The following is a 43,300-nucleotide window of genomic DNA, read 5'->3' as shown; positions in this document are numbered from 1 at the left end:
GTCCGGGCGCGATGGATTGTTGCGTCAGCGAGACAATCATGCGTGCTCACCGCGCTGAGGCGGCGTATTGGTGACAGTCAGATCTATAGTGAGCTTTCTCGCAGGACAAAAAAGGTTCTTCACGGATTACTGGGAAATGCAGCAGAGGCGGCCGAGTTCGTCGGCCAGAAGCGGTCCTCCATACCTTGCAGGCGAATGGCTGCTTTGCAATTGCTGGGCTATCGCCCGCTCGTCCTGTCTTTGTCGGCGGCCATGAGTTCGAGAAGATTGCCGTCGATATCGCGAAAGAACACCGATTGACTTGGCTGTCTGTCGGCCGTCATCCGTGCAACCGGACCTTCAAGGATGTCGATGTTTTTTTCTTTGAGCAGGTCGAGCATATCGCTAACCGAGCCATTCCAGTGGAGGCATATGTCGGCTGCCCCTACCGTTGGACGCTGGGCGACCAGATAGACCCCGTTGCCCTTTTGATGAATGCTCAGGACCGCGCCGCCGATTGCAAGTTGGCGCACGAGCACCTGGCCGTCTATGACATGCTCGGCGACGACCTCTATCCCGAAGAGGTCATCGTAGAATGCAGAGCTTGCCGCGAGGTCAGCTACGGTAATAGCAACATGATCAATTGCAAGGATTCGGGACATTCGGACCTCCAAAAAAAACATCGTATGCGTCGATACGTGGCACCAGTCACGTCGGATTGAACCAGCGACTGGCTACACCGAAGAACATTTCATCTACCTCATTCTCCGAATAGGCAGTCACTAATTGCGCATACCTCTCATAAAGATCGGCAAACCCTGTCGAGAGCCTGGCAATAGGCATGTGGCTGCCAAACATGCATCGCGATACGCCAAAAGTATCGATTGCAGCCGAAACCCAGGGGGCAGCCTCAGCGACGGACCATTGCATACCAAAGATGCACTCTAATGCGGAGATGTCCACGCAGATGTTGTCACAGGTGCTCAGTGCGGCAAGATCTCGCCGCCAGCAATCGAAGCCCTCTTTGCTCAAATCGAGCGGCCACCCCATCAACGCGATCGTGAAGCCGATGTCCGGATGATTCTGGATGACGCGAGTCAAGTCTGGCAACTGATGGGCGAATACCTCGAGCCCACACTTGAAATCATGCTTGCGCAACAAGGGAAGTTGTTTTCTCCAGGCGGGATCTGCCAGCAAATCGGGGCGTTTCGCGAATCGCTTCAAAGGATTGCGTTCGTCCCATACAAGATGCTCCCGAACCGACGTCAGGTTGGGAAGCGTGCTGTATTGGTCGAGCTTGCGTTCCAGTTCGGGGTCAAGGAAGTCGACGAATGCTACCAGCGCATGCCGTATCCCTCTCGCATTCGCCGCCCTTTGCGCCCAAGCCGCTTCTTCGAAAGGTTCCGACGACAGGAATTCGTGCCACACCACGGCCTCAACGTTATAGCCGCTGGTTTCGGAGAGGTAATCGTCCAGCAGGTATCGTCGTGGCAGAGCGTCGTAATTGCCCACAAATGCTTCGTAGCCGCGATCGACCTCGTCCAAGAACGTGTGCCGGTTCTGTTTGTGATCGTAAAAATGGAGGTGTGAATCAGCGATTCTGGTGGCAAATTTCATTTTTTACGATCGGCGAGGGTGGTTATGATGCTGGCAATGCGGAAGCATCGGGAATTTCCAAGCACGCTCCATCGTACGTGGAAAAAATGAGCCGAAGATTAGCGAAGCGCGTCATCGAAGCGGCATGGCACGGCGAGAACTGCAAAAGCGGTCACTCACGATTCAGAGACGACAGTCCCTTGTGGGTCGACTTCTGCCTTCGGTGTCCGGCAGTGATCGTAAAGGGTTAGTCGACGTCGCCTCGGCAGTTCGCCTCAGCAGCGCTAGCTTGTGCCGACGCGCTGGTTATTTCCCGCCAGCTCGACAACGAAGTCCAGAAAAGCCCTCGTCTTTGCCGGCACATTATGCCGCGATGGGTAGTAGGCGTATAAGGGATACCGCTCGTCTGCCCATTCGGGAAAGAGATTGATCAATCGGCCGTCGGCAATCAGAGGCTCGGCACCGAGAAGGAGCATCTGCGCAATCCCGGAGCCGGCAAGGCATGCGTTCAGAAGCGCACTGGGATCGTTGACCGTGAGGCGTCCCCGGGTATCGAGCACAACGCGCTTTCGCTTGCGATGGAATTCCCAGGGGAACGGCTTGCCCGTCTCCGGGTTGCGGAATTCCAGGCATTTGTGGCTTCCGCCTTCAAGGTCCCCGGGTTGTGCCGGGCGTCCCCAACGCGCGACATATGAAGGCGCAGCAACCGTAACAACCGCGGTATCGAGCAGCTTTCGCGCAATCAGGGTGGATGCTTTGGGCTCGCCGAATCGCACGGCGAGGTCAAAGCCGTCCATGACGAGATCGCCAAGATTGTCTCGCGCGATGAATTCGATTTCGAGGTCGGGGTGCGCGTCCATGAACCCATCGAGCTGCTGCCCGAGGATGGTCCGGTAGAAGACGGGATCCAGATTGATTCTCAGCTTGCCGCGCACAGCCGACGCGCCACCTGCCGCTGCAGCAGCGGCTTCTTCCAGCCCGGCGAGGTGCGGCATGACCTGCTCGTAAAAGCGGCGGCCCTCTTCCGTCAGCGAGACGGAGCGCGTCGTCCGGTTGAAGAGCCGGATTTTCAACTTCTTTTCCAGCCTCGCAATCGCTCGACTGACGCCCGGCGGCGACATGCCTATCACTTCCGAAGCGGCCACAAACGTCCCCGCATCGACTACGGCGGCGAACACGCTAATGCTACCGGACAGCTTCTCGCTACTGGGTCTCATGGTCGCGCGGGTGAATACGGGTGATGGGTCGCAATCGATCAATTGAAGGCTAACGCAGCAAAGCTCCAGCGGTCAGCAGCGCTGGGCGCCCGTGTCCATCATGCCTCATTGATGACTCATTGTCATTTATCTAGTTCCATCCATGTCATTTTGTTTCGACTGGCGCATGTCCAGAATGCCTCTCAACGAGACATTCCGTCCCGCCGATCGAAAGGAGATTGCCATGCATAGCCGCATTTTCATCGTTGCCATCGCGACCGCCATTGCGCTTCCGGTCGCCGCACATGCGCAGAGTGACGCTTCGCGCGTGACGCGCGAGCAGGTCCGTCAGGAACTCGTGCAACTCGAGCGTGCCGGGTATCGACCGGGCCGCGCCAACGACCCCCATTACCCGGACGACCTCCTCGCTGCCGAAGCGCGGATTCGCGCGGCTGCCAGTGCCGATCCGTATGCCGTCAGCGCCGTAGGCGGCGCGGCGAATGACCGGTCCGCTTCGGGGAGCCGCGAGGGCGTGAATGGCGCACAGAACGCGTTGTTCGCGCATCACTGAGGCTCGTGTCGTTGATCCCTACGGGCAATTCGAGCGTGCGCTCCATAACGGACTTCAGCGCGCCTGAAAGCTCGGGAGCCGCTAACTCGACGCGGCGCCACTTTATTTACCCATGCAAGGAGAACGAGCTATGTATGCAATCACAGGAATCACTGGCAAGGTCGGCGGCACACTTGCCCGCCGCCTTCTGGCGGCAGGTCAGCCGGTGCGTGCGGTCGTGCGCGACGTCGCACGGGCAAGCTCGTGGGCAGAGCGCGCCTGTGAACTTGCGACGGCCCGGATGGAAGATGCCTTGTCGCTCGCCGCCGCGTTCGAAGGCGCGGCGGGTGTCTTCATCCTGCCCCCCTCGGAGTTCGATCCTGCGCCGGGCTTTCCCGAAGCGCGTGCGGTGATCGATGCCGTGTCCACGGCACTGTTGAAGGCGCGGCCCGAAAAAGTGGTTTGCCTGTCGACGATCGGCGCACAGGCCAGTGAGAGCAATCTCCTCACTCAACGCACGCTGATGGAGCAGGCTTTGCACGACATGCCGATGCCGGTGACGTTCCTGCGGTCTGGCTGGTTCATGGAAAACGCCGCATGGGATATTGCGTCCGCGCGTGACGAAGGTGTCATCGCCAGTTACCTGCAGCCGCTCGACAAGCCCGTGCCGATGGTTGCCACCGCCGACGTAGGGCGCGTCGCAGCCGAACTGCTCCAGCAGACGTGGAGCGGCGTGCGCTTCGTCGAACTCGAAGGTCCGCGCCGGGTGAGCCCCAGCGACCTCGCGGCGGGCTTTGCACGCGTGCTTGGCCGCCCCGTCCGTGCCGAGGTTGTCGACAGGCAGACCTGGGAAGAACTGTTCCGCTCTCAAGGCATGAAGCATCCGGTGCCACGCATGCGCATGCTGGATGGATTCAACGAAGGCTGGATCGATTTCGAAAAACATCCTGACGAAATCATCCGCGGCCAGGTCGAGCTGGACAGGGTTCTGGGCGAGCTGGTGTCGCGTCCGGTCTGAGCCGAACCGGTTGGGCGGGGCGGGCAACTGCGCATCGCCCCACCATTTTCCGCATGCTCCGTATGGATGATTTGCCCCGCCGCGTTCGATGCGAACCTGCGTGTGGCAGGACCGCCGCGCCCGCCTGACGGCGCGGCCGCCCTCCACCATCCTTTCACTGGAGCACCGCATGACCGATCCCAATCCCCGTCACGCGTTGTACGAGCTCGCGTGCCGCTACGCGCAGGCCGTCGACCGGCGCGACTGGAAGCAGCTCGCCACCCTCTTCACGCCCAACGCACAACTGAGCGGCCCCGCTTTCTCGTTCGACAGCCGCGACGCGATCATCGCCGGGATGGGTGCACTCGCGCATTACGAGCTTACCCAGCATCACGTCCACAACCAGCTCGTGACGCTCGACGCCGGCGAGGCGTCGGTCGAGACCTACGGCATCGCGTCCCACATCTACGTGCGAGACGGCCAGAAACGCAAGCTCGACTGGGGCCTGCGCTACCACGACCGCTGCGTGTTCGACAACAGCGACAGCAACGACGGTGCGTGGCGCTTCGCGTCGCGCACGCTGCTCGTCGACTGGACGCAGGACCTGCCACTGGAGGGCTGACCCATGCGCACATCGCTCCCCCTCGAAGGCCGGACCGCGCTCGTGACGGGCAGTTCCGCCGGTATCGGCGCCGCGTGCGCCCAGGCGCTGCTCGCAGACGGCGCTACGGTCGTACTGATGGGCCGCCGCCACGACGCACTCGAACGCGCACGCCAGCAGCTCACGGACGCAGTACCAGGCGGCCGCGTAGAGGCCCACACAGGAGACGCCTGCGTCGCGGCCGACATCCAGAACGCACTGCAATTCGCGTGGTCGTTGAACGAGCGTCTCGACATCGTCGTGCCGACGGTCGGCGGCGCCGCGTTCCGGCCGCTGCTGATGCACGATGCCGAGAGCTTCCGCGCGGACCTCGACCTGAACATCACGAGCGCGTTCCTCGCGATCCGCCACGCGGCGCCGCTGCTCGCGGCGAGTGGCGGCGGCTCGATCGTCTGCATCTCGTCGACCGCCGCGCGCATCAATTTCCGCTGGCTGTCCGGCTATTGCACCGCGAAGGCGGGACTCGAGGCGCTGGTCCGCGCAGCGGCCGAGGAACTCGCCGGCGCGAAGATCCGCGTGAACTCGGTGCGCCCCGGTCTCACACGCTCGGAAGCGACCGGGCCGCTGTTCGACAACCCCGCGATGCTGGAGGGCTTTCTCGAGCAGGTGCCGCTAGGCGTGCTCGGCGAGCCGGACTACATCGCCCGGGCGGTGCGCTATCTCGCCGGTCCGGAATCGGGCTGGGTGACGGGACAGAGCTTCGCCGTCGACGGCGGCCACGAACTGCGCAAGAACCCCTGTGTCGACGACGCGATCGGTCAAATGTTCGGCATGGCCGCGCTCGAAGCCGTGAAGGCTGGCCGCACGCCGAGCGACACCTGAACCGCTCAGCGGCGCTTTCTTCGCGCCGGACGAGTCGCGCTTCGTCAACGGCGCCCCAAGCTGCGGATCGACCATGCGCAGCAGGTTTCGTCGCTTCGACGAAGCGTCAACGCTTATCACCCACAGGAGGACATCGATGATTTCATTGACTGGCAAGACCGTGCTGATTACGGGCGGCGGCGCGGGCATCGGCCGCGCCTGCGCGACGGCGTTCGGCGCGGCGGGCGCGCGCGTCGTCGTCGCGGAAATCGACGCGGCGCGCGCGCAGGACGTGCGGCAGGCGCTGGAGGCGGCGGGCGTGGAGGCGCTCGTCGAGATCGTGGACGTGACGCGCACCGATCAAGTTAGCGCGCTCGCGCGCACGATCGATGCACGTTTCGGCGGGCTCGACGTGCTCGTCAACAACGTCGGCGATTTCCTGCAGATCGCCAAGCCGTTCGACGACCACACCGACGACGACATCGCTCGCCTCTTCGACGTGAACCTGCGCCAGGTGTTCGTCGTCACGCGCGCGATGCTGCCGCTGCTGCGGCGTCGCGGCGCCGGCGGCAGCATCGTCAGCGTGTCGTCGATCGAGGGCTTTCGCGGGATCCCGAACTGCTCGGTCTATGCGTCGTTCAAGGCGGCGCTCAGCGGTTTCACGAAGAGCCTCGCGCTCGAGCTGGGGCCCGCCGGCATCCGCGTGAACCAGATCGCGCCCGAAACGACCGAGACGCCGCAGGTGCCGGTCAGCGCGATGATCGCGGCCGAGCATCGTCCGCACATCGAGCGCTGGATTCCGCTTGGCCGCTTTGGCGAAGCCGGCGACATCGCCGGTGCGGCGCTGTTCCTCGCCAGCCCGCTCGCCGCGTGGGTCACCGGCACGACGCTGCACGTCGACGGTGGCGCGCTCGCGGCGGCCGGCTGGTATCGCGACCCGAACGGCTTCTGGACCAACATTCCGGTCGTGACCGGCAACGGCTTCAATGCCTGAGCGGCCGCGTGCCGGCTGGACTTCAATTCAATTTCAGGCGGTCCACGAACCGCCAACGGAGACTTCATGAACATCCTCGTCATCGGCGGCACCGGCCTTATCGGCGGCCATGCTGCGCTGCACCTGCACGCGCAGGGCAACACCGTCACGCTCGCGGCCCGCAAGCCGCCCGCGCCGGGCTCCGCGCTCGCGCAATTCGACGTGCTGCTGCGCGACTACGTCGCCGGTAACTTCACCCGCGAGGATCTCGCCCGCTTCGACGCGGTCGTATTCGCGGCAGGCAACGACATCCGTCACCTGCCGCCCGACGCCGACGAGGCAGCGCACTGGGAGCGCGCGAACGTCGAGGCCGTGCCGCGCTTCTTTGCGCTCGCGCGCGAGGCGGGCATCAAACGGGCCGTGCTCGTCGGCAGCTTCTATCCTCAGGTGGCGCCGCACCTCATCGATACGATCCCCTACGTGCGTTCGCGCCATCTCGCCGACGAGCGCGTGCGCGCGCTCGCGACGCCGGCGTTTTCGGTGTGCAGCGTGAATGCGCCGTTCGTCGTGGGCTCGGTGCCGGGGCTGCGCAACGACATGTTCGCGGCCTATACGGGCTATGCGCAAGGCAAGCTGGCCGGTCTGCCGGTCTTCGGGCCGGCGGGCGGCAGCAATTTCATCTCGACGCAATCGCTGTCGGAAGCGATCTGGGGCGCGCTGCAAGCGGGCGAGGCGGGCAAGGCCTATCTCGTCGGCGACGAGAACCTGAGCTTCGCCGACTATTTCGCGACGTTCTTTCGCGCGGCGGGCAATTCGCAGCCGGTACCCGCGCTCGACCAGGAGCACCCGCTGCTGCCGGACATCGCGATCTACACGGGGCGCGGCAACGTCGTCTCATACGAGCCGGACGCAGCCGATCTCGCGTTGCTCGGGTATCGGCGCGGCGACGTGCAGCGCGCGGTCAATGAGGTGGTCGCACACTGCCTCGCGCAGTAAGCAGCAGGCAGTGAACGCGCGTCGGGTAGCCGTACCCGACGCGCGCGGTTCGCGCCGCTCCGAAGCCGGCGCGTAATCAGAATAACTTAGTGATGCTGACGAGTGGACCACCGGGTGCGGGCAGGTCGGACAGGTAGTCTCCTGCGCCCCCGGATGCGTTGAAAGTCGCCGCGGGTCAGTCGGTACTGGATGGCGAATTCAATCCATTCGACGCGGCGTGCCGCCCGGCCTGACGCCCGAAAAACGTCGCATCGGCCAGCGAAAGCCCCGAGCTATAACCGGCGCCCCAACGCGGCAAGCCGCAAGCCGTGCGGCCCGCCGCGAACAGCCCCGGCACCGGCTCGCGCATTTCGTTCACGACCTGGCCGCTCGGCAGCGTGTCCAGTCCGCCCAGCGTGAAGTGCGGATAGAACGCGTAGTCGATCCGGCAATCGAGCGCGACGAACGGCGGTTCGTCCAGCGGCTTCAGCCATTTCGCCGCTTTGTGGAAGGCCGGATCGCAGCCTTGCGCCGCGTGACGGTTATAGCTCTGCACGGTCGCGCTGAGCGAGCCTTCCGGCATGCCCAGTTCCTGTTCGACTTCCTCCCAGCTTTCTCCCGCCGCGGCGATGCCGATGCGCGTGAATTCGGGTGGCGGCGCATAGGCCGCATTGTCGGCCAGCAGAAAGATCCGCTCGCCCGCCTGCTGGAGCGCATGCCATCCCGTGCGGCCGTGATAGCCGTCTTCGTTGATGAAGCGCTGGCCGCGCTCGTTCACGAAGATGCCCCTGATCAGCGATTCGGGTGCATAGAACGGCAGGCTCACGAAGCCCTGATCCATATGGATCGCGGCGCCGCCCACGCTCTGGCCCAACAGGATGCCCGTGCCGTCGTCGCCGGGATTGCCGATCGGATCGGCCGAGCGCATCAGCATGGGCGCGTGACGGCGCACCATCTCGCGGTTCATCGCGAAGCCGCCTGCGCACAGAATCACGCCGCGTCGCGCACGCACGTACGTGTCCACGCCGCACGAACGCAGCACCACGCCGCACACCGCGCCCGCTTCGTCGACGATCAGCGCCTGCGCGCGCGCGTCGTAGCGCACGGCCACGCCTGACGCCTCCACGCGCGCGGCCAGCACGCTCATCAGCATCTGGCCGCCGCCCCAGCCCGGCCATTGCGGCGTGTGCCCGCGCGGGCACGGCTTCGCCGCGGCGCTGAAGGGCCAGGCCTCCTCGCTGCCGGACCAGATCAGGCAATCGTCGGTCTCGGGCTCGACCATGCGCTCGGGCAGGAACGTGTTCTTGTATTTCAGCCCTTGCGCGACGAGCCAGTCGTGGTGCGCGAGGCTGTGCTCCGCGTAGAGGCGCACTTTCGCTTCGTCGGCATCGCGGCCGCCGGCGAGCATCAGATAGCGGTACAGGTCGGCGGTTTCGTCGCTGAAGCCCGCCGCGCGCTGCGCGGGCGTGCCGCCATTGCCGCCGAGATAGATCTCGCCGCCCGAGAGCGCGCTCGAGCCGCCATAGCCTGACGCGCGCTCGACGACGAGCGTATCGGCGCCGGCCGCGGCCGCTTCGATTGCGGCGCACGCACCCGAAGCGCCGAAGCCGACGATCACGACATCGTGTTCGGCGTCCCAGCGAGGCACGGCACGCGAGGGTAAAGGACGGTTCACTGAGCAGTTTGACGACATGTGCGGAGCAGGACAGAGGTTGGGCGCGGACAGGCCAAGACCGGGCCACACGACGCGGCCCGGATCGAGATAGCTCCAAAGGTAGCGTCTCGCGTCGCGCGCACCCTCATCCGTTTGGACCAGGTGCAAACACTCAGAGGCGCCGCACCGGCGCCCATCATCCAGACGGAGGGTGTCCTGTTGTACGTGCTGTGAACCGCGCGCTCAGGCGCCAGCCTGCGGCGCATCGGCCGGGCGCCCGCCGAAGCGCACGCCCGGCGTGGCCCCGGCGTAATGCCCGACGAGCATGGAGGTCACGACGCAGCGCGTCGAAGCGATCTTCCATTGGCCGTCGATCTTGCGGTACGTGTCTTCGTAGTACGCGCCGAGCTGGGTAAAGGCGCGCTCGCGCGTATCGAGCATCTGGTAGTGCAAACCCCAGCTGCCGCGAGCGTGGTGACTGTCGAGCACCTCGATTTGCGGGTTGACGCCGTGATGCATCTCCACGATATGGGGATGGCAACCCAGCCGCCCGAACACCTCAACCAGTCCGTCACGATCGTCGAACACCCCGATCGCGCCATAGTCGATGCGCACGCGGCCGGGCGCGAAGCAGTCGCGCATGCCCTCCGTGTCCTTCATGTCACAGCAGGCGAAATAACGCGCTTTCAGGCTGCGGATTGCGTCGGCGTCTTCGAGCGCGCGCAGGCGCGCTTCGAGTTGATCGATCGGGTTCATCGGGTCTCCTTTGCGGTTGTCCGGCCGTTACGGTACAAGCGCTGCCGCGCCGGCTCATCATCCAGTCGGATGATGTGCGCGGGCGGTCCGCTTTCTACGATCCGGTATCACCAAGGAGACACTGGACCATGGAAGACGCCACCCGCACGCTCTGGGCATACGAAGAGATCCGGCAGCTCAAATACCGTTACTTCCGCGCGGTCGACACCCACGACTGGACGCTGCTCGCGCAGTGCCTGAGCGAGGATTGCCGCGCGCGCCTGAACGGCGGCCAGTACGCCTTCGATGGCCGCGACGCCTATGTCACAACCCTGCAGGCGCTGCTCGACCGGCCGACTTTCCTGACCATGCATCACGGCCATCACCCGGAACTCGAACTGCTCGCCGCCGACTACGCGCGCGGGACCTGGTATCTGGAAGACCACGCGATCGACCTCGAACACAACACGCTGCTGCACGGCGCCGCCTTCTACGAGGACGAGTACGTGAAACGCGACGGTGTCTGGCTGATCGCGGCCACGTCCCACGAGCGCCTGTTCGAAACCGTCACCTCGCCGATTCCCGCCTCGTTCAGGCTCACGGCGAACCGCTTTCAGACGTAACCGCACTGCTCAACGCTTTCAACCCGGAGACAAGTCGATGGAAAAAGTGATTTACGTGCTGTGGCGCGATGCGCAGACATCGCCCGACGCATGGCGCCAAACGTTACGCACGGCGCTCGCCGACAAGCTGCTCTCGCTCGGCGCCCATGGCGTGCAGGTCAATGTCGCGGACAGCGACGTCGAAGCGGCGGCCGCGCTGCGCCAGCAGAACACGCAGCCCGGCATGGCGGGCACCGTGTCGGTGTGGATCGACAGCGCGGTCGCCATGCTGCGCCAGCCGTTCGACGACGCCGTGCGCGCCGTGGTCCCGCATCTCGCGGCGTATCTGGTGACCGAATCGCAACCGATCCGCAATACGCGCTTCGTGCCGAAAGCCGGCGACCGCACGGCCGGATTCTCGCAACTGGCGTTTCTCACGCGGCCGCCGCGCCTCACGCCCGAGGCCTGGCTCGACGTGTGGCACAACCACCATACGCGCGTCGCGATCGATACGCAGGACAACTTCCTTTACGTGCAGAACGTCGTCGTGCGGGCGTTGACGCACGCGGCGCCGCGCTACGACGCGATCGTCGAGGAGTGCTTCCCCGCCGCCGCGATGACCGACCCACATGCGTTCTTCGACGCGGTCGGCGATGAGGAAAAATTCCAGCGCAACGTGCAGGCGATGATGGAAAGCTGCGCGCGCTTCATCGACTTCGACAAGATCGACGTGCTGCCAACGAGCCAGTACGTCGTGAAAGCGGTGCACGACTAACAACAAGAGGATAGTCATGAAGCGAATTCATCTCCCCATCCTGCGCGCATCGGCACTGACCGCGTGCGCAATCGTCACGACAACGGCGTTCTCGATGATCTCCCAGGACGACCTGACGGCGCTCGACACCACCCTGACGCCCATGGGCGCGCAGCGTGCCGCGAGCAAGGACGGTGCCGTGCCCGCCTGGAGCGGCAAGTGGCTCGGCACGCCGCCGGACCTGAGCTACAAGCGCGGCGAGCGCTATCGCGATCCGTATGCGGACGAGAAGCCGCTCTTCGTCATCACGGCGCAGAACATGGAGCAGTACGCGGACCATCTGACCGAAGGCCAGAAGGCGCTGTTCAAGCACTATCCGGCCACGTTCAGGATACCGGTCTATCCGAGCCATCGCGACTTCCGCTATGACGATTCGGTGTACAAGGCGATCCGCGCCTACGCGCCCGACTCCACGCTGACCGCGGATGACAACGGCCTCACCAACGCGCCGCCGCAGGTGCCCTTCCCGCTGCCGAAAACGGCCGCCCAACTGCTGTGGAACCAGCGCATGTCGTCGGCGATCGGCACGGAGCAGGCAACCTACGATCAGGCCGTGGTCTACCCGGACGGCAACATCGCATGGGGCAAGGTGCGCTACGACATCTACTCGCCGCGCAACGACGGCAAGTACGACATCAAGGACGACCTGAACAACCGCTCGTACTACCGGATCGCCACGGAACTGCCGCTGAGCGACCGCGGCACGTTGACGGTCGGCTACACGAACTGGGACAAGGCCGGCGCCGACAACTCGTCGCGCACCTGGGTCTACAACCCGGGCACGCGCCGCGTGCGCCAGGCACCCGAATTCGGTTATGACCAGCCGTTCGGCGCCGGGGGCTTTCGCACCGTCGACGACGATCGTCTCTACAACGGCCCCGGCGATCGCTACGACTGGAAGATTCTCGGCAAGCGCGAGATCTACGTGCCGTACGACAACTACAAGCTGATGGACGGCTCGGTCAAGTACAGCGACGTGCTGGCGAAGAACCACGAGAATCCGGCCTACATGCGCTACGAGTTGCATCGCGTCTGGGTGCTGCAGGCGACGCTCAAGAACGGCTACCGCCACGAGTACGCGAAGCGCGTGCTGTACCTCGACGAGGATTCGTGGATCACGCTGCTCGCGGACAACTACGACGCGCGCGGCGAGCTCTGGCGCACCAACATCGCCACGACGGTCTATGCGTACGACGCGAAGACGTTCTATCCCGCCGCGGTGTTCTATCACGACCTGATCTCGAACGCGTACCTCGCGGACCGTCTGACGAACGAGGAGCCGATGCCGAAGCTCGACAACAGCCCACAGTTCAACGAAGCGTATTTCTCGCCGGACGCGATCCGCAGCTCGGGCAACTGAGCTTCCGGTGCGCCGCGACGCTCAGCCCATTGGCACGACGCTGCCGAGCAGAATGCGCACGAGCGTCGCCTGGCGCGCCACGCCAGTCTTCGAGAAGATCGCGCGCAAATGCGTGCGCGCGGTGTTCTTGCTGATGCCCGACTCCTCGGCCGCCTCGTCGAGCGTGAGCCCGTTGGTCAGCATGAGCGCGAGCGACGCCTCGGCGGGCGTGAGGTCGAAGAGCTTGCGGATGATCTCCTGCGCGCCCTGCGGCTTGCGGTCGGGATCGCGCAGGAAGAGTGCAACAGCCGCGCGCCGCTTGTTGTCCTCCGACCAGTCCGAGAGCAGGATCGTGCGCACCAGCAGGCCGAGACGCGGCTTGTCGTAACTGCGCGTGACGGGGATCGCCTCGACGATCGGCGCTGCCGTGCCGAGGTGCCCCATCACCGCCTGCCGGATCAGCCGCTGGAGCGTACGGTTCTCGGCTGCATTGCTCGCCTCGACGGTGCCGCGCGCGATGCACAGGCCGTTGTTCTGCGCGAGGATCTCGTTGGCGACGCCATTCGCGTCGATGATGACGCCGTTCATGTCGAGCGTGATCGTGCCGACCTGCATCCGGTTGATCGCGTTCGCGTACATCGAACGCTCGACCTCGACCGTGTCGAGCCGCGAATGCAGTTCGACGGCGCGTTTCAGATGCGGCAGCAGCAACGTGCAGAACGCCTTGTCGGCCGACGAAAACGGCTTTTCCGCGTGACCGCGGCACACGCGCAGACGGCACTCGACGCCCGACTGCGTGCGCAGATCCGCGCCGAGTATATGGCGCACGTCCGAGGGCTTGAGGAACTGCTTGTAGAACTCGCTCGAGAGCCAGCCCGTGTCGCCGAACACCTCGTCCACGGTGACGACGCGATCGGCGGGCAGGCCCACGAACGGGTCGATCGAATAGTAGTAGTCGTTATACGAGGCCGCGTCGGGCACCTCGGGGCCGAACTCCGATGCGTGCACCGAGAGCGGCGAGCGGCGGTCGTTGCCCGCGACGCGCAGGATCAGCGTCACGTAGTTGGCGCGCAGGCGCCGCCGTATCAGGTCCAGCGCGCCCGTCCACGGTCGTTCCTCCAGCGGCCCCTGATAGATGCGGTCCGCCAGCTCGCTGAACTCCGCAACGCAGACGCCTGCCTCCTCGCTCATCAACTGGCTCTCGTGCTGAGCCCATTTTGTCTCCATCAGCATGCTCCGGCCTCCATCCGGCTTCCCCCGTCTGGGCGAGGCACCCAGCTTAAGGAACTCGCCGGACGCTGCCATCGGGATCTTCACCAAACGAAGAGCCTGCTCGATTCAGGTGCGCAAACCATCATCCATGTGGATGATGCGCGCACCGCTGCGGTGCGCTGCAAACCCCTTCACGCGGCTGCATGGGCCCTTGCGACTGCCAGGGAAAACACGAACGCGGGTATACCTGCCGCACCGGTGTTTGTGAACGGCCCAGTTTCATCACCTTGCGTGCCTGTTCGGAGACGGTTGGCGGGCTGGGCTGTTAGTTGCAAATCAAGCGTTGAAGGGTCATGCGTGCCAAGCCGCTCGCGTAGAGGCATTGCGCCAGCTGGGTGCGGCCAGCGGCACAGCGTGCTGCTGCGGTGCACCACACGTGCTTTACACGCGCGCGCGTCGATCGGTGGCAGCGGGCGCCCCACCTCATTCGAATGCAACATCAAAACTGGCACATCCTTTGCTTGAATGGTGTACGTTCCGCAACGGCACACGCACCGTAAGCGGCACTTGCTCTTAAAGAATCGACCGATCATCCGTCGAAGTTTTCATGCCGCCGACCACCGAAACATCATGCTGCGTGTCCTGCTCGTAACCGATACCGACAAGCCCATCGGCGATCTGCGCGACGCGCTCGCGCGGCTCGGCTACGAGATGCTCGCCAACCCCGCGACGCCGCAGGCGCTGCATCGCGCCGTCGAGCTCGAGCGGCCCGACGTGATCATCGTCGACACCGAATCGCCGTCGCGCGACACGCTCGAGCAGCTCGCCGTGATGAACGCCACGGCGCCGCGCCCCGTGCTGATGTTCAGCAACGACGCGAACCAGCAGCTCATTCGCTCCGCCGTGCAGGCGGGCGTGACCGCGTATCTCGTGGAAGGGCTCGCGGGCGAGCGCATCGCGCCGATTCTCGAAGTCGCGCTCGCGCGCTTCGCGCAAGAGGCGCAATTGCGCGAGCGGCTCACCCAGGCCGAGAACGAGCTGGCCGAGCGCAAGCTGATCGACCGCGCGAAGCGCATCCTGATGGAGCAGCAGAAGATGTCCGAGCCCGCCGCCTATGCGACGCTGCGCAAGCGCGCAATGAACCAGAGCCTGAAGCTCGCCGAGGTCGCCCGACAGATCGTCGCGGCGTCCGAGCCACCGGAACCCCGCAAATGACCGATGCAGATCACCGCGCCGGTTCGCACCAGCCAGATTGAGCACGAACGAGCACGAAAGAAGCGCCGACCATGAACGCCACCTCCCCCCCGCCCGCCGCGCCAGAGAAGACGCACCTGAAGATAGGCTTCGTGCCGCTCGCCGATGCGGCACCGCTCGTCGCCGCGAAGCTGCTCGAATTCGGCCACGCGCACGGTCTCACGCTGGAGCTTTCGCGCCAGCCCTCGTGGGCCGCACTGCGCGACAAGCTGCTGACGGGCGAGCTCGACGCCGCGCATACGCTCTATGGTCTCGTGTACGGGGTGCAGCTCGGCATTGGCGGACCTCAGCAGGACATGGGTGTGCTGATGGTGCTCAACCGCAATGGCCAGGCGATCACGCTATCGAACCGCCTTGCCGACGCGCTGGCCGAACACGGCACGCTGCCGCGCGCGCTCGCGACGCTCGAGCGCAAGCCCGTGTTCGCGCAGACCTTTCCGACCGGCACGCATGCGATGTGGCTGTACTACTGGCTCGCCGCACAGGGCGTGCATCCGCTGCGCGACATCGAGAGCGTGGTGATTCCGCCACCCCAGATGGTGGCCGCGTTGACCGAAGAGCGGCTCGACGGCCTGTGCGTGGGCGAGCCGTGGTCCGCGCTGGCGCAGCAGCGCGGCGTGGGGCGCACGGTGATCCGCAGCGGCGAAATCTGGCCCGACCATCCCGAGAAAGTGCTCGCATGCCGGCGCGATTTCGTCACGCGCTACCCGAATACGGCGCGTGCGCTCGTGCAGACGATGCTGGAAGCGTGCCGATGGCTCGACGGCGCGGGGCATCGCAGGGAAATCGCGCAGTGGCTGGCGCGGCCGGAAATGCTGGGCGTGGATTCGGCGTTGATTGCGGAACAGCTCGAGGGCGCTGGCGTTCCCGATGGAACACGCATGAAGTTCTTCGAGGACGGCGCGGTGAACGATCCGTTGGAGTCCGAAGGAGTCTGGTTCCTGACCCAGTTCGAGCGCTGGGGGATGATGGCGCGGCGCGACGATTATCGGGAGATCGCGCGGGGGGTCAATCAGACGGCGCTGTATCGGGAGGCGGCGCGGGCGATGGGGGTTGAGGTATTTGAGGCCTTGCGCAAGCCGGTTTTCGTTGATGGGAAAGTTTGGGATGGACTGGATGCCGCGGCCTATGTGGAGGGGTTTGGGGTGAGAGTTTGAGCGGGTGCCGATCCCTCACCCCAGAGGCATGCAAGCGTCGTGCGGCACGGCAAGCGCTCGCAACTCGCTCGCCGCTTACTTCACCACCACCTGCGTATGCCCCACAACCGGCGGCTTCTCGAAGTACGGACCCACGAGCCCCCGCCACACCTGGAAGTCGGCGGACTCGCGAAAGTGGACCATATGGTCTTCCACCGTGTCCCATTGCACGACGAGCACGTACTGATTCGGCTCCTCCACACTGCGCTGCAATTCGACACCGGTGCAGCCGCGCGCGCGGTGGAATAGCGGCAGGGCTTGCCCCACGGCAGCTTCAAATTCGGCGTTCTTGCCAGCCAGCACGGAGATGTGCGCCATTTCGTAGACCACGTTCTGCTCCTTTCTTTTCGCTCATTTGCTTCATGAATGCGCGCGCAGTTGCGGCGCGCGCCTAACGTTACCACGCCTCGCCGTTCAACCGCGCGACCACTTCTTCCGCAATCGCGAGCGAGGCCGTCAATCCCGGCGATTCGATACCGTAAAGATTCACGAGCCCGCGCACGCCATGCTCGCGCGCATCCTGAATCAGGAAGTCACTGGCGCCCGCCAGCTTCGGGCGGATGCCCGCATAGCCCGGCTGCAAAGCGTCATCGGGCAAATCGGGCCAGTAGCTGCGGATCGCCTCGTAGAATTTCGCCGAACGGCTGGGGTCGACGGTGTAGTCGATCGTGTCGATCCACTCGACGTCGGGGCCGAAGCGCGCCTGATGGCCGAGATCGATCGTCAGGTGGACGCCCAGGCCGCCCTCTTCGGGAATCGGATAGATGAGGCGCGAGAACGGCGAGGCACCCGAAAGCGAATAGTAATTGCCCTTGGCATAGCGCCCCGATGCGATCGAGCCGGCCGGGATGCCGTCGATCGACGCCGCCACCTGTTGCGCGTAAAGCCCTGCGCTATTGATCACACGCCGCGCGCACAGTTCCATCGGTTCTTCGCCGCCCACCTTCAGCAGAATCGGCTGCCCGGCTTGCGCCACGCCGCCCTTCACCGGCGAGCAGAATGCGAGCATGCCGCCGGCCGCCTCGAAATCGCCTTGCAGCGCGAGCATGAGGCCGTGGCTGTCCACAATGCCCGTTGAGGGCGACTCGAGCGCCGCCACGCAATGGAGCGCGCGCTCGCGCGCCTGCGCTTCGCCGCGTTCGAGCCAGCGCAGGTCGTCCACGCCGTTGGCCGCGGCGGCGGCACGTATTGCTCGCAGCGCATCGAGCTGCCCTTCGTGCGTCGCGACGATGAACTTGCCGCAGCGCTCGTACGGCACGCCCTTCTCGTCGCAGTAAGCGTAGAGGCGCTGCTTGCCCTGCACGCATAGCCGCGCCTTGAGCGAGCCCTGCGGATAATAGATGCCCGCGTGAATCACCTCGCTATTGCGCGAGCTGGTGCCCGTGCCGATGGCGTTCTCCGCCTCGACGAGCACCGTCTCCCAGCCTTGCAGCGCGCACGCTCGTGCGATCGCCAGGCCAACCACCCCCGCACCGATCACGACGCAATCGACCGTGTCAGTCATCGAAATTCACTCCTCTTCGTGCGAACGCTTTAACCGTAGCGCTATTGTGCCTGTTTCGCGCCCACGTCCGCGCGCGAGCGTTGGCGAGGCGCCGCTTCACGGCATCATCCGCACGACCTCCCGCTCCGAGGGGCACACCTGATTGCGTTGCGCGTCGATCGGCTTCGGCAGCGCCTTTTTGTCGGCGGCCACGTTGGTGTAGTACTTCAGTTCCGTGATGCTCGTGCCGTCCTTGCCCGCTTGCGCCTGCGGCGACCACAGCGCAATCCAGTAGTGGCCGCTCGCGTCGTACATGACGATCGCTTTCGTATCGCACGCGATGCCGCGCACGAACGTGCCGACCACCGTGACGCCCGGCATGCCGGCAGCGGCGCTGTCGTCGCTCACGGAGCCGGCTGTAGCGAGCAGCGCATCGTAGTCGCGGCCCAGCAACTTGCGGATGGCGTCGTCCTGCGCGGACGTCTTCACGACCCCGAGCGTAAGCAGATCCGCCTTCGCATTCGGGTCCTGTGCGGCGCTCACGTAAGTGCCGTCGAAGAGCACGCCCGCACCCGCGCCGCAGTCCCCCGAATCGCCCTGCTGCGCGACCTCGATGCGGTTGATCTTGCGCCTGAAGGTCAGTTCGCAGTTTTGCGTGAAGTCCTTCGCGTTGCCCGTGTAATGCGCCGCCTGGTCCTTGCCGAATGCCGCGCTGCCTTCGAGCGCGCCCGAGTTGGCGCCCGCGTAGGCGTCGAATCCGAACTGCATGCCATGCGGCGAAACATTCTTGATCGTGAGCGCGGAACCATAGTGGCCGCTCGCATCCACGCGCCACCACTTGCCTTGCCAGTGGAACGGACCCGCGCCGTTCGCGAGCACGACGAGGCGCTCGCTATATGCCTGTGCGAGACAGGCCGCGTCGCCGCACTGATCGCGCTCGCGCAGCCACGCGCGTTGATCGTCGCGCCATGCCGCGGCGTCCGCGCCGGCGGCGCGCTTCTGATAGAGCGCGGTGAGTTGCGTATCCATGCTGCTGAGGCGCGGCGAAGCACAGATGCGCTTTTCGGTAGCCGAAGCAGCCTTGCTGCAATCGAAGCTGGCCGCCGCCGCGATGCCTGGCACGAGCAGTGCTCCAGCCAAGGCAAGCGTGCCCAATACGGTATGCGAAATAAATCGATTCATCGCGTTTTGTCTGGAAGTAGTGTTCGGGACAGTCTGCTCACTTGACCGTGCTTCGCCCATATTGAAGACCGGCGCCGTGAAACACACGGGCGTACGGCCCGACAAAGCGCGATGGAGGATACAGGAAGGCGCAGCGTGGCGGCCGGTGTCTGCCTGTATGCCCGCTTCCAGACACCGATTGCGGAAGCAGCGCAGAATCACCCCGTCAGCGTGGAGACCCGCATGAAAGAGCACACCCCCAACTCGAAGGAGCGTCTCGATCTACCGGCCGATCATGCGTATCGGATTGCGGGGGCTCCATGAATCCCACCGATCTCCTCAACCTCGCGCATCTGCACGCGTTCCGTCTCGTCGCCGGCACGGGCAGCGCCACGCGCGCCGCCGCCTCGCTCTACCGTGCGCAATCGGCCGTCACGCGCTCGGTGCAGGAACTCGAAACGGCGCTCGGCGAGCCGCTCTTCGAGCGCAAGGCCTCCGGTATGCTGCCCACCGCCGCAGGGCACGTCGTGCTGGATCGTTGCGCGCGCATCTTTATCGAGCTCGAAACGCTTGCACAATGGTGCAAGACGCGCCAGACGCACCGCCGCGCCCCGCCCGAAGGCACCCTGCCGCCGTGGCTGCTCAATACGCGGCGCCTGCAACTCTTCGTGGCGCTCGCGCGCCACCGTCACATGCCGAGCACGGCGGCCGCGTTCGGCATCAGCCAGCCGGCCGTGAGCAGCGCCATGCGCGTGCTCGAAAGCGGCTCGGGCATCACGCTGTTTCACCGCAGCCCGCTCGGCTTGCAACTCACGCCCGAGGGCGAGATTTTCCTTCTGCGCGTGAGGCGCGCGCTGAACGAGCTGCGCCATGTGCCCGACGACATCGCCGCGCTGCACGGCACCATTCAGGGCACGGTAACGGTGGGTGCGCTGCCGCTCGGCCGCACACTGATGCTTCCCGCCGCCATCGTGCGCATGAGCGCGTTGCATCCCGGTGTTCGTGTGGTCACGGACGAAAGCGCCTATGACGTGCTGGTGGCGCGCTTACACGCGGGAGACATCGATTTCATGCTCGGCGCGCTGCGCGAAGACGACGCGGCGAGCGGGCTAGCCAATGAGCGCCTGATGGCCGAAGACATGGTCGTGCTCGCACGCAGCAGCCATCCGCTCGCGCGGCAGAATGGCATGAGCCTGAGCGACCTGCGCGATGCGCAATGGATCGCCCCGCGCATGCATTCGCCCGCGCACGCGCTCTTCGAAGCGCAGTTCAGGCGCCTGAAGCTCAAGCCGCCGATGCCGAGCGTCGAGACCGCCGACCTCGCGGTGATTCGCGGCGTGCTGATGGGCACGGACATGATCGCCGCGGTCTGCGTGCAGCAGTTGCACTACGAGATCGCGTCGGGCCAACTCGCGGTGCTCGACGTGCCGCTCTCGGGCTCGCGGCGCGAGATCGGCCTCACCTTGCGCGCGGACAGCACGCCTTCACCCGCAGCGCGCGCGCTGATCGATGCGATCCGGCTCGCGGCAGCCGATGCCCAGCCCTCCACACGCGGGGCGGAAGGCCGGATCGGCAAACTGGCCGCGCGATAAAAACGCGCGCCGAGCGCGAGACGCGCATTCGCAACGCGTAACGCCGCGCGAGGATCCCCGCAGTACAAAAGTGGGGCTGCCGTCAATACTTATCTGTCACGTAACAATAGTTAACGATTTGCCTGCAATAAACGGTGAGCAATCATCTGCCGCGATTGATGAGAGTCAGATAAACTCCGACGAATTTCGAGATGTGTCAGCGCAGTGCCCGGCGGGCGACGCTAGACCGCCAATATCACCAGACGGCTGACTGTGCAAATCGGAGGTAGCCGTCGCGAACACAACAAGGGGCCGTTTGCGATGCGAGTTTCCGTACCTGTCCGCCTTGGCGCGTTGACGGCTGGCCTGCTGTTGACGTCCAGCCTTCTTGCAGCCGACAAGCCGGCTGTCAAAGCGACTCCCGGCGCAGCATCCGCCACGGCGCCTGCCGCGCCGGCTTCCGCAGCCTCGAGCACCACCGCCGGCTCCCCCGATGCTTCGCTGGGCGGCGTGCCCGGCACCATCGCGACCACCGCGGGCGGCAGCGGCCCCGCCGTCATCCAGACCGCGCCCGGCACGATCGCGATGCCCGCCGCCGCCAATGCCGCATCCGCCCCGATGGGCCTGCCGCGCACGCACGTCTTCACGCTGCGTCAACTGGGTTCCTACGGCCCGCTGGAGCTACGCGGGCTCGACCCCACCGGCTACATGAATGTCGAGGTGCGCACCGACGAGGTCGTGACCAGCGCGAAGCTGCGGCTCCTCTATACGTACTCGCCGTCGCTCATCTATCCGCTGTCGCATCTGAAAGTGTTCGTGAACGGCGAAGTGGTCGCCACCATTCCGCTCGTGAAGGAAACGGCCGGCCAACTCGTGACGAGCGAGATCAATCTCGATCCGCGGCTCTTTACCGACTTCAATCGCATCAACGTGCAGATGATCGCGCACTACACGCTCGATCACTGCGAAGACCCGTATCACTCGGCACTGTGGGCCGACGTCGCGCCTGAAAGCACGCTCACGCTCAATACGGCGGCCATCGACCTGCCCAACAGTCTCGGGCTGCTGCCCGCGCCGTTCTTCGACAAGCACGACCAAAGCCTCCTGCGCCTGCCGTTCGTGCTCGCGGCCAACGCGGGCGTGCCCACGCTGCGCGCGGCGGGCGTAGTCGCGTCGTGGTTCGGCGCGCTCGCGAGCTATCGCGGCGCACGTTTTCCTGTCGCGCGCACAGCGCCCGCCGACGCCAATGCCATCGCGTTCGCGCTGCCGGGCCAGGTGCCTGAGGGCATCACGCTGCCCGAGATCAAGGGCCCGACGATCACGGTGATGAACAATCCCGCCGCCGATCCGCAATCGGGCCGCAAGCTGCTCGTGCTCGCGGGCCGCACGCCCGAGGAACTCGAGAAGGCCGCTGACGCGCTCGTGCTCGGCCAGGCCGGCATGGCGGGCAGCAGCGTGGTGGTGCAGTCCGTGGATCTCGGCCCTGCGCGCAAGCCCTATGACGCGCCCAACTGGGTGCCCACCGACCGCCCGGTGATGCTGCGCGAACTCGTGAGCGACCCGCAGCAGCTGCAGGTCTCGGGCTACAACCCGCCCGCGATCCGCGTGAACATGCGCGTGCCGGCCGACCTCTACGCGTGGGCGCACAGCAACGTGCCGCTCGACATCCGCTATCGCTACACGGCGCCGTCGACGTGGAACGACTCGATCCTCAACGTGAGCATCAACGAGCAGCTCGTGCGCTCGCAGCGCCTGAAGCCGATCACGCGTGCCTCCGACGAGACGCGTATCGCCGTGCCGCTGCTCTCGGGCACCGATGCGCGCGCCACGAGCAACCTCGAGATTCCGGCGTTCCGTGTGGGCTCGAACAACCAGTTCCAGTTCCAGTTCCATATCGACTCGCAGAAGACGGGCCTGTGCTCGTCGACGGCCGCCGACGTCGCGCGCGCCGCCGTCGACCCCGACTCGGTGGTCGACTTCAGCGGCTTCGCGCACTACACGGCGCTGCCGAACCTCGCCTACTTCGCCAACAGCGGCTATCCGTTCACGCGCATGGCGGACCTCTCGGAAACGGCCGTGGTGATTCCCGACGCGCCCGACGCGAAGGATCAGGAGGCCTTGCTCACGATGCTCGGCCACATGGGCCAATGGACCGGCCTGCCCACGCTGCGCGTGAAGCTCACGCCCGCCAGCCAGATCGACAGCGTGAGTGACGACGATCTGCTCGTGATCGGCTCGGGCTCGGCCGCGAATCTGCTCTCCAAGTGGGGCAAAGACCTGCCGCTGCTCATCGAGCAGGGCAAGACGGAAGTGGCGACGCGCGACCAGAAGGGCGGCTGGCCGGGCTGGCTCGGCGGCACCGAGGACGACGACGAAGCCACGCCCAAGGGCCGCTCGATCGTCTCGCTCGGCGGGCCGATGGCCGCGCTGATCGGGTTCGAGTCGCCGCTCACGTCGGACCGCAGCGTCGTGGCGCTCACCAGCACGTCCTCGGCGCAGCTCGGCGACGTGCTCGACGCCCTGCAGGACAGCACCACGGTCGCGCTCATACACGGCGACCTGAGCGTCGTGCGGCACGGCGAGGTGGAAGGTCTGCGCGTGGGCGAGCGCTACTTCGTCGGCGACCTGCCGTGGTATGCGCGCCTGTGGGTGCACATCTCGCGCTATCCGTCGCTGATGGCGCTTGCGGGCATCCTGGCCGGTCTCATCGTCGCATTCACGGTGTTCTGGGCGCTGGGCCGCATGGCCTTGCGCCGCACCGGAGACTGATCATGCGCCGCGCATCGTCCAGCCTCGCGCGCTGGCTCGCGGCCAGCGCCTGCGTGCTCGCGCCGCTGTTGCCTCTCGAGGTGGCCCATGCAGCCGGCACGTCCGCGGCGGCGGGCGCGGGCGGCACGGCGCAAGCGCCGTCTTCGCCGGCCGCCGCCTGCGCATGGCCCGACTGGAACACCTTCAAGCACGACCTGATCAGCGCCGACGGCCGCGTCATCGACGCGAGCACGCCGCGCCAGGTCACCGTGTCGGAGGGCCAGTCCTACGCGTTGTTCTTCGCGCTCGTCGCGAACGACCGCGCGAGCTTCGACAAGGTCCTCACGTGGACCGAGAACAATCTCGCCCAGGGCGATCTCGCCACCCACCTGCCCGCGTGGATCTGGGGGCGCACCGATATCGGCGAAGACGGCGCGGCCCTGCCCGCCTCCGCAGCATCGGGCGCCACCGCCAGCGGCGCGGCGAGCGACGCGGGTGGTGCGCATGCGCAAAAGCCCGCGTGGGGTGTGATCGACGCGCACTCCGCCAGCGACGCCGACCTCTGGATCGCCTACACGCTGCTCGAAGCGGGGCGCCTCTGGAACGAGCGCCGCTACACCGCGCTCGGCATGCTGATGGCGCGCAACATCGTGCGCCAGGAGAGCGCCGAGCTGCCGGGCCTCGGCCGCACCGTGCTGCCCGGGCCGGTGGGTTTCAAGCTCGACAAGAACACGTGGCGGCTCAATCCGAGCTATGTGCCGCTGCAGCTGATGCGGCGCTTCGCGCTCGCACTGCAGGCCGCGCCGGAAGCGCCTGAATGGAAGGCGATGCTCGACAGTTCGACGCAGCTCGTCAACGGCACGGCGCCGCACGGCTACTCGCCGGACTGGGTGGAATATCGCGCCCAGAACGGCGGCAAGGGCGCCTTCGCCCCCGATGCGCAGACTCACGCCGAAAGCGCCTATAACGCGATCCGCGTCTACCTGTGGGCGGGCATGCTCGCTTACGACGATCCGTTGCGCAGCGCCACGCTCGCGACTTTCGCGCCGCTCTCGAGCTTCGTGGCGGCGCACGGCTTCCCGCCCGAGCGCGTGGACACGCAAACCGGCACGGCGGGACCGAACGAAGGCAATGGCGGCTTCTCCGCAGCGGTCGCCCCGTATCTTTCGGCGCTGGGCCGCACCGACCTCGCCGACGCGCAGGTCCAGCGCAGCCGCGCGCTCGCGCAGAAGTCGCCGCCCGGCTACTACAGCAGCGTGCTGATGCTGTTCGGCCTCGGCTATCTGCAAGGCCTCTACCATTTCGACGCGCAAGGCCGCGTCGCGCCCGCATGGACGACCCGATGCCCGGCACCGCGCTGACCCTCCCCGCGAGGCCGCCGCGCCGCGCGCCCTCGCTCACGCCGCTGCTAGCACTGCTGATCGCGGCGCTGCCCTGCGGCGCGCGTGCGCAAAACGCGCAGGGCGCACCGTCCGCGCAAAACGCCCCGCAACCGGCCGCGAACGCCGCCGCACCCTCGGCGCAGGCCGCGCAGTTGCTGTCGGCGGCGCGCATGTGGATGACGAAGAACCGCCCCGACGTCGCGCGCGGTCTCGTGCAGAAGGCCCTGCTGTTCGATCCGCAGCAGGCAGACGCGCTTGCGCTGATGGGCCAGATCGAGTTACGCCTGAACCACACGGCCGAGGCGGCGAAGATCCTCGCGCAACTGAAAAAGACCGCGCCGAACGCGAGCGCGACCCAGGAGCTCGCCGACGCCTACCGCCTCGCCACGACCGACAAGAACGAGCTTGCGCAGATCCGCCTGCTCGCGAACGCGGGCAAGGGCGAGGAAGCCGCGGCGCGCATGCGCAAGCTGTTCCCGAACGGCGCGCCCAAGGGCGACCTCGAGCGGGACTATTACCGCATCATCGCCGGCACGGCCGACGGCCGCGTGCAAGTGATCAACGAGCTGCGCGCGCGGATCAAGCAGAACCCGAACGATACGGTCGCGGCGCTGACGCTCGGTGACCTGCTCACCGACCGCCCCAACACGCGCATGGAAGGCCTGAACCTGATCTATCGCGTTTATCAGCGTCAGGACAGCAACCGCGCGCGTGCACTCGACTACTGGCGTGCCGCGCTCAACAGCGCGGGCCGCGACGATCCGGCCTACTACGTCTGGTATCAGCGCTACCTGCAGGAAGTGCCCGACGACACCGACGCCCAGCAGACCGTCGCCGACCTCGCGCAGAAGCTCGGGCCGAAGGGCGTCGCGCAGGCCAACGCGGCAGCGGCGAGCGGCAAGAGTTACGTGCCGCCGGCGAGCATCGTAGCGGGCAAGGCGTCGGGCGGCGCATCGACCGCCGCGCGCGCGCGTCCGGCGGGTCCGGGCGCGGCCGCGCGCGAGCGTGGCCTCGCGCAACTGCAGCGCGGCGATCTCCAGGATGCCGAAGCCTCGCTGCAGACGGCCCAGCGCGCGAACCCGAACGACGGCGCGACGCTGGGCGCGTTCGGCCTCGTGCGCCTGCGCGAAGGCCGCCATGACGAAGCGCGTGAACTGTTCGCGCGCGCGCTCAAACTCGACCCCGACAACGCCGGCAAGTGGCGCAGCCTCGAAAAGACGGCCACGATCTGGGGCACCATTGCCAAGGCGCGCGCGGCCAACTCGCAGGGCCAGCCCGAGCAGGGCGAGGCGCTCGCCCGCGAGGCGCTCAAGCTCGATCCGGGCAACACCGACGCCGAGCACGTCCTCGCCGACTCGCTCATCGCGCAGAAGAAGTGGACCGAGGCCGAAGCCGTGCTGCGCCCGCTGGTCGACGCGAAAACGCCCGACATGGACGCGCTGCGCAGCCTCGTGACGGTGCTGCGCGCAACCCATCGCGACAACGAGATCGGCCCGCTCATCACGGCGACGACGCCGCGCCTCACGGGCTCCACAGCAGAGCTCAAGCGCCTGCATGCCGAGCTGCTCGCGATCCAGGCCGACCAGTTGCTGGCCGAGAACCTCAAGAGTCCGGCCATCGCCAAGCTCGAGGACGCCGTGCGCCTCACGCCCGACGACGCCTGGCTGCGCTTCACGCTCGCGCGCCAGTACCGCGATCTCGGGCTGCCCGCGCTCGGCCGCGCGGTGATGGAAGACGGCCTGAAGGTCTCGCAGTCGCCCGACATGCACTACGCCACAGCGCTCTATCTGAATTCGGTGGACGACGTGGACGGCGCCACCGCCCAGCTCGACGCCGTGCCGGCCGCCGAGCGCAGCGCCGGCATGCGCGAGCTGATGGGCAACCTCGCGGCACAGAAGAAGCTTGCGCAGGCCCGCCAGCTGATCGCGCAGGGCAAGGAAGACGAGGCGCGCCCCGTGCTCGACTCGGCCGCCGCCGACGCCAACGCCACGAACGACCCGCAAATGCTGGCCTCGGTGGGGCGCGAATGGATCGCCATCGGCGAAACGGACAAGGGTCTCGCGCTCGTGCAGGACTGGCTCGCGGCGCACCCCGACGATCCGGCGGCCAACGGCGCGCGCGTGCGCTACGGCGAGCTGCTTGCCGCCGCCAATCGCGACGACGACTGGGCCAAGTGGATCGACGCCACGCGCGCGCGGCCCGGCCTCACCGACGAACAGCGCGCCGACCTCGACGACCAGGAGCTGCGCCTCGCCGTGCGCGCGACCGACCGCCTGATCGAAAGCGGCAACTTGAGGAGCGCGCAGCGCACGCTCGACGCCGTGCCCGAACGGCTCAAGTCGAACCGCCGCTGGCTGCTGGAGCAGGCCGACCTGCTCGAGGCGAAGGGCGACTACAAGGGCGCGATGGCGTCCGCGCAACAAGTGCTGGTGCAGCAGCCCGGCGATGCCGATGCGCGTCTGACGGTTGCGCGTATGCTGGAACGCATGGGCCGCGACCGGGAGGCTGCCGAGATGGTGCGCGACGTATTGGCCGACACCCCCGCCGACGACGTGGATACGCGCCTGTCCATCGCGCGGCGCTTCACGGCGCAGGGGCTCGACCAGGAAGCGCAGGACGTGATCGACCCGCTGCGCGCGCGCTACCCCGACCGCTCGGACGTCACCACCCAGGCCGGTCGCGTGGCGCAGTCGCGCGGCGACTACAACGAGGCTGCGAGCCTCTACCGCAGCTCGCTCACGCAGGAGCAGGCCGAAGGCGAGCAGCCCGGCCCCGACGGCCTGACCTCCGCGGGCCGCGCGCTGCAGGGGCTGGAGGACCGCCGCCAGGGGCAGGTCGCAACCGAGTGGTATCAGTCGAACCTCTCGGGCGACCCCGGCATCTCGGAGCTGCACGCCACGGAAATTCCGCTCTACGTGCGCATTCCGGACGGCTACACGGGCCACTATTTCTTCCACGCCGACACGGTCTATCTGAACGCCGGCACGCTGCCCGCGGGCAGCCTCGGGTCCTACGACTACGGCACGGTTCCGGCCGTCGACGCCGCGACCAGGAACAGGATTCCGTCGATCAACGAGACCGCCAGGGGCGTCGCGCTGGCGGCGGGCTACGAGTACAACCGCGCGAACACCAACTGGCGCGCCGATATCGGCTCCACGCCGCTCGGCTTCCCGATCTCGAGCGTGCTGGGCGGCTTGCTGTACCGCTACGACTTCTCGCGCGCATCGGTGTCCGTCGACGTCTCGCGCCGCGCCATGACCAGCAGCCTCGTGTCCTACGCGGGCGGGCGCGACCCGGTCACCGGCGAGACCTGGGGCGGAGTGGTGCGCAATGGCATCACAGTGCGCGGCGCGCACGACTTCGGTCCCGGCACGCTCTTCACGAGCCTCGGCTTCGGCCTCCTGACCGGCTCCAACGTGCCGACCAACCAGGAGTTCAAGGTGCGCAGCGGCTACGACTGGACGGTCTGGAAGCGGCCCGACCAGGACGTCTCGAGCGGCCTCACGATCAACTACTGGCAGTACTCGAAAAACGAGCACTTCTACACGTTCGGCAACGGCGGCTATTACAGCCCGCAGAGCTACCTCTCGTTCGGCATCCCGCTCGACTGGAAAGGCCGCTACCAGAAGCTCTCGTGGGAGATCGACGGCTCGGTCGGCGTCTCGTTCACGAACGAGGACCGCTCGCCGTACTTCCCCACGAATCCGGTGCTCCAGGCCGCGGCCGGCAACCCGTACTTCGGCGGCGGCTCGGGCGGCGGCTTCAGCTATGCCGTGGAAGCGGCGCTCGAGTACCGCATCACCCCGCATTTCGTGGCGGGCGGGCGCTTCCGGCTCGACCGCTCGCGCGACTATGCGCCGAATGTGGGGCTCGTGTATCTGCGCTACTTCTTCTCGCCGCAGCATGGCCCGGTACCTTACCCGCCGACGCCAGTGAGGCCATACTCAGATTATTGAGACGTCGTATGAAGATTTCGATGCAAACCGCGCTGCCGGAGACACGACGATGAACGAGCCCGCACGCGACTCCGCCTCTGAACCGGCGCCGCCCGCACGGCCACCCGCTGGCGCCCACGCGTCCGCGGCGGGCGCCGCTGCGTCCGGCGTAGCGACGCCCGGCGTGGCGACTGCCGCCATGGGCACCGGCCGCGAGCCGCACCCGTCGCTGCTCGCGCGCCTCTCGCGGCGCGCGCCGCTCGCCATCGAGGGTCTGCCGCCCGCGCTCGCCGCGCTGGGCCCGGGCCAGGTGCACGTCGTCTATGCCAGCGCCTCGCCGGCGCGCGACGCGCTGTTCTGGCAGACCGCCGCCGCCGCGCTCGAAGGCCCCGCGACGGTGCTCTCCACGCGCGACGGCGTGAGCATCGCGGCCACGCTGCGCGATCACGGCATCGACATCGACCGGCCCGGCGCGACCCATCACTGGGCCAACGTCTGCTCGCTCGTCCCGCTCGCCGACCGCGACGGCGCACAGGTGCTGATCGAGGCACTCGACGCCCTCGCCAACCAGTGCGCGGCGCCCGCGAGTCAGTTCTACATCGAAGGCGCCGAAGCCTTCTTCGCCTGGCAAGACGCCGCCACGCTCGCGCGCCAGGGCGCGCAGCTCGCGAACTGGTGCACCCAGCACCGCCACGGTGTGCTGCTGGTGGCCGAGCCGCCGGGCCTTGGCGACGAAGAGGCGCACCCCGAGTTCGCCGCCTTCCAGGCGCGCTTCGCCGGTGCCGCGCAACTGCTGCAGACGCAGGGCCAGTTCCATTGGGAAGTGGCGTTCTGGCGCGCCGGCGAGACGGTGCTCGGCAGCCAGTCGCTGCCGCTGCGCTTCGCGGCGGTCGATCACCGGCTCATGGTCACGAGCACGAGCGGCACGGTCGAGCGTTCAATGGACGTGGTGGGTCTGCTCGCGCCCGACGAGGGCCGTGTGATCACCTCGCGCGACGCCGTGCTCAACGAGCGTGTGCTGCCGCCCAGCTGGCAAGTGGTCGACGACAACGAAGCCGCGCTTGCTGCCGCGCGCACCGCCGTCGCCGCCACCGTGATCCTCGACTTCGGCGCGAGCCGCCAGCTCGAATCGCTCGCCGAGCAGGTGCACACGCTGCGGCTGCAATGCGGCAACGCGCTCAAGATCATCGTGCGCGAGGAAGCCGTGGCAATGCGCTACGAATCGCTGATGCTCAATCTGGGCGCGAACCGCGTGGTGGCGCGCCACACGACGCTCTCCCAGGTGGAGGCGATCGTCGAGAGCCTGCAGGGCCAGGTGTATTCGCGGCCCGTGCCCGCCGACTACCGCCAGGCGCTTGCCGGCGTAATGCACGGCGAGGAAACCGGCTACGTGGGCGCGACGCGCTTCGTCGAGCTCGTGGGCGCCGCCGTGGAGCGCAGCCGCGTGATCCAGCTGCCGAGCGTGCTGATCCGGCTCGCGCTGATGCCCGAAGTGGCCCACGTCGACGCGCTCAAGGCCTGCGTGCTGCGGCGCGCGGGCGACATCGTGACGGCCGCGGGCGACAGCCTCTACGTGTTCTTCTTCGCGTGCCGCCTCGGCGACGCCGATGCGGTGCTCCAGCGCGTATTCAAGCGAGCGCTCGCCGAGCTCTTCCAGGGCGAGCAGCGCTGCGGCGACCCGAAATCGATCGCGGCGCTGCTCGAGACGCTGACCGACGAGATCGAGGCGCAGACGCCGCCCGACTATTCGGGCTGGCTCGCGCTGAATGCGCCGGACGCACCGCAGGCGCCGGCGGGCGAACACGCGGCGGCGGCACGCACGCCGGATGGAAGCGCCGCTGGCGGCAGTGCTACCGCAAACGCTGTCGCCGCGACCGGCAACAGCGCCGCGCCCGATGTGCCCCAAGCCGGCGGCCTGCTGCCGACACTCCCCGCATTCGCCACTGCCGTGCCCGCACCCAGCACGTGGCAATCGGACGGCAGCGAAGCGCCGCGCGCCGAGCCACGCCCGGTATCGCTGCCGCTCAAAGCCCAGGAACGCCGCTGATATGAAGACCCCACGCTCACTGCACTCCCTGCCCGGCGGAGACTGACATGAACATCTTCCTCGGTTATTTCGTCTGGGGGCTGATGCTCGCCGCGCCGCTCTGGTGGCTCGCGTGGCGACTGCGCCTCGGGCGCTTCGTGCCCAACTGGGCCAAGCCCGTGCGCTCGCGGCCGCTCGAATTGCCGCCGCAGCTGGGCGCCCTCGTGATTCGCGGCAAGCGCCGCACCGATGTCGTGGTGCGCCGGCCTTCGTCCGTGCCCCCCACCGCGGCCACCCCGGCCGTAGCGGCCAACCTTGCGGAGCCTCGCTCATGAGAACTGTCGCGATCGTCTCCGCCGTGGGCGGCGCGGGCCGCACGACGCTCACCGCCGCGCTCGCGAGCCTGCTTGCCGCGCGCTCGCACACGACGCTCGCCGTCGAATGCGATCCGCGCAACGTGCTGGCGCTGCATTTCGGCCTGCGCGACAGCGCGCGCGAAGGCCTCGTCACGAATCTGCGCGGTACGAATCCGGCCGGCGACGGCTGGGCCCGCGCCGCGCTGCAAAGCGACGACGGCGTGCTCGTGCTCCCCTGGGGCAGCGCGCCGCAAGAAGACGACGACGACGGCGCCGCCCACCTCGACACCCACCGCACCTGGCTGCGCGAGCGGCTCGCGCGCGTGGACCTGCCGGCGAACGGCATCGCGCTCATCGACGCCGCGCCCTGGCCTTCGCCGCACGCGCGCCAGGCGATCGACGCCGCCGACCTCGTGCTCGGCGTGCTCACGCCCGACGCCACCACTTGCGCGACGCTGCCGCGCTTCACCGCGGCGCTCGCGCGCACAGGCAAGCGCGCAGCGTTCGTTGCGAATGCGGTCGTCCCCGCGCGGCCGCTGCACTCGGATCTCGTCGTGCTGCTGCGCGCGCGCCTCGGTGCGGCCATGCTGCCGTATCTCGTGCATGCCGATACCGGTGTGCCCGCCGCGCTCGCGGCCGGCGCCAACTTCTGCCGCAGCGCACCCGCCTCGCAGGCCGCGCACGACCTGAACGGCATCGCCTCGTGGATTTCGCACTGGGCGACGAACACGCGCGCCGAAACGCCGGAGAACGTGCCCGAAGGCGCAACGGGGGCCGGCCGATGATGCGCGCGCAGGCGATCGGGCTCTGGACGTCGTTCTGGGCGCGCCTGCGCCGGGTGGGCGCGCGCGAACTGAGCGTCGCCGCCGACGCCGCGTTCGGCCTGTGGCTGCTGCGCCTGTTCTTCCGGCCGCCGCGCCCCGGCAAGCGCGACTGGCCCGCGCTCGCGTTCGCGGCGCTGGGCCGCGAGATCGCCGACCAGCTCGACGTGGGCGACGACCGCAGCAAGAGCGCGTGGCTCCTGCGCCTGTTCCTGCGCCCGCGCCGCGCGCGCCGCCGTCTCGCCGCCGACCTGCGCAAGCAGCACACCGCCCCGCATCCGCAACGCATCGCGCTGCGCGTGTGGCTCGACAAGCGTCTCGAGCCCGTCTACCGGCGCGTCGCCAAGGGCCACGCGGCGCTGACGGCACGGCTGCCCGCCATCGACTGGGACGGCATCAGCGCGCGCCTCGAACGGGGCTCCGCCGCGCTCGACCGCGTGCCCTTCCTGCGCCAGTGTCTGCTGTGGCTCGCGTTCGCTGCGGCGGTCGCGATCTGCACGACCCCGCTGCCGCTCGGCAGCCAGGTGATGCTGTTCTTCCTCGTGTGGCTCATGGTCATGGTCGCGCGCCGCATCCCGGGGCATCTCGCCACCATGCTCATGGTGATGCTCTCGATCCTCATGACGGGCCGCTACGTCTGGTGGCGCAGCACCCAGACGCTGCATCTGGCGAGCCCCGCCGAGGCCTTCGTGGGCTACGTGCTGTTCGCCGCCGAGCTCTACACGTGGGTCGTGCTCGTGTTCGGCTATGTGCAGACGGCATGGCCGCTGCGCCGCAAGCCGAGCGCACTGCCCGACGATCCCGCCGACTGGCCGACGGTCGACATCTACATTCCGACCTATAACGAACCGCTTTCGGTCGTGCGTCCAACCGTATTCGCGGCGAGCACGATCGACTGGCCGCGCGACAAGCTGCGCGTCTACCTCCTCGACGACGGCGACCGCGACGAATTCCGCGACTTCGCCGCGCAGGTGGGCGTGGGCTACATCCGCCGCGAAGAGCACACGCACGCCAAGGCCGGCAACATCAATCACGCACTGCCGCTCACCCAGGGCGATCTGATCGCCATCTTCGACTGCGATCACATCCCCACGCGCTCGTTCCTGCAGACCACGGTGGGCACCTTCCTCGCCGACCCGAAATGCGCGGTGGTGCAGACGCCGCACCACTTCTTCTCGCCCGATCCGTTCGAGCGCAACTTCGACACGTTCCATCGCGTGCCCAACGAAGGCAGCCTCTTCTACGGCCTGATCCAGGACGGCAACGACTTCTGGGACGCCACCTTCTTCTGCGGCTCGTGCGCGATCATCAAGCGCAAGCCGCTCGAGTCGATCGGCGGAATTGCCGTGGAGACCGTCACCGAGGACGCGCATACCTCGCTGCGCCTGCACCGCGAGGGCTACACCTCGGCGTACCTGCGCACCGTGCAGGCCGCGGGCCTCGCCACCGAGAGCCTCGCGGGGCATATCGGCCAGCGCATCCGCTGGGCGCGCGGCATGACGCAGATCTTCCGCGTCGACAACCCGTGGTTCGGCAAGGGGCTCTCGTTCTTCCAGCGCCTGTGCTACAGCAACGCGATGCTGCATTTCTTCTACGGCATCCCGCGCCTGATCTTCCTCGTGATGCCGTGCGCGTTCCTGTTTTTCGGGCTGCACGTGATCAACACGGCTGCCCCCGTGATCCTCGCCTACGTGCTGCCCTACCTGCTGATCTCCGCCATCGCCAACTCGCGCATCCAGGGCCACTATCGCCATTCGTTCTGGGCCGAAGCCTACGAGAGCGTGCTCGCCTGGTACATCGTGCTGCCGACCACGATGGCGTTCATCAATCCGAAGCTCGGCAAGTTCAACGTGACCTCCAAGGGCGGCCACATCGAGCGCGACTATCTCGACTGGACCATTTCCACGCCGTATCTCGTGCTGCTCGGCCTCAACGCGATCGGCGTGCTGGCCGGCATCGGGCGGCTCACGATCTGGCAAAGCGACGAGCCCGCCACGGTGTTCATGAACCTGTTCTGGGCCTTCGTGAACCTCACGGTGCTCGGCCTCGCTGTGGGCGTGGCGAAGGAAGCGCGCCAGGTGCGCGTCGCCCACCGCATCCCGCTGCGCGTGCCCGCCATGCTCACGCTGCCCGACGGCCGCACGCTCGCCTGCAAGACCGAGAACTATTCGATGGGGGGCCTCGGCCTCGTGCTACCGCCCGAGGCCGGCGCGGAAACGCTCGCGACCGGCGAGCGCGTGAGCGTGTGCCTCTCGCGCGGCACGCTCGAGCACGACTTCCCGGCCGTGGTCGCGCGTCTGGCCAACGGGCACCTGGGCGTACGCTTCGAAGACCTGACGATCGAGCGCGAGCGGCGGCTCGTCGAGTGCACCTTCGGCCGCGCCGACGCCTGGCTCGAATGGGAAGACGTGCCACGCGAGGACGCCCCGCTCAACGGGCTCGTCGAACTGATCACGCTGAGCTGGCAGGGCTATCTGCGTCTCGCCGATGCGTTCTTCGACGCGCTCGAGAACCTCTTCACGCGGCGCCGGCCCGAACGGGGCAACCCGGCGCGCCAGCCGTGAGCGAGACAACGCAGACACGACGCAGCGACGACACGGCTAGCACGCAGGGCGCGACGCACACACACTGCACGCACGCCATAACGACACGGAATTCACGCTGGAACGCGACTGAACATGGGCCTCTGGAATCTCTACTTCTTAGCCAAGCTGTACCTCTTCTCGGTCGGCAAGCTCACAGCGGACTGGGTGCTGAACATCCTGTTCGCGTTCGCGCTGCTCATACCGGTGAAGCGGCGCTGGCTACGCATCGTGCGCAACGTGCTGGCGATCGTCGCGGGCATCGCGCTCGTCTATCACGAGTCGAGCATGCCGCCCATCGAGCGCGCGATCTCGCAGATCCCCGTGCTGCTCACCTTCCAGGCCTCGTACATGCTGGAGCTGATCGGGCGCGTGGTGTCGCTATCGATGGTCGTGAGCGCGGCGCTCGCCCTGCTGCTCTACTTCCTCATCAATCGCTGGATCCGCGTGACGACGCTCGTGCTGATCGCGCTCATCGCGGTGCCGCTATGGCAGGGCGCGGGCACGCTGATCGCGAACGCCACCAGCGCGCTCGCCCAGAACGGCGACCAGGGCGACAACACCAACGGCACCGGCAATGAGCCGCGCAACGATCAGGTGGGCGACTACGACCAGCAGCTCGCCGCGTTCCGCGCCAATGAGGAAGGCCGCCACGTCAACTTCACGCCGCTCACGAGCGACGCCAGCGCGCAGTTCGACATCATCGTCGTGCATATCTGCTCGCTCTCGTGGGACGATATGGACGTCGTGAAGATGCGCAACAACCCGCTCTTCTCGCGCTTCGACTACATCTTCACGAACTTCAGCTCCGGCGCGAGCTATAGCGGTCCGGCGGCCATCCGCGTGCTGCGCGCAACCTGCGGGCAAGAGCCGCACAAGGCGCTCTACGATCCGGCGCCGCCCGAATGCCACCTGTTCGCGCAGCTCGCGCAGGCGGGCTACACGCCGAACGCGCTGCTCAACCACAATGGCCGCTTCGACGACTTCCGCGGCACCGTGCTCAAGGAAATCGGCTTGCCGGGCGTGACGATCCCCCCGAACGACGGCCTGCCCGTGGTCATGAAGGAGTTCGACGGCTCGCCGCTCGTGGGCGACTACGACGTGCTTTCGCGCTGGTACAAGCAGCGCGTCGCCGCTGGCGGCGGGCCGGTCGCGCTCTACTACAACACCGTGACGATGCACGACGGCAACCGCCTGCCCGGCGCCAACGCCAATCTCACGAGCCTGCAGTCCTATCCGATCCGTCTGCAGTCGCTGCTCGGCGACGTCGACAAGCTGATCGACCTCGTCGCACAGTCGGGCCGCAAGGCCGTGATCGTGTTCGTGCCCGAGCATGGCGCGGCGCTGCGCGGCGAAGACAACCAGATCGCGGGCATGCGCGAGATCCCCACGCCGAACATCGTGCACGTGCCGGTGGGCGTGAAAGTGGTGGGCCTGCGTGCGGGCACGGAGCACGCGGGCGGGCCGGTCACGATCGATACGCCCACGAGCTATCTCGCGCTCGCGCAACTGCTCTCGAACCTCGTCGCGAGCAGCCCGTTCCTGCCGGGGGCCCAGCCGCTCGCCCAATATGCGACGAACCTGCCGCAAACGCGCATGGTGGGCGAGAACGAGGGCACCGTGATGATGACCACGCCCACCGGCTACGTGATCCATACGCCGGATGGCGTCTGGGTGCAAGGAGGCAAGTAAATGGCGCTGGGACGCTGGCTGAACGGGCGGCGCGCACGCAACGTGGCGCGCCTGCCTGGCGATATCGACGCGCTCGCGCGACTCGTCGAGGGCGTGGACGCCGAGCGCTATTTCGACGTGCAGGCCGAGGACGCCTGGCAGGCAGCCGCCGGACGCTGGCCGCTCGTCGCACAACTGCTCGATCTCAAGGCAGAGCCGCGCGAGTAGTTGCCGCGCGTGCCACGGTGCCAGCGGGGCTAGAGTGGGCGGTGGGGCTAGACGCGCTCGGCATAGACCGTGCGCTCGATCGGCATGCAGGTGAGCGGGCGGCCAGTGGGGGCGATGTATCGGCGTGCGAGCGCCTCGGGCTCGGGCTGCTCGATCGCACGCCAGCCGTAAGGCGCGAGAAACGCGCGCACCGCTTCGGGATCGAGGCCGAAGCGCCAGATCGCCTGCCGCGAGACGAAGCGCCCATATAGCGCTTCCTGGCCGGGCGGTACACGCCCTTCGAGAAAATCCTTGCTCACGTACGTGAACGCGAGACGGCTGCCGGGCGCGGCCCGCGCCAGCATTTCGAGCGTGGCGCGCACGGTCGCCTCGTCGAGATATTGCGTGACGCCCTCCCAGACGAAGAAGGTGCGACGGTTGCGCGTATAGCCTTGCGCGGCCAGCACGGCATCGAGCGCGAGATGCTCGAAATCCACTGCCACGAGCGTCGCGAATGACGGTATCGCGCCGAAGCGCTTCGCGAGGCGCTTGCGCTTGGCCGCGATATTGACCGGCTGATCCAGCTCCCACGCATGCACGGTGGTGCCGCGCAGCAGCCGGTAGGCGCGCGTATCGAAGCCCGCGCCGAGGTTCACGAACGCCTCCATTTGCGGGAGCGCTTCGAGCAGCTTTTCGTCGATATAGCGCTTGCGGCATAGCATGCCGCCCCACAAGCCCGGATACTTGCGCTCGGCCATCGCGGCCATGTGCGCCGCCGTGCGCTGGCCCATCAACGCGATGAGCCAGCGGGCGGGCGCGGGCAGCAGCGCGGCGGCGAGATCGTCTTCGACGATGCGCCGTTGGGGCGCGAGCTGTTGCTCGACGGCCACCAGCGCCATGGGGCCCACGCCGGTTTGCGCGGCCTCGCGCGTCATTTCGGCATGTCAGTGATGGGGGCCGCCTGGCGCGATCTTTCAGGCATCCATCCCGCCCCGGACGCGCCGCCGCCCCTGCACGCGCGCCACTGAGTCGAACAACGCCTGCGCGCGGGCCAGCTCGTCCAGCGCGAGATCGAGACGCGACTGGGCCGCGCCGCAGGCCAGTGTCCGGTCCGAGTCGTCTCTTTCGTCGTGCACGGCGCGCATGGCGCGGAATGCCTGATCGACGTTGCGGCTGGCCTCAAGAAAGCGTCGGGCGGCCTCGGCCTCGCTTGAACGGGTGTTGATCGCCATGGATGAGTTCCATTGTTAATTGCGTCCAGTCTGTGCCGCGTAGCAAATCCCCTTGGGGGACGCAGTGCAGCAAGTCCCCCTGCACCCCGAGAGTGCTCCCCTTGGGGGACGCCCCGAATGACGCGCTCCTGGCGCGAGCCCCCCCGCCTCGCCGTGCGGGTGCCGTGCGCTCCGCCGGCGCCATATCGAAGAGGTCGCGCGCAAAGAGCTCGCGCGTGACACCGCGCGCCAGTAGCGCCGAAGTTTCACCGCAGCGGCTGCGCGCCCGCTCGGCATAGGCGTCGAAGTCGGTGTCGCGCGAGATCGAACGCATCGCGGCAAGGTCGCGCGCCTTCGCCAGCAGGTCGAAGAGATCGCTCGTCACGCCACGCGCATGCTGCGCCGGCGCTTCGCTGCGCAGACGCTTCGTGAGTTCCAGATACGCCTCGAAGTCGGCATTGCGCACCGCCTCGTGAAGCGCCGCCATATCGCGCGCCTTTACGCGCGTGGGCTGGGCAAGACGCACGAAATACGGCGCCTCGAGCTCCACGCCAAACGCGACGGGATACCCCTTCGCGCCGAATTCCGCACCCGCCTTTGGCGCCGCGCGCTCGACGCGGTCCACCACCACCGTGCCCTGCGTCGCGCACGGCGCCTTTGCCGTGCTCACGCTGCGCAGGCGCTCGGGCTGCACGCGCAGGCTGCTGCCGATGCTGAGTTCCGTGGGCGACGCGCACACGAGCGCGTAGTGATGATCGCGCGGCTTGCCCGAAGGAAAGCGCGTGCGGCTCGTGACGAACACGTGCTGCGGCAGCGGCCGAACCTGGCCGCTCGCGTCCACCCACGCGTTCCAGACGAGTGCGTCTTCACGCTTGACGTCGGCAACCCGCGGACGGCTGGCCGCCGGCGAGAACAGCGCGAGGAGCGAGCCCGTGCGCAGCGCGGCGACCTGCGCGCTGCTGCCGAGCGACTGGTTGATGCCCCACAGAAACCGCCCGCCCCCCAACCGGCGCTCCCACTCCTTGCGAAGGACGATCGTGGGGAGATCTTCTCCCGTCTCCGATCCGATCCTGGACCAGCAAAACGTGGGCGGTAGGTGTTTCAGTGCCATCGACTTCCTCGGAATGCAGCGTGCCCGCCAATCCGGCGAGCAATTCAATAAACGTTACTGTATAGGTATAATGCATGACATGGAAGCCCCAGACACTGATTTTCCCGTGCAGGAACTGCTGCGCCGGCTATCGGCCGACGCACGCTCGTCCAGCGAAATTGCGCGGCTTTCCGGGGTCAGCCAGCCAACGGTCTCACGGCTTCGGCTGTCGAACGGCCGCAGGCTGCGCCGGAGTGCGTCATTCAATAAGCTATGCAGTTTCTACGGCGTGAAGCCCGCCTCGCGGCACGCGGCCGCTTATAACGAGCTGCTGCGCAACGCCATCGTCGACGTGTGGGACGGCTCGGAGGAGCACGGCCGCGCGTTGCTCGTCGTAATCAAGGGACTGAAGGAGTTGAGGGAACGGCCCGGATAAGCGCAGCCGTTGTGGCTGGCTGGTCCGGTCGTCGCCGTGAATGGCTGTGAGTGAGGTAACCGGATTTGGGACCGGGCGCAGCGTGATGGGTCCCATTTGATGTGCGCCAACAGACTAAAAGGTGCGCTGGATGGGGTTTGAGGGGCTTCTATCGGCCTTGCGGGGCGGTCGCAGCGCGCGGCAAGCCAATTTGCAGGGTGCAAAATCCCATAAGTGGTTACCTTTCGCCGCGCACGGACTGCTGTACAACGAGACACGCCTTTTCGCGACGGTCGTCTATAAACAAGACGGCAATGCGCAACACGGCGCGTCGGTAACGTTTCGTTTGCTTCCTGGCTCCCATGAATTCAACGCCGGCTGAAAATACCCACGCCACGCTGCACGGCCAGTGCCTGTGCGGCGCCGTGCGCTATCACGTCGCGGACGCATTCGGCTACGCCTTCAATTGCCATTGCTCGGAATGCCGGCGCGCCACGGGCTCGGCGTTCAAGCCGTTCGCGGGCATCGAGCGCGCGAGCTTGCGTCTCGAACAAGGCGAGGGCGATCTGCTTGTCTACGGCGATCCAGGCGCCGCACACGACGTTCATTGCCGCCACTGCGGCTCGCTGCTGTATTCCGTAGTTCGCGAAGGGGCGTTCGTCCACGTCACGATGGGGACGCTCATCGACACGCCGTCCATCCACCCCCAAGGACACATCTTTGTCGGCTCCAAGGCACCATGGCACGAGATTGCCGATGCGCTACCGCAATACGCCGAATTTCCGCCATAACGCGCCGGAGAGGACACGACGGTCAACCCAAACGCATGTCCAGGCGTTCTTCTTATATTGCGGCGCACTGCAATCGGCACAGCGGGGATCGATCGCAGCGCGTCTCGTGCACCCAGGCGTCTCTTCGGCGGAATTCCAGGCAATGCGCCCGTTTTATCTGGCGAGATAAAACGAGCGAACCATCGTCCCGGAATCGCGTCTAATCACGCGCGTGGAAAGCCGCGAAGCGCCAAAAACCGCCACCTTGACGACCTTTCAATTACGTTTCGACCCCGGGCGACCCTGCCAGGTGCGCCGAAGCGACGATTACGGTTGCCTCACGTGGCGGAACGCACTACCATACGCGATCTTTCTGCATTGCACGAAAATCCAGGCCGCCACGCCATTGTGCGTTTGGCGCTTGCTCGGCGGGACCGGCATTCGCCTCCGCCCATTCCCCTGCATTTTTTCGTCATCGCCAGGACGCCACGCCGCTGGCGCGTGACCCTTTTTTGCCCTCGCTGGGCAAATCCTTTCGAGGAGATTGTATTGACAAGCCATGACCGGGAAGACGCGCTGCCCTCGTCTGCCCGCCCCGCCCGCCGCGCAGCCAAGGACAAGACCGGCGATACGACTCAGATGGACGGTGGCTCGCAACTCGAAAAGCGCCAGCATCAAATGCGCGCGCTCATCAAGCTCGGCCGCGAACGCGGCTACCTGACGCACGCCGACATCAACGACCACCTGCCCGACAACTTCGCGCAGACGGCCGCGCTGGAAACGATCGTTGCCACGTTCAACGACATGGGCGTGCAGGTCTACGAGCAGGCGCCCGACGCCGACACGCTGCTGCTGAACGAAGATGCGCGCGCAGACTCGCAGGCTGACGACGAAGCCGACGAGGAAGTCGAAGTCGCGCTCTCGACGGTCGACTCGGAATTCGGCCGCACGACCGACCCCGTGCGCATGTACATGCGCGAAATGGGTTCGAGCGAGCTGCTCACGCGCGCCGGCGAAATCGAAGTCGCCAAGCGCATCGAAGACGGCCTCCAGGAAATGATCCAGGCGATCGCGGCTTGCCCGTCGATCGTCGCGACGATTCTCGCCGACGCCGACCGCGTCGCGGCTGAGGAAATGCGCATCGACGAGCTCGTCGACGGCATTGGCGGCGATGAAGCCGCTCAAGAGCCCGCGGCGGCCGACGCCGACGCCGATGAAGAGATCGAAGCGCAGGCCTCGGAGGAAGAGGAGTCGGACGACTCGGACGGCGACGAAGACGATGGCGGCGACAACAGCAAGGCCAACGAAGCCCTGCTCGCGCAGCTGAAGGCCGACAGCCTGGCCATCTTCGCCCGTGTGCGCACGCTCTTCGAACAGATGTCGTGCACGACGGATGCCAACGCACGCGCGTCGGCCGCCGAAATGCAGATCTGCGCGGACATCCAGACCGAGCTCGCACCGATCCGCTTCACGGCCCGCACCATCGACCGTCTGTGCACGCTGCTGCACGAGCAGGTTGCGCAGATCCGCGCGATCGAGCGCAACGTGCTGGCGATCGTCGTGGACCGCTGCGGCATGCCGCGCGAAGCCTTCGTCGAGCAGTTCCCGGGCCACGAGACGGACCTCGATTGGGGCGTGCGCGCCGCCGCTGCCTCGAGCAAGTACGGCCCCGCCATCGAGCGCAGCCTGCCGGCCATCCACGCCGAACAGCGCAAGCTCGCCGAGATCGAAGCAGCCGCGTCGCTCTCGCTGCAGCAGATCAAGGCGATCAACCGCCGCATGACGGCCGCCGAAGCGAAGATGCGTCAGGCGAAGGGCGAGATGGTCAAGGCCAACCTGCGTCTCGTGATCTCGATCGCGAAGAAGTACGTGAACCGTGGCATGCAGTTCCTCGACCTGATCCAGGAAGGCAACATCGGCCTGATGAAGGCCGTGGACAAATTCGAATATCGCCGCGGCTGGAAGTTCTCGACGTACGCCACATGGTGGGTGCGTCAGGCCGTGACGCGCGCGCTCGCCGACCAGGCGCGCACGATCCGCGTGCCGGTGCACATGATCGAAACGATCAACAAGCTGAACCGCATCTCGCGCGAGATTCTGCAGCAGACGGGCATGGAAGCCCATCCGGCCGATCTCGCCGCGCGCATGGGCATGACCGAAGAGAAGGTGCGCGGCATCCTCAAGATCGCCAAGCAACCGGTCTCGCTCGAAAGCCCGGTGGGCGACGATGGCGACGCGACGCTCGGCGACATGATCGAAGACGCGGGCTCGGCATCGCCGGCCGATGCGGCGATCCACGCGAACATGCGCGCCGCGATCGACGAGGCGCTCAAGGCGCTCTCGCCGCGCGAGGCGAAGGTGTTGCGCATGCGCTACGGCATCGACACGACCTCGGATCACACGCTCGAGGAAGTGGGCAAGCAGTTCGACGTCACGCGCGAGCGTATCCGCCAGATCGAAAGCAAGGCGATGCGCAAGCTCATGCACCCGAGCCGCGCCGACAAGCTGCGTCCGTTCCTGGAGCGCTAAACGGTTTTATCGCTGAAATTTAGCGATAAAATGAAAAAGCCCGTCATGCGAGTGACGGGCTTTTTGTTTTGTCGGATCCCCGGAATATCGAAATGCACCCCGTCCTGCAAGAGGCCGCGTGAGATGGCTGCATGAAAAACCACTTCCCGTTCGTCGCGACAACTGCTGCAATTGAAGATCGAACTGTCGGGAATCAAGCCGCTGATCTGGCGGCGAGTTCTAGTACCAGAGACGATCACGCTCGCCAAATTACATCGGGTCATACAAGCCGCGATGGGCTGGTACGACTACCATCTGCATGAGTTCGAAATCGCCGGAGAGCGCTATGGCATCCCCGATCCGGAGTTCGACGACAAATCGGTAGTCTCTGAAGTAAGAGTGAGGCTGAGCAAGAGCCTGGGCGGCGCCGCCTCATTGCGGTACGTCTACGACTTCGGCGACGATTGGGAGCACAAGATCAAGGTGGAAAAGGTCTTGCCGGCGGATGCCTGCCCGACGCCCGTATACCTCGGCGGCGCCAATGCTTGCCCGCCCGAAGATGTAGGCGGCCCATATGGCTACGCTGGGTTCCTCGAGGCGATTGCCGACTCCGCCCACCCGGAGCACGAACGCATGATCGACTGGTACGGCGAAACGTTCGACCCCACCGCGATCGACCACGATCTCATTCAGGCAGAGCTTCAACGCATCAAGCTCTGAGCATCAAGGCGGCCGGCGTTGGACGGATATGTGGATACTGAAAAGCGCGCGAGATCTTCTTGCACGGCTGCAAGTGAACGAGGTCTAGAAATCTCTCGAGCAGGTCTCG

At 66.7% G+C, this 43,300-nt stretch carries 36 protein-coding genes and 1 pseudogene; 25 read left to right on the top strand and 12 right to left on the bottom strand.

Translation table 11 applies throughout. From position 1 onward, the window contains the following. Positions 1 to 218: 218 nt before the first annotated feature. The 3 genes from BO1_RS36545 to BO1_RS36535 all read right to left on the bottom strand — a co-directional run bounded on the left by BO1_RS36545 (position 219) and on the right by BO1_RS36535 (position 2,792). Positions 219 to 641: a VOC family protein gene (locus BO1_RS36545; protein ID WP_028221806.1), complete on the bottom strand. Its 423-nt coding sequence runs from the start codon at positions 639 to 641 to the stop codon at positions 219 to 221. A 46-nt stretch (positions 642 to 687) separates the two neighbouring features. After that, complete coding sequence (locus BO1_RS54225; RefSeq protein WP_043288055.1) at positions 688 to 1,596, bottom strand: amidohydrolase family protein; 909 nt, start codon at positions 1,594 to 1,596, stop codon at positions 688 to 690. A gap of 263 nt (positions 1,597 to 1,859) precedes the next feature. After that, positions 1,860 to 2,792: a LysR family transcriptional regulator gene (locus BO1_RS36535; RefSeq protein ID WP_028221805.1), complete on the bottom strand. Its 933-nt coding sequence runs from the start codon at positions 2,790 to 2,792 to the stop codon at positions 1,860 to 1,862. 223 nt (positions 2,793 to 3,015) lie between these two features. Between BO1_RS36535 and BO1_RS36530 the strand changes: the two genes are divergently transcribed. From BO1_RS36530 to BO1_RS36505, 6 genes are all read left to right on the top strand, one after another. Then, positions 3,016 to 3,342, top strand: a complete 327-nt coding sequence (locus BO1_RS36530) for a DUF4148 domain-containing protein (RefSeq protein WP_028221804.1) — start codon at positions 3,016 to 3,018, stop codon at positions 3,340 to 3,342. A gap of 130 nt (positions 3,343 to 3,472) precedes the next feature. Beyond that, positions 3,473 to 4,339 (top strand): NmrA family NAD(P)-binding protein, encoded by an 867-nt coding sequence (locus tag BO1_RS36525; RefSeq protein ID WP_028221803.1) that lies wholly within the window; start codon positions 3,473 to 3,475, stop codon positions 4,337 to 4,339. A gap of 169 nt (positions 4,340 to 4,508) precedes the next feature. Further along, positions 4,509 to 4,940, top strand: coding sequence for a nuclear transport factor 2 family protein (locus BO1_RS36520; RefSeq protein ID WP_028221802.1), 432 nt, complete (start codon positions 4,509 to 4,511; stop codon positions 4,938 to 4,940). 3 nt (positions 4,941 to 4,943) lie between these two features. Further along, positions 4,944 to 5,801 (top strand): SDR family NAD(P)-dependent oxidoreductase, encoded by an 858-nt coding sequence (locus tag BO1_RS36515; RefSeq protein WP_028221801.1) that lies wholly within the window; start codon positions 4,944 to 4,946, stop codon positions 5,799 to 5,801. Positions 5,802 to 5,937: 136 nt separating this feature from the next. Continuing rightward, entirely contained in the window at positions 5,938 to 6,774 is an 837-nt protein-coding gene (locus tag BO1_RS36510; RefSeq protein ID WP_028221800.1) for an SDR family NAD(P)-dependent oxidoreductase, read from the top strand. Positions 6,775 to 6,840: 66 nt separating this feature from the next. Continuing rightward, positions 6,841 to 7,749, top strand: a complete 909-nt coding sequence (locus tag BO1_RS36505; RefSeq protein ID WP_028221799.1) for an NAD-dependent epimerase/dehydratase family protein — start codon at positions 6,841 to 6,843, stop codon at positions 7,747 to 7,749. A gap of 175 nt (positions 7,750 to 7,924) precedes the next feature. On the opposite strand, the gene BO1_RS36500 is transcribed toward BO1_RS36505, so the two are convergent. Both BO1_RS36500 and BO1_RS36490 read right to left on the bottom strand, forming a co-directional pair. Then, entirely contained in the window at positions 7,925 to 9,421 is a 1,497-nt protein-coding gene (locus BO1_RS36500) for an FAD-dependent oxidoreductase (RefSeq protein ID WP_028221798.1), read from the bottom strand. A gap of 204 nt (positions 9,422 to 9,625) precedes the next feature. After that, complete coding sequence (locus BO1_RS36490; protein ID WP_028221796.1) at positions 9,626 to 10,138, bottom strand: nuclear transport factor 2 family protein; 513 nt, start codon at positions 10,136 to 10,138, stop codon at positions 9,626 to 9,628. 128 nt (positions 10,139 to 10,266) lie between these two features. On the opposite strand from BO1_RS36490, the gene BO1_RS36485 reads away from it, so the two are divergent. From BO1_RS36485 to BO1_RS36475, 3 genes are read left to right on the top strand one after another with little or no spacing between them, the layout of a single operon-like run. Beyond that, entirely contained in the window at positions 10,267 to 10,740 is a 474-nt protein-coding gene (locus BO1_RS36485) for a nuclear transport factor 2 family protein (protein WP_028221795.1), read from the top strand. 37 nt (positions 10,741 to 10,777) lie between these two features. After that, positions 10,778 to 11,494: an EthD domain-containing protein gene (locus BO1_RS36480; protein ID WP_028221794.1), complete on the top strand. Its 717-nt coding sequence runs from the start codon at positions 10,778 to 10,780 to the stop codon at positions 11,492 to 11,494. A 16-nt stretch (positions 11,495 to 11,510) separates the two neighbouring features. After that, complete coding sequence (locus BO1_RS36475; protein ID WP_028221793.1) at positions 11,511 to 12,893, top strand: DUF1329 domain-containing protein; 1,383 nt, start codon at positions 11,511 to 11,513, stop codon at positions 12,891 to 12,893. A 21-nt stretch (positions 12,894 to 12,914) separates the two neighbouring features. Here the strand turns inward: BO1_RS36475 and BO1_RS36470 are convergent, their stop codons facing one another. Further along, positions 12,915 to 14,105: a helix-turn-helix transcriptional regulator gene (locus BO1_RS36470; protein ID WP_028221792.1), complete on the bottom strand. Its 1,191-nt coding sequence runs from the start codon at positions 14,103 to 14,105 to the stop codon at positions 12,915 to 12,917. A gap of 609 nt (positions 14,106 to 14,714) precedes the next feature. On the opposite strand from BO1_RS36470, the gene BO1_RS36465 reads away from it, so the two are divergent. Together BO1_RS36465 and BO1_RS36460 are read left to right on the top strand one after the other, a co-directional pair. Beyond that, on the top strand, positions 14,715 to 15,299 hold the full coding sequence (locus BO1_RS36465) for an ANTAR domain-containing response regulator (protein WP_028221791.1): 585 nt from the start codon (positions 14,715 to 14,717) through the stop codon (positions 15,297 to 15,299). 71 nt (positions 15,300 to 15,370) lie between these two features. Continuing rightward, positions 15,371 to 16,495 carry a CmpA/NrtA family ABC transporter substrate-binding protein gene (locus tag BO1_RS36460; protein ID WP_028221790.1) on the top strand — a complete coding sequence of 375 codons (1,125 nt, stop codon included), beginning with the start codon at positions 15,371 to 15,373 and terminating at the stop codon, positions 16,493 to 16,495. Positions 16,496 to 16,570: 75 nt separating this feature from the next. Here the strand turns inward: BO1_RS36460 and BO1_RS36455 are convergent, their stop codons facing one another. The 3 genes from BO1_RS36455 to BO1_RS36445 all read right to left on the bottom strand — a co-directional run bounded on the left by BO1_RS36455 (position 16,571) and on the right by BO1_RS36445 (position 19,199). Next, entirely contained in the window at positions 16,571 to 16,864 is a 294-nt protein-coding gene (locus BO1_RS36455) for an antibiotic biosynthesis monooxygenase family protein (RefSeq protein WP_028221789.1), read from the bottom strand. 67 nt (positions 16,865 to 16,931) lie between these two features. Further along, complete coding sequence (locus BO1_RS36450; protein WP_028221788.1) at positions 16,932 to 18,038, bottom strand: NAD(P)/FAD-dependent oxidoreductase; 1,107 nt, start codon at positions 18,036 to 18,038, stop codon at positions 16,932 to 16,934. Between the two features lie 96 nt (positions 18,039 to 18,134). Beyond that, positions 18,135 to 19,199 (bottom strand): lysozyme inhibitor LprI family protein, encoded by a 1,065-nt coding sequence (locus BO1_RS36445; protein ID WP_043288051.1) that lies wholly within the window; start codon positions 19,197 to 19,199, stop codon positions 18,135 to 18,137. A gap of 299 nt (positions 19,200 to 19,498) precedes the next feature. Between BO1_RS36445 and BO1_RS54220 the strand changes: the two genes are divergently transcribed. The 10 genes from BO1_RS54220 (at position 19,499) to bcsR (ending at position 36,498) form a co-directional block, all read left to right on the top strand. After that, positions 19,499 to 20,770 carry a LysR family transcriptional regulator gene (locus BO1_RS54220; RefSeq protein WP_084688484.1) on the top strand — a complete coding sequence of 424 codons (1,272 nt, stop codon included), beginning with the start codon at positions 19,499 to 19,501 and terminating at the stop codon, positions 20,768 to 20,770. Positions 20,771 to 21,070: 300 nt separating this feature from the next. After that, positions 21,071 to 23,518 carry a cellulose biosynthesis cyclic di-GMP-binding regulatory protein BcsB gene (gene bcsB / locus BO1_RS36435; RefSeq protein ID WP_028221786.1) on the top strand — a complete coding sequence of 816 codons (2,448 nt, stop codon included), beginning with the start codon at positions 21,071 to 21,073 and terminating at the stop codon, positions 23,516 to 23,518. Positions 23,519 to 23,520: 2 nt separating this feature from the next. Continuing rightward, positions 23,521 to 24,858, top strand: coding sequence for a cellulose synthase complex periplasmic endoglucanase BcsZ (gene bcsZ / locus BO1_RS36430; protein WP_028221785.1), 1,338 nt, complete (start codon positions 23,521 to 23,523; stop codon positions 24,856 to 24,858). Continuing rightward, positions 24,828 to 28,835 (top strand): cellulose synthase subunit BcsC-related outer membrane protein, encoded by a 4,008-nt coding sequence (locus BO1_RS36425; RefSeq protein ID WP_245643989.1) that lies wholly within the window; start codon positions 24,828 to 24,830, stop codon positions 28,833 to 28,835. The genes bcsZ and BO1_RS36425 overlap by 31 nt, the downstream gene beginning before the upstream one ends. A gap of 49 nt (positions 28,836 to 28,884) precedes the next feature. Beyond that, positions 28,885 to 30,861 (top strand): cellulose biosynthesis protein BcsE, encoded by a 1,977-nt coding sequence (gene bcsE / locus BO1_RS36420; protein WP_245643988.1) that lies wholly within the window; start codon positions 28,885 to 28,887, stop codon positions 30,859 to 30,861. A gap of 47 nt (positions 30,862 to 30,908) precedes the next feature. Further along, positions 30,909 to 31,175, top strand: a complete 267-nt coding sequence (locus tag BO1_RS54215; RefSeq protein ID WP_043288049.1) for a hypothetical protein — start codon at positions 30,909 to 30,911, stop codon at positions 31,173 to 31,175. Beyond that, the gene (gene bcsQ / locus BO1_RS54210; protein ID WP_063744741.1) at positions 31,172 to 31,981 is read left to right on the top strand and encodes a cellulose biosynthesis protein BcsQ; all 810 of its coding nucleotides are present in this window, start codon (positions 31,172 to 31,174) and stop codon (positions 31,979 to 31,981) included. Before BO1_RS54215 ends, bcsQ begins: the two co-directional genes overlap by 4 nt. After that, complete coding sequence (bcsA, locus tag BO1_RS36405; RefSeq protein ID WP_322788553.1) at positions 31,978 to 34,581, top strand: UDP-forming cellulose synthase catalytic subunit; 2,604 nt, start codon at positions 31,978 to 31,980, stop codon at positions 34,579 to 34,581. The genes bcsQ and bcsA overlap by 4 nt, the downstream gene beginning before the upstream one ends. Positions 34,582 to 34,695: 114 nt before the next feature. After that, positions 34,696 to 36,291: a cellulose biosynthesis protein BcsG gene (gene bcsG, locus BO1_RS36400; RefSeq protein WP_028221781.1), complete on the top strand. Its 1,596-nt coding sequence runs from the start codon at positions 34,696 to 34,698 to the stop codon at positions 36,289 to 36,291. Continuing rightward, the gene (bcsR, locus tag BO1_RS54205; protein WP_043288046.1) at positions 36,292 to 36,498 is read left to right on the top strand and encodes a BcsR/BcsP family cellulose biosynthesis protein; all 207 of its coding nucleotides are present in this window, start codon (positions 36,292 to 36,294) and stop codon (positions 36,496 to 36,498) included. Between the two features lie 47 nt (positions 36,499 to 36,545). Here bcsR and BO1_RS36390 read toward each other — a convergent pair whose 3' ends face one another. The 3 genes and pseudogenes from BO1_RS36390 to BO1_RS54200 form a co-directional block, all read right to left on the bottom strand. Then, a complete protein-coding gene (locus BO1_RS36390) occupies positions 36,546 to 37,412 on the bottom strand; it encodes an SAM-dependent methyltransferase (protein ID WP_028221780.1) in 867 nt (288 codons plus the stop codon). Between the two features lie 39 nt (positions 37,413 to 37,451). Beyond that, a complete protein-coding gene (locus BO1_RS36385) occupies positions 37,452 to 37,709 on the bottom strand; it encodes a hypothetical protein (RefSeq protein ID WP_028221779.1) in 258 nt (85 codons plus the stop codon). A gap of 160 nt (positions 37,710 to 37,869) precedes the next feature. Beyond that, positions 37,870 to 38,799: pseudogene (locus tag BO1_RS54200) on the bottom strand (hypothetical protein); the annotation flags it as partial. A 79-nt stretch (positions 38,800 to 38,878) separates the two neighbouring features. Here BO1_RS54200 and BO1_RS36375 point away from each other — a divergent pair. The 4 genes from BO1_RS36375 to BO1_RS54195 all read left to right on the top strand — a co-directional run bounded on the left by BO1_RS36375 (position 38,879) and on the right by BO1_RS54195 (position 43,191). Next, positions 38,879 to 39,214, top strand: coding sequence for a helix-turn-helix domain-containing protein (locus BO1_RS36375; protein WP_028221778.1), 336 nt, complete (start codon positions 38,879 to 38,881; stop codon positions 39,212 to 39,214). Positions 39,215 to 39,555: 341 nt separating this feature from the next. Then, positions 39,556 to 39,984: a GFA family protein gene (locus BO1_RS36370; protein ID WP_043288044.1), complete on the top strand. Its 429-nt coding sequence runs from the start codon at positions 39,556 to 39,558 to the stop codon at positions 39,982 to 39,984. Between the two features lie 528 nt (positions 39,985 to 40,512). Next, positions 40,513 to 42,492, top strand: a complete 1,980-nt coding sequence (rpoD, locus tag BO1_RS36360) for an RNA polymerase sigma factor RpoD (RefSeq protein ID WP_028221776.1) — start codon at positions 40,513 to 40,515, stop codon at positions 42,490 to 42,492. 171 nt (positions 42,493 to 42,663) lie between these two features. Continuing rightward, positions 42,664 to 43,191, top strand: coding sequence for a plasmid pRiA4b ORF-3 family protein (locus BO1_RS54195; protein WP_245643987.1), 528 nt, complete (start codon positions 42,664 to 42,666; stop codon positions 43,189 to 43,191). Positions 43,192 to 43,300 lie beyond the last annotated feature (109 nt).

It is taken from the genome of Paraburkholderia oxyphila NBRC 105797, from assembly GCF_000685075.1.
Lineage (GTDB): Bacteria > Pseudomonadota > Gammaproteobacteria > Burkholderiales > Burkholderiaceae > Paraburkholderia > Paraburkholderia oxyphila.
The sequence above is the reverse complement of the archived record's forward strand: the minus strand, read 5'-3'. Positions and strand labels throughout refer to the sequence as shown.

Bases quoted from the DNA above. Each gene is read 5' to 3' on its own strand.
- BO1_RS36510 (WP_028221800.1), top strand. From the start codon at position 5,938: ATGATTTCATTGACTGGCAAGACCGTGCTGATTACGGGCGGCGGCGCG.
- BO1_RS36385 (WP_028221779.1), bottom strand. From the start codon at position 37,709: ATGGCGATCAACACCCGTTCAAGCGAGGCCGAGGCCGCCCGACGCTTT.
- BO1_RS36545 (WP_028221806.1), bottom strand. From the start codon at position 641: ATGTCCCGAATCCTTGCAATTGATCATGTTGCTATTACCGTAGCTGAC.
- bcsA (WP_322788553.1), top strand. From the start codon at position 31,978: ATGATGCGCGCGCAGGCGATCGGGCTCTGGACGTCGTTCTGGGCGCGC.
- BO1_RS36520 (WP_028221802.1), top strand. From the start codon at position 4,509: ATGACCGATCCCAATCCCCGTCACGCGTTGTACGAGCTCGCGTGCCGC.
- BO1_RS36475 (WP_028221793.1), top strand. From the start codon at position 11,511: ATGAAGCGAATTCATCTCCCCATCCTGCGCGCATCGGCACTGACCGCG.
- BO1_RS54220 (WP_084688484.1), top strand. From the start codon at position 19,499: ATGAATCCCACCGATCTCCTCAACCTCGCGCATCTGCACGCGTTCCGT.
- BO1_RS36485 (WP_028221795.1), top strand. From the start codon at position 10,267: ATGGAAGACGCCACCCGCACGCTCTGGGCATACGAAGAGATCCGGCAG.
- bcsR (WP_043288046.1), top strand. From the start codon at position 36,292: ATGGCGCTGGGACGCTGGCTGAACGGGCGGCGCGCACGCAACGTGGCG.
- BO1_RS36515 (WP_028221801.1), top strand. From the start codon at position 4,944: ATGCGCACATCGCTCCCCCTCGAAGGCCGGACCGCGCTCGTGACGGGC.
- BO1_RS36530 (WP_028221804.1), top strand. From the start codon at position 3,016: ATGCATAGCCGCATTTTCATCGTTGCCATCGCGACCGCCATTGCGCTT.
- bcsB (WP_028221786.1), top strand. From the start codon at position 21,071: ATGCGAGTTTCCGTACCTGTCCGCCTTGGCGCGTTGACGGCTGGCCTG.
- BO1_RS54215 (WP_043288049.1), top strand. From the start codon at position 30,909: ATGAACATCTTCCTCGGTTATTTCGTCTGGGGGCTGATGCTCGCCGCG.
- bcsE (WP_245643988.1), top strand. From the start codon at position 28,885: ATGAACGAGCCCGCACGCGACTCCGCCTCTGAACCGGCGCCGCCCGCA.
- BO1_RS36480 (WP_028221794.1), top strand. From the start codon at position 10,778: ATGGAAAAAGTGATTTACGTGCTGTGGCGCGATGCGCAGACATCGCCC.
- BO1_RS36370 (WP_043288044.1), top strand. From the start codon at position 39,556: ATGAATTCAACGCCGGCTGAAAATACCCACGCCACGCTGCACGGCCAG.
- BO1_RS36505 (WP_028221799.1), top strand. From the start codon at position 6,841: ATGAACATCCTCGTCATCGGCGGCACCGGCCTTATCGGCGGCCATGCT.
- BO1_RS36470 (WP_028221792.1), bottom strand. From the start codon at position 14,105: ATGCTGATGGAGACAAAATGGGCTCAGCACGAGAGCCAGTTGATGAGC.
- BO1_RS36490 (WP_028221796.1), bottom strand. From the start codon at position 10,138: ATGAACCCGATCGATCAACTCGAAGCGCGCCTGCGCGCGCTCGAAGAC.
- BO1_RS36465 (WP_028221791.1), top strand. From the start codon at position 14,715: ATGCTGCGTGTCCTGCTCGTAACCGATACCGACAAGCCCATCGGCGAT.
- bcsG (WP_028221781.1), top strand. From the start codon at position 34,696: ATGGGCCTCTGGAATCTCTACTTCTTAGCCAAGCTGTACCTCTTCTCG.
- BO1_RS36535 (WP_028221805.1), bottom strand. From the start codon at position 2,792: ATGAGACCCAGTAGCGAGAAGCTGTCCGGTAGCATTAGCGTGTTCGCC.
- BO1_RS36500 (WP_028221798.1), bottom strand. From the start codon at position 9,421: ATGTCGTCAAACTGCTCAGTGAACCGTCCTTTACCCTCGCGTGCCGTG.
- BO1_RS36425 (WP_245643989.1), top strand. From the start codon at position 24,828: ATGGACGACCCGATGCCCGGCACCGCGCTGACCCTCCCCGCGAGGCCG.
- BO1_RS54225 (WP_043288055.1), bottom strand. From the start codon at position 1,596: ATGAAATTTGCCACCAGAATCGCTGATTCACACCTCCATTTTTACGAT.
- BO1_RS36375 (WP_028221778.1), top strand. From the start codon at position 38,879: ATGGAAGCCCCAGACACTGATTTTCCCGTGCAGGAACTGCTGCGCCGG.
- BO1_RS36390 (WP_028221780.1), bottom strand. From the start codon at position 37,412: ATGACGCGCGAGGCCGCGCAAACCGGCGTGGGCCCCATGGCGCTGGTG.
- bcsQ (WP_063744741.1), top strand. From the start codon at position 31,172: ATGAGAACTGTCGCGATCGTCTCCGCCGTGGGCGGCGCGGGCCGCACG.
- BO1_RS36460 (WP_028221790.1), top strand. From the start codon at position 15,371: ATGAACGCCACCTCCCCCCCGCCCGCCGCGCCAGAGAAGACGCACCTG.
- BO1_RS36450 (WP_028221788.1), bottom strand. From the start codon at position 18,038: ATGACTGACACGGTCGATTGCGTCGTGATCGGTGCGGGGGTGGTTGGC.
- BO1_RS36525 (WP_028221803.1), top strand. From the start codon at position 3,473: ATGTATGCAATCACAGGAATCACTGGCAAGGTCGGCGGCACACTTGCC.
- BO1_RS36445 (WP_043288051.1), bottom strand. From the start codon at position 19,199: ATGAATCGATTTATTTCGCATACCGTATTGGGCACGCTTGCCTTGGCT.
- bcsZ (WP_028221785.1), top strand. From the start codon at position 23,521: ATGCGCCGCGCATCGTCCAGCCTCGCGCGCTGGCTCGCGGCCAGCGCC.